Origin of the sequence: Kitasatospora sp. NPDC005748 (assembly GCF_040630735.1) — a bacterium.
In the GTDB taxonomy this organism is placed as follows: domain Bacteria; phylum Actinomycetota; class Actinomycetes; order Streptomycetales; family Streptomycetaceae; genus Kitasatospora.
In genome coordinates, this window is the sequence record NZ_JBEXYD010000028.1 from 1 (window position 1) to 57671 (window position 57671).

The window sequence follows — 57671 nt, forward strand, 5'->3', positions numbered from 1 at the left end:
CGGCGCTGCCGGAGCGGGCCGCGGTCCTGGGCGCGGACCGGGCGGCGCTGCTGCACGGCCTGGACGCGCTGGCCGAGGGCCGGCCCGCCGCCGCGGTGGTCCGGTCCGCCGTCACCGAGCACGACGGCACCGTCTTCGTCTTCCCGGGCCAGGGCTCGCAGTGGCTCGGGATGGGTGTCGAGCTGCTGGCGGAGTCGGAGGTCTTCCGGGCCCGCATGGCGGAGTGCGCCGAGGCGCTGAAGCCCTTCGTCGACTGGGACCTCCTGGACGTCCTGCGGGGCGCGCCCGGCGCGCCGTCGCTGGACCGGATCGACGTCGTCCAGCCCGTGCTGTTCTCCGTCCTGGTGTCGCTGGCGGCGGTCTGGCGCTCCTACGGGGTGCAACCCTCGGCCGTGGTGGGGCACTCCCAGGGCGAGGTGGCGGCGGCCTGCGTGGCCGGCGTGCTGACGCTCCCGGACGCCGCCCGGCTGGCCGCGCTGCGCAGCCGGGCCCTGGCCCGACTGGCCGGACGCGGTGGGCTGGCCCCGGTGTTCCTGCCGGTGGAGCAGGTGCGCGAGCGCCTGCGGGCCTGGGAGGGCCGGCTCTCGGTGGCGGCCGTGAACGGGCCGGGCACCGTGGTGGTGTCGGGGGACCTCGACGCGCTGGGCGCCTTCGTGAAGGACTGCGAGGCGGACGGCGTCCGGGTCCGCCGGGTCCAGGCGGGCGTCGCCTCGCACGGGCCGCAGATCGATCTGGTCCGGGACGAGCTGGCCGGGGTACTGGCGCCGGTCGTGCCGGGCCCGGCCGCGATCCCGTTCTACTCCTCGGTCACCGGGCGGCTGATGGAGGGGCGGGAGCTGGACGCCGCCTACTGGTACGCCAATCTGCGCCGGCCGGTGGAGTTCGAGGCCGCCACCCGGGCGCTGCTCGACGACGACCACCGGGTCTTCGTCGAGGTCAGCCCCCACCCGGTGCTGGCGGCGAGCATCCAGGACACCGTCGAGAGCGCGGAGGCCACGGCGACGGTGACGGGCACGCTGCGCCGTGACGAGGGCGGGCCGGAGCGCTTGCTGGCCTCGGTGGCCGGGCTCTGGGCCGCCGGAGTGCCGGTCGACTGGAGCGCCGCCACCGCCGGCGGCCGCCCGGTCGAACTGCCCACCTACGCCTTCCAGCGCCGCCGCTACTGGCTCGACGCCGAGCCGGAGGAGGAGCCGGAGCCGGGCGGCCGGCCGCTCGCGGACCAGCCGTTCTGGGCGGCCGTCGAGCAGGGCGACACCGAGGCCCTGGCCCGCGCGCTGGGCGCCGGACCGGACGGCGGGGCGGCCGTCGACGCCCTGGCGCCCGCCCTGCCGCTGCTCGCCGCCTGGCGGCAGCGGCAGCGGACGCTGTCCGTGGTGGACGGCTGGCGGTACGTCATCGACTGGCAGCCGCTGCGCGAGCCGTCCGGGCCGGCCCTGTCCGGCACCTGGCTGGTGGTGGCCCCGGCCGGTGACACCGGTGACCCGTGGGCCGCCGAGGCCGAACGCGCCCTCGCCGAGCACGGCGCCCGGGTGCTGCGGATCGCGCTCGACCCGGCCGCGGACCGCGCCGGGCTGGCCGACCGGCTGCGCGAACTCGCGGGCGGGCCGGAGCCCTTGGCGGGCGTGCTGTCGCTGCTGGCGCCGGCCGGGCAGCCGCACCCCGAGCACCCCGCGCTGTCGGTGGGCCTGGTGCTCACGCTGACCCTGGTGCAGGCGCTCGGTGACGCCGGTGTCGCGGCCCCGCTCTGGTGCGCGACGCGCGGCGCGGTCACGGTCGGCGCCGCCGACCCGCTCGACAGCCCCGGCCAGGCCGCCCTCTGGGGCCTGGGCCGGACGGTCGCCCTGGAGCACCCCGACCGCTGGGGCGGCCTGGTCGACCTGCCCGGGCAGCCGGACGACCGGGCGCGCGCCCGGCTGTGCGGCGTGCTCGCCGGGATCGCCGACGAGGACCAGGTGGCCGTCCGGGCCGGCGGCCTGTACGCGCGCCGGCTGGTCCGCGCGTCGGCCCCGGCCCCCGGGGCGGAGGTCGCAGCGGGAGCCGGGGCCGAGCCGGGGACGGCGGCCGAACCGGCCGGCTGGCGGCCGCGCGGCACCGTCCTGCTCACCGGCGCCACCGGGGCGGTCGGCCCCTATCTCGCCCGCTGGCTGGCCCGCAGCGGGGCCGAGCACCTGGTGCTCACCAGCCGCTCCGCCGCCGGCGGTCCGGCCACCGACGCGCTGCGGGCCGAACTCGCGGCCGCCGGTACCAGGTTGACGGTCACCGCGTGCGACGTCGCGGACCGGTCCGCGCTCGCCGCGCTGGTGGCCCGGCTGGCGGCGGACGGCACGCCGGTGCGGGCCGTCGTGCACGCGGCCGCTTTCATCCGGCTGAGTTCGCTGGACGCCACCACCCCGGCGGAGTTCGCCGAGGTGGTCGCGGCCAAGGCGGACGGCGCCCGCCACCTCGACGAGATCTTCGACCGGGACGACCTGGACGCCTTCGTGCTCTTCTCGTCCGTCGCGGGGGTCTGGGGCAGCGGCGACCACGGCGCCTACGCGGTGGCCAACGCCTACCTGGACGCCCTCGCGCAGCAGCGCCGGGCCCGCGGGCTGCGGGCGACCTCGGTCGCCTGGGGGCTCTGGAACACCCCGGACCGCTGGGGCCCCGAGGGCCCGTCGAAGGAGGCCGAGCGCCGGCTGTTCCGGCAGGGGCTGCCGCTGATGGACCCCGAACCGGCCGTCGCCGCCCTCCAGCAGGTGCTGGACCGCGACGAGACCTTCGTCGCCCTGGTCGACGTGGCCTGGGACCGCTTCGTGCCGACCTTCGCCTCCGCCCGGCCGCGGCCGCTCCTGGACGCCATCCCCGAGGCCCGCCGGGGCCGCCGGAGCGAGCAGCCGGAGCCCGGGCACGCGGCGGACGCGCTCGCCCGGTGGCGCGACCGCCTGGCGGGCCGCCCGGCGGCGGAGGCCGACCGGGAGCTGCTGGATCTGGTCGCCGGGACGGTGGCGGCGGTGCTCGGCCACGACTCGCCCGAGGCGATCGCGACCGGGCGGCCCTTCCGCGAACTCGGCTTCGAGTCGCTGGCCTCGGTCGACCTGCGCAACCGGCTGAACGCCGCGACCGGCCTGCGGCTGCCGACCACCGTGGTCTTCGACCACCCGACGGTCCGGGCGCTCGCCGACCGGCTGCGGACCGAGATCCTGGGGGAGTCGCCCCTGGTGGCCGAGCACCCGGCGCCCGCCGGTGCCACGGCCGGGGACGACCCCGTCGCGATCGTGGCGATGAGCTGCCGACTGCCGGGCGGCGTCCGGACGCCCGAGGACCTCTGGCAGCTGCTCGACGCCGGTACGGACGCCGTCTCCGGGCTGCCCACCGAGCGCGGCTGGGACCTCGCGGGCCTCTACCACCCGCAGCCCGGACGCCCCGACACCACCTGCACGCGGGAGGGCGGATTCCTGCACGACGCCGCCGAGTTCGACCCCGGGTTCTTCGACATCGGCCCGAGCGAGGCGCTGGCGATGGACCCGCAGCAGCGGCTGCTGCTGGAGGCCTCCTGGGAGGCCGTCGAGCGGGCCGGCATCGACCCGCACGCCCTGCGCGGCAGCCGAACCGGCGTCTACATCGGCTCCCGCTACCAGGGCTACGGCGCCCGGGCCGAGGTCACCGACGAGCTGTCGGCGCACCTCGGTCTCGGCGACGTGATCAGCATCCTCTCCGGTCGGGTCTCCTACACCCTCGGCCTGGAGGGCCCGGCGGTCACCGTCGATACGGCGTGCTCGTCCTCGATGGTCGCCCTGCACCTGGCCGCCCAGGCGCTGCGCCAGGGCGACTGCTCGCTCGCCCTGGCGGGCGGGGTCACCGTGATGTCCTACCCCTCCGAACTGGTCGGGCTGAGCCGGCTGGGCGAGCTGTCGGCGGACGGCCGCTGCAAGTCCTTCTCGGCGGAGGCCGACGGCATGGGGATGGCCGAGGGCGTCGCCGTCGTCCTGCTGGAGCGGCTGTCGGACGCCCGCCGGCACGGGCACCCGGTGCTGGCCCTGGTCCGCGGCTCGGCCGTCAACCAGGACGGCGCGAGCAACGGGCTCACCGCGCCCAACGGTTCGGCGCAGCGGCGGGTGATCCAGCAGGCCCTGGCCAACGCCGACCTGACGCCCGATCAGGTCGACGCGGTGGAGGCGCACGGTACCGGTACGGCGCTGGGCGATCCGATCGAGGCCACCGCGCTGCTGGCCGCCTACGGCGCCGGCCGCTCGCCCGAACGGCCGCTCTGGCTGGGCACCATGAAGTCCAACCTCGGCCACACCCAGTCGGCGTCCGGCGTCGCCGGAGTGATCAAGATGGTGCTGGCCATGCGGCACGGCGTGCTGCCCAGGACCTTGCACGCGGACCGGCCGTCACCGCAGGTGGACTGGGAGGCCGGCGCGGTCCGGCTGCTGACGCGGGCGCGGTCCTGGCCGGAGACCGGTCGGCCCAGGCGGGCCGGGGTGTCCTCGTTCGGGATGAGCGGCACCAACACCCATGTCGTGCTGGAACACGTGGCCGAGGACGCCCCGGACGCCGGGGGCGCTCCGGCTCGGCAGCACGGGCCGCTGCCCTGGGCGCTGTCGGGCCGCACCGCGGCCGGGCTGGCCGCCCAGGCGGCCCGCCTCGCCGCCTTCCTGGAGTCCGGGGCCGAGCCGTCCGCCCTGGACGTCGCCTTCTCGCTGGCCACCGGCCGGGCGGGCCTGGAGCACCGCGCGGTGGTGTTCGCCGCCGACCGGGAGGGGTTCCTCGGCGGGCTCAAGGCGGTGGCCGAGGGGGCGCCGGCCGAGAACGTGATCGACGGCCGGCCGGGGGCGGACACCGCGGCCCCGGCGACCGGGACGGCCGGCGAACTGGAGGCGCTCGCCCGGCGGTGGGTGCGCGGCCAGGACGTCGACTGGCGGACCGCCCTACCGGGCGGGCGGCGGGTGGACCTGCCCACCTACGCCTTCCAGCGCGAGGCCTTCTGGCTGACGCGCTGACGCGCTGACCCCCCGGCACCCGCGCGGGCCGGTCCGGACGGGAGCACCGTCCGGACCGGCCCGCGCGGTTCGGCTCAGGTGCGGGCGGCCGTCTGCCGCTCGGCCCAGCCGGCCAGCTCCTCGCGCCCGATCTTCGCGTTGTGCCGGATGTCGACCGGGAACCCCGGGTGCCGCAGGAACTCGCGCAGCCCGGCCGTCAGCGGCCGGTCGGCGCCGAGCCGGCGCAGCTCGGTCAGCAGCTCCGGCCACTGCTCCTCGGAGACGCCGTCCTCGGTCTCCACGCACACCACCGGGCGCTGGGCCCCGGGGGCCCCGATGCCGACCAGCGCGCTGCGCCGGACCAGCGGGTGCGCGTTGAAGACGCCCTCGCAGCGGACGGTGTGCAGGTCGCCCCCGGCGGTGCGCACCCGCTGGGCCCGGCGCCCGCAGAACCAGAGGCGCCCGGCGTCGTCCAGGTAGCCCAGGTCACCGGTCCGGTGCCAGGTCCGCTCGGGACCGTCGGCGGGCCGCTCGCGGATCTTGTACTGGGCGTTGGCGTCCGCGGTGGCGTGGTAGCGCGGGCTGACCACGTCCCCCGCCACCACGATCTCGCCGATCTCCCCCGCGGGGACCGCCAGGTCGTCCTCCCAGTCCGGCAGCGGGCCGTCGTCGACCCGCACCAGCCGCACCAGCGTCCCGTCGACCGGCCGGCCGACGCAGGTGCCGTCGCCCAGCGCGCCCCGGGCCGCCGTCTCGCCCAGGATCTCGGTGGACTCGATCGAGGAGATCGGCATCGCCTCGGTGGCGCCGTAGGCGACGTGGATCCCGGTCCGCTCGTCCAGCACCCGGCGCAGCGAGGCGACCAGGTCGGGCGGGACGGGTGCGCCGGCGGACACCACGCCGCGCAGCTCGGGCAGTGGGACGCGCTCGCGCTCCAGGTGGGCGGCGAGGACGCGGAACAGCGCCGGGGAGCCGAACACGGTGGACACCCGGAACCGGGTCAGGGCCGCCGTCAGCAGCTCCGGGTCCGCCTGCGCCACCTTGGCCGGCGCGATCGGCGCCAGCACCATGGTCGAGCCGTAGATGAGGTCGAACAGCCCCCAGATCGGGACGGTGACCAGGGATATGTCGTCACGGTCGCGCCCGTGCGCGGCGTGCATCTGGCGGGCCGTCGCGGTGGCCATCCGGTGGACGCTCTCGACGCCCTTGGCGGCCCCGGTGCTCCCGGTGGTGAAGGCGATCATCATCAGGTCGTCGCCGGTCACCGGCCGGGCCGGCGCCGACCCGGAGCCGCCGAGCAGCCCGTCCAGGGTGTGGCCGCCCCAGAACCAGCGCCGGCCCAGCGTCACCTTGATCCGGACGGTCGCGAAGGTGCGGCGGCCGAGCACTCGGACGGCGTGCGCGACCGAGGGCCCGACGAAGGCCTCCGCGCCCACCGCGCGGTAGCAGTGGAGCATGCGCTTGATGCCCATGCCCGGGTCCACCACCACCGGTACCGCGCCGATCCGCAGCAGCGCGAAGACGAGGATGTACAGATCCGGTCCGGGCTTGGGCATCAGGATGGTCCGCATGCCCGAGGTGATCCCGATCCGGCTGAACCCGGCCGCCAACTCCTCGACCCGGCGTTGCAGTTCGCCGTAGCTGAGCTCGCGGTAGCGGATCGCGCCGTCCGGCTCCCGGCCGTCGGGGTGGATGATCGCGGTCTTCTCGGGGGAGGTGCGGGCGTGCCGTTCCAGGTAGTCGGCGAGACCGGCCTCGGCCTCGAAGGGGTGCCGGGGTGCGACGGTCATCGGCGGGCCGCCCGTCCGGCGGTGGCGTCGACTCCACGGTGGCGCCTGGCAGTCATCACTGGTTCTCACTCCTCGGGGTCCACACGAAGGCGCGCTCCCCGTAGCGCCGCCCTGACATGTCGCACCGGGCGGCACACGGTGCCCGTGCGGCAGCCGGTGCCGGTGGGCCTCGGACGACAGGAGTGACGCTACCGGCCGGGCGATCATCGCGGTCGAGAACCGTCAAAAAGGGTCGTGCGCGGTGCAGATGGACCGCCCGGCCCGGATCACCGGCCGCACGCGAAGCCAATGAGACGATACGTCTCGTCTTGACGAGAAGCCGGAACGGGGGCGATAGTGGAGCCATCAAACGAGACGAACCGTCTCGTCTCTCGCAAGTGGAGGAGTACCGGGTATGCGCACCTCAGCCGCAAGTACCGACCGGGTCTGGTTCATCACGGGCGCCAGCCGGGGCCTCGGCCGCGCCTTCGCGGACGCGGCACTCGCCGCGGGGGACCGGGTCGCGGTCGCCGCGCGCACCACCGGGCCGCTGGAGGAGCTGGCGGCCGCCCACCCCGGGCGGGTGCTGCCCCTCGGGCTGGACGTGACCGACCGCGGCGCCGTCTTCGCGGCGGTCGCCGAGGCCGTCGGCCACTTCGGCCGGCTCGACATCGTCGTCAACAACGCCGGGATGCTCTCGATGGGCATGGTCGAGGAGTTCGGCGAGGCCGAGGCCCGGGCCCACCTCGACGTCAACTTCTTCGGCGCGCTCTGGGTGAGCCAGGCGGTGCTGCCCGTGCTGCGCGGGCAAGGCTCCGGGCACCTGGTGCAGATCTCCAGCGTCGCCGCGCTGGGCGGATTCCCGAGCACCGGGCTCTACAGCGCCGGCAAGTTCGCGCTGGAGGGCCTGAGCGAGGCGATCGCGAGGGAGGTGGCGGGCTTCGGCGTGAAGGTGAGCATCGTGCAGCCCGGTGGCTACTGGACCGACCTCTACACGGCGATGCACAGCACCGACACCCTGGACGCCTACGACCCGCTCCGGGCCGAACTGGCGAAGCAGTTCGCCGAGGGCTCGGTCGACAGCGACCCGAAGCTCGCCGCCGAGGCGCTGCTCCGGCTCGTCGACAGCGACGAGCCTCCGCTGCGCCTGCTGCTGGGGAGCATGGTCTACGACCTGGCGTTCGACATCGCGCGGACCAGGATGGAGACCTGGGCCGGCTGGGAGGAGGTCAGCCGTGCGGCGGAGCGCGCGGTGCCCGCGCCCGGCCCGGCCGCCGGGGTGCGGTGACCGCCGGGGCGGCCGCCGGCGCGCGGCGTCAGGCGTCGGTCGGCAGGACCGGGGTGAGGCGGCGCGGTGGCGCCGTGCGCGGTTGGGCGGGGAGCGGGAGGGCGAGGGCGTCGCGGCTGCCGGCCGGCAGCGCCAGCGCGGCCCCGACCTCGGCGGGCAGGTCGCGCAGGCCGAGCAGTCCGGTGCAGAGCCGGGCGGTGGCACGGTGCCAGTCACCGGAGCGCCGGAGGAGGGCGTGACCGCTGCCGACCACGGTGTAGCCGCAGACCCCGGCCCCGGCCGAGCGGGCGCGGGCGGCGAAGGCGCGGGTGTCGGCCGGGCCGGTGACCTTGTCGCGGTCGCCGTGCAGCATCAGGACGCTCCGGCCGGCGAGCTGTTCGCACGGATCCTCCGCCGGGCACCAGGGCGCCAGCGCGACCACGCCGGTGACGTTCGGGTGGCCCGCCGCGCGCAGCGCCGCCCGGCCGCCCATCGAGTGGCCGACCAGCAGGGTCGGCACGTGCCCCAGCTCCTCGGCCAGGTCGCCGAGCGCGGCCCGGGTGTCCCGGGCGGCGTCGGCGCGCTCGCCGTTCCAGCCCTGGTGACGGTAGCGGACGGTGCCGATCGCGACCCCGGCCCCCGCCGTCTCCCGGCGCAGGGCCCGGACGAAGCCGGTCATCCGCAGACCGGGCAGGTTGACCGGGCCGGGCCGGCCGAGGCCGTGCTCCCGGCCGCCGTGCAGGACCAGCACCGCGGCCACCGGGCGCTCGGGCAGCTCCCGCCAGACCAGCGCCCGGTGGCCGGTCGCACCGCTCTCGCGACCCGCCCGGACCGTGCTCCCCGTGTCGCCGCTCACCCTGTACCGTCCCGCCCCCGCCGTCCGTCCGTTGGACCGCCACTGTACGCGTCGACCCGCCGGCGCCGGGCCCGGCCGGGAGGATCGCCCCGGCCGCGCCCGTCCTCAGCGGGTGAGCAGGTCCTGCTCGCGCACCAGCCAGCAGATCGCGGTCAGCCGGTGCACCGCGAAGTCGTACCCCACCGGCTCCCGCCAGCCGATGTCGATCAGCGCGTCGACGAACTCCGCCGCGTACTGCGACAGCTCCGCGCGGTCCAGCGCCAGGGGCAGCAGCGCCGGGCCCTGCGCGTAGAGCAACTCGCGCAACTGGGCGACGTGCTGGTCGACCGCGGCGACGAAGCCGGGCTCGAAGGCGAACTCGGCCAGCCGCGGCGTGAAGGCGGCGACGATCCCGGGCAGCGGGCAGCCGGCCGGCTGGTCGGGGGAGTCGCGGTGGGACTCGTCGGGCGTGGCGAACATCCGTCCAAGGTAGGCGAGCGGCGGCGGGGGAGCGGCCGCGCGGGCTGAGACCTTGGCCACCCCGCCGCCCGCGGCCCGGCCGGTCCCGCCCCCCCGCCCCGCCGGGTGGCCGAAAGCGCGGATCGCCCGGAAGCACGGGGCGATCTGCCCCAGAATGGACCGCATGGATCTTCGAATCTTCACCGAGCCCCAGCAGGGCGCGAGCTACGACACGCTGCTCCGGGTGGCGCGGACCACCGAGGAGCTCGGCGCCTTCAGCGCCTTCTTCCGCTCCGACCACTACCTCAAGATGGGCGGGGTGAGCGGCCTGCCCGGCCCGACCGACGCCTGGATCACGCTGGCCGGCCTCGCCCGCGACACCAGCACCATCCGCCTGGGCACCCTGATGACCGCCGCCACCTTCCGGCTGCCCGGGGTGCTCGCCATCCAGGTCGCCCAGGTCGACGCGATGAGCGGCGGCCGGGTCGAGTTCGGCCTCGGCGCCGGCTGGTTCGAGGAGGAGCACACCGCCTACGGCATCCCGTTCCCCAAGGAGAAGTTCGGGCGGCTGGAGGAGCAGCTGGCGATCATCACCGGCCTCTGGAACACCAAGGTCGGCGACACCTTCGACTTCGCCGGCGAGTACTACCGGCTGACCGAGTCGCCGGCGCTGCCCAAGCCCGCCCAGGAGAAGATCCCGGTGCTGGTCGGCGGCACGGGCCCGACCCGGACGCCGGCGCTGGCCGCCCGCTTCGCCGACGAGTTCAACCTGCCCTTCGTCTCGGTCGAGCAGAGCGCCGCCCAGTTCGGCCGGGTCCGGGCCGCCGTCGAGCGGGCCGGGCGCCAGGCCGACGACCTGGTGTACTCCAACGCCCTGGTCGCCTGCGTGGGCCGGGACGACGCCGAGGTGGCCCGCCGGGCCGCCGCGATCGGCCGTGACGTGGACGAGCTGAAGGCCAACGGCCTGGCCGGCACCCCCGACGAGGTGGTGGCGACGATCGGCCGCTACGCCGCCGTCGGCTCCGAGCGCTTCTACCTCCAGATCCTCGACCTGGACGACCTCGACCACCTGGAGCTGATCGCCTCCCGGGTCGCTCCGCAGCTGGGCTGACCCGCCCCGCGACCGTCCGGCGCCCCTGCCCGCCCCTGCCCGCCCCTGCCCGCCTGCGCCCGCCTGCGCCGCCGGGTGGGAGCGGGCGGGCGGGGGCGGCGCGCTCAGCCCCGGGCAGCCGGGCCGAAACAGCCGGGCCGAGACAGCCGGTACGAACGGCCGGGGCGAATGCGTCGGTTCCGAGGGCGTGGTGCGAGGGCGTTGTGCGGGAGGCGCCGCCGCGGCGCGGGAGGGCTCGGCCGTACCGGCGCTGACCACTAGTCTTTACTCTCTCTTGAAGGGGGAAGGTTTCTTCGGGAGGCGGAGGCCGGGGAGCCGGGGCCGCGGAGTCAGGGGGAGTGCCGGTGGTTGAGGTCGGGGTGTCCGGGGCCAAGGTGCCCGTACCGAGATCGGCGTGCGCCGCCGAGGTCCGCCCGGCCGCGGCGGTGCTGCGCCCGCGCGGCCTGCACGACCTGCGCCGGGGGCCCGGCGCGGCCGGGTGCCCCGAGGCGGGGGCCGCCGCGGTGCCCGCGCAGGCGCTGCACTACCGCGCCGACGACCTGCTGGTCGTGTCGGGCCTGCCGGGCAGCGGCAAGAGCACCCTGATGCGCCGCTGCGTCCGCGCCCCGCTGGTCGACTCCCAGCAGGTGCGGGAGGAGTACGCGGCCCGGGTCCCCGGCTGGCTGCCCTATGCCGCCTACCGCCCGCTGGTGCGGGCCGCGCACTACCGGCGGCTGCGCCGCGCCGTCCTGGCCGGCGGCCCGCTCGCGGTGCACGACTGCGGCACGCTGCCCTGGGTGCGGTACTGGCTGGGCCGCGCGGCCGCCCGGCAGGGGCGCCGGGTGCACCTGATCCTGCTGGACGCGAGCGCGGAGGAGGCCCGGGACGGCCAGCACGCCCGGGGCCAGCGCGTCTCCGCGTACGCCTTCGCCCGGCACCGCGAGTCCGCCCGGCGGCTGCGCGGGCGGATGGCCGGGACGGGCGAGCCGCCGGCGGGCTGTGCGTCGGCGGTGGTACTCGACCGGGCCGGTGCGCGCGCCGTGCGGGAGATCGTCTTCGTGGCGTCGTAGTCTCGGCGAGGCGGTGCGGGGCCGCCCACCCGACCGGTCCGGTCGGCCTTCCGAGGCCTGTCCGGCGGACGGGGCGTCAACTTTCGGACAACCCGGGGGCGTTGCCCCGACCGTGCGGCACCGGAAATGCTCCACCTGTGACCGGGGTCACTCGATCGGGCTTCCGGGTTATGTCCGATATGTCGTCAGAACTTCGCGGCCGGAAGAAACCTGACGCGTACACGCGGCCCTGCGTAGCCTAGGCTCGGCGGCCCCCCTCCGCCACCCCCCACAACTCCCCCTCAGGAGCGCAGATGCGTCGTTCTGCCCGCGTACCCTCGCGTGTCCCCCGCAGATTCCTCAGCGCCGCAGCCCTCGTCACGGCCCTCGGGCTCACCCAGTTCGCCGCCCCCTCGGCGTTCTCCACCGCCGCCGCGCAGGCCCCCGGCGCGGTCGCCGCCCCGTGCGTCGGCGGGGAGAGCCAGGATGCCGGGGCCCGCAAGCCCGCCGGCAGCCCGGGCGGCCAGGAGCCCAACGCCGTCACCGAGGCCCAGGCCCACGCGATGGACGCGGACCTCAGCGCCCGGGTCGCCCAACTGGCCCACTCCTCCCAGGGCAGCGCGCTGCTCGCCCCGGGGACGCTCGCCGCCACCACGACCATCCCGGTGTACGTCCACGTGGTCCACGCCGGATCGACGGGAAAGCTGACCGCGACGGACATCAGCCGGCAGATCTCCGTCCTCAACGCCGCCTACGGCGGCCAGGGCGCGGGCAACACCGCCAGCCAGTTCCAGTTCCAGCTGACCGGCACCGACTACACCGACAACTCGTCCTGGTACAACGGCATCACCCCGGGTTCCTCGGCCGAACGGTCGATGAAGAGCTCGCTGCGCAAGGGCGGTGCCAACGCCCTCAACCTCTACACCGCCAAGCTCGGCCAGTCGCTGCTCGGCTGGGCGACCTTCCCCAGCTCCTACCGGTCGAACCCGAGCGACGACGGCGTGGTCATCCTCGACAGCTCGTTCCCCGGCGGCTCGGCCACCAACTACAACGAGGGCGACACCGTCACCCACGAGGTCGGCCACTGGCTCGGGCTGTACCACACCTTCCAGGGCGGTTGCGGCGGCCAGGGCGACTACGTCTCGGACACCCCGGCCGAGAAGACCGCCGCGTACCAGTGCCCGGCCGGCCGCGACACCTGCACGGCCACCGGCGTCGACCCGATCCACAACTTCATGGACTACACCTACGACTCCTGCATGACCCAGTTCACCCCCGGACAGGTCGCCAGGATGTCCAACGCGTGGGCCGCCTACCGGGCCTGACGGACCGTCCATCCAGAGACCCTGGCGGGTGCGCGGGCAACGAGCCCGCGCACCCGCCAGTACCAGATCTCCGCCTCCGGGCCGCCCGTCCACCGGACCCGCGGGCACGTCACGCTTCTTCGGTCTCGGGGTGGGACCGCACAGGGTTCGAAAGTGTTCGACGTCTTCGGCGTGGCAATTAGCGGCCATATGCCCGTATTGATCTATGTTTGCCTGGTCAGCGGCAGGTGAAGCCGAGGTAGTCGAACAAGGAGCAGCGGCATGGCCGACAGCGCGGAACCCCTGATCGTCGTCGGCGTGGACGGCTCGCCCGCCTCGGAGCGGGCGCTGCGCTGGGCGATCGACTACGCCAGGCTGGCCGGCGGCGGCGTCCGGGCGATCGCCGCCTGGGAGTACCCGGCGTTCTACGGCTGGGCCGGGCTCGCGATGCCCCCGGCCGAGGGCTTCAATCCCGAGGAACTGGCCGGGCGGACGCTCTCCGAGACGGTCGCCAAGGTCGCCGGGGCCGAGGCCGGGGTCCGGATCGCCGAGACGGTGATGCCCGGCAACGCCGCGCAGGCCCTGCTGGAGGCGGCCCAGGGCGCCGCCCTGCTGGTGGTCGGCAGCCGGGGCCTCGGCGGATTCTCCGGCGCCCTGCTCGGATCCGTCAGCCGCCACCTCACCGAACACGCCCCCTGCCCGGTCGTCGTGGTGCGCGAGAAGTAGGCCCCGCCGACCGTGTCGGCGCCGGCCGGCGGGGGAGGATGGGGGCATGCCTGAAGGTGACTCCGTCTACCGTGTGGCGGCCCGGTTGCACGAGGAACTGGCCGGCCGGGTGCTGACCGCGGCCGATCTGCGGGTGCCCGCGCACGCCACCGCCGATCTGACCGGGCGGCGGGTGCTGGAGGTCGCCCCGCGCGGCAAGCACCTGCTGACCCGGCTCGACGGCGGTCTCACCCTCCACACCCATCTGCGGATGGACGGCCGCTGGGCGGTCTACCGCCCCGGCGAGCGATGGTCGGGCGGACCCGCCTGGCAGATCCGGGCCGTCCTCGGCACCGAGCACAGCACGGCGGTCGGCTACCGGCTGCCCGTCGTCGAGCTGCTGCGCACCGCCGAGGAGGAGCGGGTCGTCGGCCACCTCGGGCCCGACCTGCTCGGCCCCGACTGGGACGCGGGCGAGGCCGTCCGCCGGCTCCTGGCCCAGCCCGGTCGGCCGCTCGCCGAGGCGCTGCTCGACCAGCGCAACCTGGCCGGCATCGGCAACGTCTACGCCAATGAGCTCTGCTTCCTCGCCGGGGTCACCCCGTGGACGCCGGTCGGCGAACTCCCGCGCCCCGAAAGGCTGGTGGAGCGCTCCCAGCAGATCCTCGACGCCAACCGGCTGCGCCCCGGGCACGTCACCACCGGCGACACCCGGCCGGGCCGCCGGCACTGGGTGTACGGCCGGGCCGGGCGGCCGTGCGCGCGCTGCGGCACGGTCGTCCGGACGGCGACCCAGGGCACGCCGCCGCAGGAGCGGGTGGCGTTCTGGTGCCCGCACTGCCAGCGCGGGCCGGCCCCCGGGCCGCGGACCGCTACTCGACCAGGGCCGGGTGGCGCGGGTCGTCGACCCGGACGGTGAGGTCGGCCGCCTCGGCGGGGACGGTCTCGGCCGCGTAGCGGGCGAACGCGGGCAGCGTCCACTGCTCCTGGGCCGGTGTGCGGCGGGCCAGCGCGGCCGGGGTGAGCGCCAGATGGACGGTCAGCTCCAGCGGCAGCCAGCGGCCGAGCAGCAGCGCGCCGTCCAGCAGCAGCACGCCGCCGGGCGGCAGCGGCGTGTACGGCGCGCGGGTCGCCCGGTCGGTGACCGGGTCGCGCAGCGACGGCAGGACGAGGCCGGTGCCGCCGGGCTCCAGCGGGTCCAGCACCTCGCGCAGCAGGGCGCCGTCGTCCAGCCAGAGGTCGTGGTAGGCGTCCGGGTCCTGCTTGCCGTACTCCAGCCGGACCGAGGCCGGGCGGAGGAAGGCGGCCGCCGACACCCGCAGGGTGGGGCGGCCGCGCTCCCGCAGCGGCTCCACCAGCGCGTCGGCGAGTGCGTCGGGCCGGGCGGCCGGGGCGCCGTCCACGGCGACCCGCAGCCACCGCTCACCGGCTCCGGGCAGGGCGGTGACGCGGTCGGCGAGGCGCTCGGCGAGCCGGTCGGGCGAGATCGGGTGTACCTGCACGCCGCCATCCTCCCCCGTCGCCGGGGCGGCGGCGGGACCGGGGCCGCGCAGCGGTGACCGCGGGTCAGGCGAGCGGGAGCGCGTGCAGGACGTCGTCGTGGCCGGCGTACAGGCGGGTCGCGTCGTGGGAGAGCGACCAGACGTCCACTCCGGGGCCGGAGTCGCGGAAGGTCCAGCGCTCCTCGCCGGTGGCGGCATCCAGGGCGCGGACGCCCGCGGCGGCCGGACCGGGCACGTAGAGGACCGGCCCGGCGAGCAGCGGGCTGCTGCGGCGGTCCAGCCGGAACGGCAGGCGGTGCTCCCAGACCTGGGCCCCGGTGTCCGCGGCGTGGGCGGTGACCAGGCCGTTGTCGCGGAACAGGTGGACCAGGGCGCCACCGGCGACCGGCGGCAGCAGCCGCCACTCGTCGGCCGGCCCCGGGACGACCGACCAGTGCGGGCCGCCGTCCGCCACCCGCAGGGCCCGCAGCCCGGCCGGCCCCTGCGGGGCGTAGACGTGCTCCGGATCGGTGACCGCCCAGCCCGTGCCCCTGTCGGTGGGCACCGTCCAGAGCCGCTTGCCGGTGGCGGCCTCCAGCAGGCGCAGGCCGCCGGCCAGGCCGTCGAAGGCCGGCACCCGGCCCCCGGCCGCGGTGAGCGGGGAGAGCGGCCGCTCCCCCTCGGACGGACGGGACCAGAGCACCCGGCGGTCCGTGACGTGCACCGCGAAGAGCCGGCCGTCCCCGGCGAACGGCCGGGGCTGGAACTCGCCGTACACGACGTCGCCCGCGCAGCCGAACAGCGTGACGGTGCCGTTGCCCAGCTCCTCCGGCAGCGGCAGGCTCCACTCGGCGGCCGGGTCGGTGAGGTGGTGGCTGTCGAGGTGGCCGTTGGAGGTGGTGAACACCCGGTCGGGGCCGACCACCACATGGGCGCCCGGCTGCTGCACGTCGTTCGGCCAGTCCGTCTTGGCCGTGGCGAACGACAGCAGCCGCAGCGGCCTGCCGTCGGCCGGATCGAGCACCTGGAGCCCCTCGCGGGTGAGGAAGACGGGGACGGCCGGGCGGCCGGTCAGCCGCTCGGCCGCCATCGCCTCCCGGCCCCGGTACGTCCAGAGCGGCGGCGGTCCGGCGACGCGGGTCGGCAGCGGCCGGGGCGGAGCGGGCGCCGGTTCGTCCGCCGAGCGGGCGAACGCCCAGACCGCGGCGCCCGCCGCGAGCACCCCGGCGCCGGTCAGCAGCCGCCGCCGGGTCAGCCGCGGCCCGCCGCCCGCCTCGGAGCCGCCACTCAGCACGTCGGCCGGTTCGGCCGGCCGGTCGTCGCTCTCGCCGTCCCACTGCCAGGCGGCGGCGGCCTCCTCGGTCTGCGCCGTTCGGGCACGGTCGGACGGTGCCGGCTGCATGGACGTACTCGTTTCCCCGGGGCAGCCGCTGCGCTGCGCTGTCCGAGTGAGGATATCGAAGCGCGTCCGGACGGTTCGCGGGCGTCCGGTGCCGGGGGCGGTGCCCGGCCACCCGGACGAGGGCCGCCGGCCCCGGCGGGCCGCCTCAGCTGCCGTGGTCGGCCAGCTCGGCGAGCACCTGGGCGTGGCAGGCGAGCGGGACGCACCAGCAGCCGAGCCGGCGGCCGCGCAGCTCCGGCAGCAGGGCGAGCAGGTCCGGCCGGTCCAGCAGGTAGGCGCGGTACTCGGCGAGCATCCGCTCCCGGCTGAGGTCCGGTCCGGGCCGGTAGGGGCAGTGCAGCGGGGACTCGTCGAGGTGCCAGCCGCCGCGGTGCATCGCCCGCCCGACGTAGACGACGTCGGCGTAGTCGGGATCGTCGCGATGGCCCTTGAGGTTGACCACGGTGGTGCGGCCCGGATCGGTCGGCATCGTGACCATGCTGGCGCGGTCCGGCCCGGGCGGCACGCGGGGCTCGCCTTGACAGTCCCTTGACCCGGGCGTAGCAAGAGAAGATGCGCCAGGGTGTGCCGGCGGACCGGCCCGGTCCGCATGTGACCGGCGGGACTCGGGCGACGCGACCCGACGCGCGCCGCCCCCGGGAGCGCGATGCCGTGGCCGGGGCGACGCACGAGCGGGACGCGCTGCTCGCGACTGCCGTCCGCAGGGTGCTCGCCGAGACCGACGCGTACGGCGGGATGGTCTACCTGCGGGCCCGGGACCGGCGCTCACTGGTGCTCTGCACCATCGCGGGCGTGCCGCTGTCGATCATCGCCCAGTACCGGCGGATCGCCGCGGCCGGGCCGATGCCGGTGGCGGTCAGCTTCCGCACCGGCCGGGTGATCGCGCTGGCCGACACCGAGGACACCATGCGGCGCTTCCCGCAGATGGCCGTCGGCATGCCCTACGACTTCGCCTCCGCCTGCGTGCCCGTCAAATCGGGCAAGGAGACGTACGGGGTGATCGGCGTGCTCTGGGCCGCCTCGGACGAAGGCGTGCCGGCGGGCGCGCAGCGGCACCTGCGGTCGGTGGCCGACGGGCTGGCCGCCGCGCTGGCGGCGCTGGACGGGAACGGGCGGCTGATCGAACCCAATGGCGAGACCGCCGTGGTCGAGCTGGCGCCACCGTCCCCGCCGACCACCAGGGTCGGCCTGTTCGACTGGAACCTGGCCACCGGGGCGCTCGCCGTCGACGAGCCGTTCTGCGAGATCTTCGGGATGTCGCCCGCCGAGTTCGACGGCCGGGCGGCCACCCTGACCACCCGGATCGCCCCCGGCGACCTGCCGGAGTTCCGGGCCGCCGCCCGGGCCGCGCTGGACGAGGGCCGGATGCTGGCCGCCCGGGTCCGGGCGCTCGACCAGGGCGGCCACCCCTATCCGGTCGAGTTCTGGGGCCGGGTGCCCGAGACGGCCGGGCCGGACGGCCGCACCCACCTGGTCGGCGCCGTGCTGGACACCCGGACCGGCACCGCCGCGGCCGAAGCCGTCGAGCGGCTGCGCGACGGCGTCTTCTCGCTGGACCCGGACGGCCGGATCACCTACGCCAACCGCAGCGTCGAGCTGCTGCTGCACGCCCGCCGCGAGGACCTGGTCGGCCACCACCCGTGGGACGTGCTGCCCTGGCTCTCCGACCCGGTCTACGAGAACCGCTACCGCGCCGCGATGGTCTCCCAGCAGCCCACCGCCTTCCTCGCGGCCCGCCCGCCGGACGGCTGGCTGGCGTTCTCGCTCTACCCGGACACCCACGGCGTCACCGGTCGGGTGGTCGCCGCCGAGCCGCCCTCCGGCGCGCCGGAGCCGCCGGCCGAACCCCCGCCCGGCGCCCGGACCAGCGTCGGGGCCATGTACCACCTGCTCCAGCTGGCCAGCGCGCTGAGCGAGGCCGTCACCGTCCGGGAGGTCTGCCGGGCCGTCGCCGACCAGATCCTGCCGGCCTTCGGCGGCCAGGAGCTCGCCATCTACACCGTCCGCGACAAGCGCCTCCACCTGGTCTCCCAGAGCGGCTACCCGGACGGCTTCCTGGACCGCTTCGAGGGCACCCCGGTCGGCGCCCGGGTGCCCGGCGCCGAGGCGCTCAGCTCCGGCACACCGATCTTCTTCGAGTCCGTCCACGAACTCGCCGCCGCCTACCCCGGCATCGCCCTGGACGAGATGCGCGCCTGGGCGTTCCTCCCGCTGATCGCCTCCGGCCACCCGGTCGGCAGCTGCATCATCGGCTTCGACGAGTCCCGCGCCTTCACCCTGGAGGAACGCGGGCTGCTCACCGCCCTCGGCGGCTTCATCGCCCAGGCCCTGGAGCGGGCCCGGCTCTACGACGCCGAGTTCGCCCTCGCCCGCGGCCTCCAGCAGGCCCTGCTGCCGCACCGGCTGCCGCGCCTGGAGAACGTCCGGATCACCGCCCGCTACCTGCCCGGCACCCAGGGGATGGAGATCGGCGGCGACTGGTACGACGCCATCGTCACCGGCCACGACCTCAACCTGGTGATCGGCGACGTTGAAGGCCACAGCGTCGGCGCCGCCGCCACCATGGGCCAGCTGCGCAGCGCGGTCCGGGCCTTCGCCGCCAGCGGCCACCCGCCGGACCAGGTGCTCGCGCAGACCAACCGGCTGCTGCTCGACCTCGACCCCGGGCTGCTCGCCAGCTGCTGCCTGATCCGGCTCACCCCCGCCGACGGCACCGCCAGGATCGCCCGGGCCGGCCACCTCCCGCCGGTGCTGCGCCACCCGGACGGCAGCACCGAGGCGCTGTACGTGGCGGGCGGGCCGCTGCTCGGCGTCGACCACTGGGCCGAGTACCCGGTGAGCGAGTTCCGGATGGCGCCGGGCTCGCTGCTCGCGCTCTACACGGACGGGCTGGTCGAGGACCCCGCGGTGGAGATCGACCACGGCGTGGACCGGCTGCGCGACGCCCTCACCGGACCGGCCGGCGCGGCCGGCGACGCGGAGGACGGGTTGGAACGGCTGGCGGAGCGGCTGCTGCAGGAGGTCGGCTCCACCGACCGGGTGGACGACGTGGCGCTGATGCTCACCGCCTACGGGTGAGCCGGCCGCAGCCGCCGTCGGGCCCGCGACTTTCGTCGGGCCCGCGACTTTCGTCGGGCCCGCGACTTTCGTCGGGGCGGGCAACGACGAACGGTGGCGGTGCCCGGGCGGCCCGCTTCGCTAACCTCGCGGCGTGGACGCGATAGCGAAGGCCTGGTCGAGGGCGGTACGAGCGGCGCTGCCCGGGCCCTGGCGGCCCTGGACGGTGGCTCGGGAGGCCGTCGGCGCGCTGCTGGTGGGCGCGCTCGCGGCGCTGATCGAAGTGGTCTCCCACACCTGCCTCTGGCCGGTCGTCGGCCTCGGGGCGGCCGTGCTCTTCCCGCTCCGGCGCGCCCTGCCCTCGACCGTGCTGCTGCTCGCGGCCGGCGCCTGCGGCTGGTTCGGCGGGACACTGCCGCTGCTGGTCTTCGCCGGCTGGTCGGCCGGCGCCCGGGTGAAGCGGGTCGGCGTGCTGGCCGGCTCGTTCGCCGGTGCCTTCCTGCTGACGACGGCCGTCAGCGTGGTGAAGGAGGCCGGGTCGACGCCGATCAAGCTGACGATCGGGCTCTCGCTGGGCGGGTTCCTGCTGATCGCCGTGCTGCCCGCGCTCTGGGGCCGCTACCGGGCCCAGCGCCGGGCACTGCTGGACGCGCTGCGCGAGCGCAACGAGCAGCTGCTGCGCGAGCGTGCCATGGTGGCGCACCAGGCCAGGCTGCGCGAGCGGCACCGGATAGCCCAGGACATGCACGACAGCCTGGGCCACCAGCTCGCCCTGATCTCCGTCCACTCCGGCGCGCTGGAGGTCGACCGCACCCTGTCCGACCGGCAGCGGGAGGCGGTCGGGGTGCTGCGGCTGGCCGCCGTCACCGCGATGCGCGAGCTGCGCGAGGTGGTCGGCGTGCTGCACGACGAGTCGAGCGCCCGGGAGCCGGCCCCGGTCGCCGGGCCGGTCGGCGCCACCGTGCGCACCGGTGGCACCGAGGGCATCGAGAAGCTGGTCGAGTCCTCCCGGGCGGCCGGGACGACGGTCTCCTTCGGCGAGGACGGCGAGCGCCGACCCGCGGCCGCCAGCGTCGGCCAGGCTGCGTACCGGATCGTCCAGGAGGCGCTCACCAACGCGCACAAGCACGCCCCCGGCGCGCCCATCTCGGTGGCGCTGCGCTACGAGCCGGACGCCCTGGTGGTCGAGGTGGCCAACCCCCGCGCCCCGGAGCCGGCCGAAGTGCCGGCGGGTGGCCGGGTCGCGCCGGTCAGCGGCGGTCAGGGGCTGACCGGACTGCGTGAGCGGGCCCGGCTGGTCGGCGGGATGGTGCACGCCGGGCCGACCGCCGAGGCCGGGTTCCGGCTCGCCGCGGTGCTCCCCTACGAGGGGGCCGGCGGCGATCCGGCCGCCGCCCCGGGCGCGGCCGGGGAGGAGGAGGCCTGGGTGCGGGACGTGCTGCCGGAGGTCGGGAGCGGGTCCGGCGACCGGCGGCGGCGCAGCCCGGCGATCGGCTGCGCGGTCGGCGGGGTGGTGGTGCTGCTCACCGTGCTCGGCCTGCTGGTCTGGGGTGTGGTGGCCTTCATCGGCGCCGCGGGCGACGCGACCGTGCCGCGCGGGCTGTACGACTCGCTCCAGGAGGGCACTCCCGAGGCCGAGGTGGGGGGCCGCCTCCCGATCGGCAACAGCCTCTTCACCCAGGACTACGAGGGCAGCGGCCCGACCCCGCCGGCCGGTTCCTCCTGCCGCTACTTCGTCTACGGGACCACGGGCGGCCTGGGGAGCGAGGAGGAGGTGGCGCGGTTCTGCTTCAAGGACGGCGTGCTGCTGGAGAAGCAGCACTACCCGGCCCGGTCCTGAGGCCGCGCCACCGGGGCCGCCCGGGCCGGTGACCGGTCGGCCCGCGAGATGTGAGGATGGTGGCGAGCAGCGCCACCCGCACCACATCGAGGGGATGACCAGCAGTGATCCGAGTCCTCGTCGCCGACGACGAGCCGCTCATCCGGGCCGGGATCAGGATGATCCTGTCCTCCGCCGACGACATCGACGTGGTCGCCGAGGCCGCGGACGGCCGGCAGGCCCTCGACCTCGCGCTGGCCCACCGGGTCGACGTCGTCCTGCTGGACATCCAGATGCCGGTCATGGACGGGCTGACCGCCCTCGGCGAGCTGCGCCGGGTGGTGCCCGGCGCGCGGGCGCTGATCCTCACCACCTTCGGGGAGCGCGACAACGTCCTGCGCGCCGTCACGGAGGGCGGGGCCGGGTTCCTGCTCAAGGACACCGCGCCGGCCGAGCTGATCCAGGCCGTCCGCGCCGCCGCCACCGGGAACGCCTTCCTCTCTCCCGCCGCGACCCGGTACATCGTGGACTCGCTGGCCGGCGCCCGCAGCGGCCCGGCCGTGGCCCGGGGCGCGTCCGCCCGGCAGCGGCTGGAGGTGCTGACCGCGCGCGAGCTGGAGGTGCTGGCCCTGCTGGGCGAGGGGCTCTCCAACGCCGACGCCGGCGCCCGGATCCACATGAGCGAGGCGACGGTGAAGACGTACGTCAGCCGGATCCTCGCCAAGCTGGGCTGCGAGAACCGGGTGCAGGCGGCGCTGCTGGCGCGCGACGCGGGGCTGGGTGGCGGGATCTGACCCGGCCGGGTGCCCGGTGCCGGGTCCCCGGTCAGCGGGTGGCGATCCGCAGGGCGAGCCGGGTGTTGGAGTGGGCGACGCCCGCCTCGTGCTTCAGCCGGCGTAGCAGCTGGTCGAGTCCGGCGGCGTCGGCCACCCGGGCGCGCAGCAGGTAGTCGTACTCGCCGGTGACATGGGCGGCCTCGGTGACGCCGGGCAGTCGTAGCGCGGTGGTCTCGAAGGCGTCGCTGTCCGTCTCCGGCCGCAGCCGGACGTCGACGAAGACGGTCAGGCCCGGACGGGCGGTGTCGGCGGCCGGGTCGACCAGGGCGGTGAAGCCCCGGATCACACCGCTGCGGACCAGCCGGCGGACCCGGTCGGCCGTCGCGTTGGCACTCAGGCCCACCCGCGCGCCGAGGTCGCGGTAGGAGATCCGCGCGTCCGCGCGCAGTTCGCCGATGATTTCGCTGTCGAGGGCATCCATACCGCGATTGTCGCGGCCCTGGCCGGTTTCCGGCCGCCGTTGTCGCGGCGGGTGGGCCACGGTGGCGCCATGACTTTCGGGACGGCCCTCGGGGCCGGGGTGACGGCGACGGACCCGATCCAGGGCGTGGCGGCCGCGGCGGGGCCCGCGGCGGCGGCGCTGGCGGGCGTCGGGGCGGGGCTGGGCGTGGCGGTGCCGCTGGGGGCGGTCGGGGTGCTTCTGCTGGAGGAGGGGCGGCGCGGGCGCGCGGCCGCGGTGAGTGCGGCGTGCGCGGTGGCCTGCGTGGACGCGGCGTACGCGGCGCTCGCCACGGCGCTCGGCTCCCGATGGGCATCGACCTCCGCCGGCTGGGAGTCCTGGGCCCGGATCGGCTCGGCGGTGGTGCTGGTGGTGGTGGCGGTCCGGGGGCTGCTCGGGCTGCGGCTGGCACCGGGCGGGCCGGCGGGCCCGGGCAGGGCGAACCGGGGCGGCAGGGCGGGCCGGGGCGGCAGGGCCTTCGTGGGCGCGGCGGGCGGGGGTGGGGCGGGGCCGGCGGGCCCTCCGGTCCGGGCCTTCCTGCGGTTCACCGCCCTGACCGCGGTGAATCCGACCACCGCGCTCTACTTCGCCGCCCTGGTCACGGGCGGTAGCGGCCCGCGGGGCGGCCCGGGTGGCGTGGCCTTCGTCGCCGGGGTGCTGGTGGCCTCGCTGCTCTGGCAGCAGGGGCTGGCGGCGGTGGGCGTCTCGGTGGGCGCGCGACTCTCGCCGCGGGCCCGGGTGCTCAGCTACTGCGTCGGGTACGGACTGGTCGTGTGCTACGCGCTGCGCATGGCGTGGCCACGCTGAGTGACAGGTGTGGGCGATGCCACGGGGGCGGCCCGCGGAACCGGGAACTCCGGTGGCGGTGGTGACGGTCCGTCGGCTCGCCATCGCTCTGTGTCGACGGTGTGGGGGGCCTCACAGATGGACAGGTGTGAGCGATGGCACGGAAATTGATCATTCGATCTTGAAAATGCGGTCAAACACGTAAATTTCGGGCACAGTTTCATGATCGATACCGCCGGTAACAGTCAACTGACCTGCGGCGTCCAAGAATTGCTTGAAGCCGCCCCGGGTGGGGCCGTAGCTTCATTGGCGGTGCAACGAGCACCACCCGGGTTCACCCCCGACGCACAGCCCGCCGACTGACCCCCGGCGCGAGGGCCGTGCCCGTTGACGCGATCGGCTCGAACAGGCCGTCGGCGAGCGAGGGTGGCCGGGGCGGCGCGGCACGTCCGACACGTGCCCGGCCGCCCGTCGAGTGAGGTGAGCGCGAAGGCCCTGCCAAGGGTCTGGTTCCGCCTGCCCGCCCGGGGCTTGTCGAGAGGACTTTCATGACGATCCGTAACGAGACCGCCGCTGCCACCACCAACACCACCACCGCCGGGAAGCGCCGCAGCCGTGCCCGTCTGGTGCTGGTCGGCGGGGCCGTCGCGGCCCTGCCGGTGGCCGGCCTCGTCACGGCCACCTCGGCCTCCGCCGCGTCCACCTCGACCTGGGACGCCGTCGCCCAGTGCGAGAGCGGTGGCAACTGGAGCATCAGCACCGGCAACGGCTTCTCCGGCGGACTGCAGTTCACCCCGTCCACCTGGGCCGCGTACGGCGGTACCGCCTACGCCTCGCAGGCCAACCAGGCCACCAAGGCGCAGCAGATCTCGGTCGCCGAGAAGGTGCTCGCCTCGCAGGGGCCCGGCGCCTGGCCGGTCTGCTCGGCGAAGGCCGGTCTGGCCAAGGGCGGCGCCCCGGCGGCCGTCGACACCGCCGCCGAGGCCGCCCCCAAGGCGCAGCAGCCGGCCAAGCCCGCCAAGCCCGCCAAGCCCGCGCAGACCCCGCAGGCGAAGCAGGCCCCGGGCAAGGCCGCGCAGGGCGACCAGGCCCAGAAGTCGCAGAAGACCCAGTCCTGGAAGTCCCAGGACACCGCCAAGCCGGCCATGCCGGCCAAGCCGGCCGCCGCCGACCGGAACGGCTCCGGCGGCAGCTACACCGTCAAGAGCGGCGACACCCTGAGCGACATCGCGGCCAAGTTCAGCACCGACACCGCGAGCCTGCACGCCAAGAACGTCAAGGCGATCGGCGGCAACCCGGACCTCATCTTCCCGGGTCAGACCCTCAGCGTCTGACGCCCGCCCCGCACCTCGCACCGAGCGGCCGCCCCGTCCAGGGGCGGCCGCTCGGGCGCGTCGGTAGGGTCGACGCCATGCCCCGACTGATCGGTGACGGCGAGTTGACCAGCTCGGACGTGGTCGCCAACAACACCATGAACCGCGAGCGAGGGCTCAGCGGCGTCAACAGCTACACCCGGGAGCTGGGCTTCGACCCGGCCGGGTGGCTGGGCGGCCGCTGCGGCGCCCCCAGCTGGCTGGACCTGTGCAGCGGGGAAGGACGGGCGCTCGTCGAGGCCGCCCACCGGCTGCCGACCGCGAGCGTGCTGACCGGTGTCGACCTGGTGGGCCCGTCGGCCCCGCCGGCCGCCCTGCCGGCGGGTGCGGCGCGGCTGGAGCTGGTGACGGCGGCGGTGGCGGACTGGGTGCCGGAGCGCGCCTACGACCTGATCACCTGTGTGCACGGACTGCACTACCTCGGCGACCAGCTCGGTGCGATCGCCCGTGCGGCGGGCCGGCTGGTGCCGGACGGGCGGCTCGCCGCGCACTTCGACCCGGATTCGGTGCGCCGGGCGGACGGATCGAGCGCCGCGCGCGCCGTCCTGACGGCGTTGCGCGCGGCCGGGTTCGAGTACCGGGCCCGGCGGCACCTGCTGGTGCTGGACGGTGCGCGGACCGTGCGCCTGCCGTTCGGGTACCTGGGGGCGGACCCGGCGGCCGGTCCGAACTGGACCGGCCAGCCCGCGGTGGCCTCGTACTACCGGGAACAGCCGATTGTTGAAGATTGAACGCGACGTCCGAATACCGCCGGGCTCGTGGGCGGCGCCGGTCGAGGATTGAGTCATGTCCGCGAACGAGTCAAGGAGTTCTGACGATATGACGATGACCCAGCTTGCGAAGCTCGACGGCAAGGTGGCCCTGGTGACCGGCGGCAGCCGGGGGATCGGGGAGGCGGTGGCCCTGCGGCTGGCCGAGGACGGCGCCGACGTCGTGGTCACCTACCAGGGCAGTGCGGAGCGGGCCGAGGCGGTCGCGGCCAAGATCACCGGCATGGGCCGGCGCGGCTGGGCCGTCCGGGCGGACAGTGCCGACCCGCAGGCCGTCCGGGCCGTGGTCGAGGCCGTGGCCGAGCGCTTCGGGCGGCTCGACATCCTGGTCAACAACGCCGGCGTCGGCGTGCTCGGCCCGATCGAAGAGCTCACGCTCGACGACGTGGACCGGGTGCTGGAGGTGAACGTCCGGGCGCCGTTCCTCTACGCCCAGGCGGCCTCGGCCCACCTGGCCGAGGGCGGGCGGATCGTCACGATCGGCAGCTGCGTCGCGAAGCACGTGGCCTTCCCCGGTGCCACGCTCTACGGGACGAGCAAGGCCGCCATGATCGGTCTCACCAAGGCGCTCTCGCGCGAGCTGGGCCCGCGGGGGATCACCGCGAACGTCGTCCACCCCGGCCCGATCGACACCGAGCTGAACCCGGCGGACGGTCCGTCGGCGGAGTTCCAGCGGGGGCTGACGGCACTCGGCAGTTACGGCCGGGTCGAGGACGTCGCGGCCACCATCGCGCACCTCGTCGGTGAGGACGGCCGGTACATCACCGGCGCCGAGATCGCCGTGGACGGCGGCCTCGCCGCCTGATCGGGCGTGGTCCGGTCCGATCGGGCCTGATCGGGCCTGATCCGGCGTGGTCCGGCGTGGTCCGGCCCGTTCGGGGCGGCCGGCGGTCGGCGGGCCGGTCGAACGGGGCGACGGCCGGCCCGGCGCGGTGTTGCGCCGGGCCGGTTGTCGGTCCCCCCGCTTACGATCGGCCGGTCCGACCGCCCGCCCCGAAGCGAAGAGGTGTGCCATGACCGCAACGGAAGACCCGATCGACCTGCTCGCCCGGGCCCTCGCCCAGACCGCCGGGCTGATCGACGGCATCGGTGCCGAGCAGGGCACCCACCCGAGCACCTGCCGCTCCTGGGACGTCACCCAGCTCGTCAGCCACCTCCTGTTCGACCTGCGGCAGTTCACCCTCCGGGCCGAGGGCGGCGACCCGGACTGGTCACAGCCCTTCGACCGGGTCGAGGGCGACTGGCTGCACGCCTTCGAGGCCGGCGCCGAAGAGCTGGTGGCCGCCTGGCGCGCGGCCGGCGACCTGGACGGCGTCATCGAACTCCCCGGGGGGAAGCACCTGCCCGCCCGTTTCCCGCTGGACCAGCAGATCGCCGAGTTCGCCGTGCACGGCTGGGACGTGGCCCGCTCCACCGGCCAGTCCACGGCCGGCCTGGACCAGGAGGTCGGGCGGGCCGCGCTCGACTGGGGGCGCGGCGCGCTGCGCCCCGAGTACCGGGGCAGCGAGGAGGAGCACCACTCCTTCGGCCCCGAGGTGGCCGCGCCCGAGGACGCTCCGGTCTACGACCGGTTGGCCGCCTTCTTCGGCCGGGACCGTGAGGCCCGCTGAGCCGCGGGCGGGGTGGCCGGTCGCCGGTGGCCGGCGCCCGGACCAACCGGCTCCGGCTCCCGCCCGTACGGAATCCGGCAGGATCCGTCGATGACCCGATCCGCGGTGACTCTGCGCAAGCCCGTGCTCGACGACTGGCAGGCCGTGCACTCCTGGGCCGGCCTTGAGGAGGCTTGTCGCTACCAGGCGTGGGGGCCGAACACCGAGGACCAGACGCGCGCGTTCGTGCAGACCGCCGTCGACGCCTGGTCGCACGCCCGTCAGCAGCGATACGTCTACGTCGCCCGCTTCGAGGGCGAACTCGTCGGCATGGGTGAGCTGCACATTCGCAGCCGTCGCCATCGGCAGGGCGAAATCGCCTACATCGTGCACCCGAGGGCCTGGGGGCGTGGCGTGGGCACGGCGATCGGACGGGAGCTACTGTCGCGCGGGTTCGGGGAGTTGGGACTCCACCGGATCTACGCGACCTGTGACCCCCGCAACCTCGCGTCCTCCCGGTTGCTGGCCGGGCTCGGCATGACGTACGAAGGGCGGCATCGGCACACCGCGTTGATCCGGGACGGCTGGCGGGACTCCGAGATGTTCGGCATCCTCGAAGCGGAATGGCGGCCGAATCCCGGCGATGGACGGTGATCTCGCTGGTGCGGGCCCATTCGGGCACGGGCGCGGCCACCGTTGTCGGCACGGGCCGGGCCGAGACGTTCCGGTTCGGCAAGGGTGTGGCCGGTCCGTCCCGGGCCGGGCTCAGGGTGTGCGGCGCGCTGCGGGCCCGGTCGTGGCCCGGGTGGTGAACACGGGTACGAGTCCGGGTGCGAAACCGGTCGTCGCCGTGGGTGCGGGGGCCGCCTGGGCGGCGGCGGCCTTCTTGATCGCCTCGCGGATCCGCGGGTAGGTGCCGCAGCGGCAGATGTTCTGGATCCCGTCGATGTCGGCGTCGGTCGGCGCCGGGGTGCGGCGCAGCAGGGCGACGGCCGTCATGATCTGGCCGGGCTGGCAGAAGCCGCACTGGGCGACGTCGCACTCCAGCCAGGCCTCCTGGACGGGATGCAGGACCTCGCCGTCGGCGAGGCCTTCGATGGTGGTGACCGTCCGTCCGGCGCAGTCCTTGACCGCCGCCGTGCACGGCTGGAACTCCTCGCCGTCCAGGTGGCTGGTGCAGGCGCGGCAGACACCGACCCCGCAGCCGTACTTGGGGCCGGTGACGCCGAGCTTGTCGCGCAGCACCCAGAGCAGTGGCATGTCGTCCGGCGCCTCGACGGTGACCGGCTGCCCGTTGAGGACGAAGGTGTGGCTGGGCATGGGGAGTCGGGCCCTTCGAAGAGGTCGGTGGCGGCGGCGGACCGGGCCCACCGGGGGAGTGCGGGCGGCGGGTCAGAAGTCGAGCGGGAAGGAGCGCGGGGCGGTTCCGGTCGCGCGGGCGTAGGCGTTGGCGACCGCGGCCGAGGCCGCCGGGACGCCCAGCTCGCCCGCGCCACCGGGTGGGCCGCTCGGCGGCAGCAGGTGGATCTCGACCGAGGGCGGGGTGTCCCGCTGCCGGGCGTAGCGGAAGTCCGAGAAGCTGCCCTCGCGGACGGCGCCGTGGTCGATGTGGTTGCCGGCCCGGAGGATCACCGAGATGCCGTCGATCAGCGCGCCCGTCAACTGGGCCTCCAGACCACTGGGGTTGATCACGCGGCCCACGTCGGCGGCGATCACCGCCCGGGTGACCCGCGGCCGGCGGAGGTCGGAGGCGTCCAGCTCGACCAGGTAGGCGACCCGGCCGCCGTTCTCGTCGTGGTAGCCGATGCCCTGGGCCTGGCCGGCGGGCATCGGGCGGCCCCACCGGCCGGCCTGGGCGACCTTGTCCAGGACGGCCCGGCCCTGGGCGTCGCGCAGCCGGGCCCGGCGGAAGGCGACCTGGTCCTGGCCGAGCCGCCGGGCCAGTTCGTCCATCATGATCTCGTCGGCGACCCGGACGGTGCCCGAGTAGACCGAGCGCCAGCTGCCGGTGGGCACCTCCAGCGGCACCTCGGAGAGCAACTGGGTCGGGACGCCGACGTTGTACGGGTTCTTCTCGCTGAGCAGGAAGAAGGCCTGGGCGAGGCTGATCCCGGCCACCGAGAGGTTGAACCCGGCGGCGGTGAGCGCCTCGCCGAGGCCGTGCCGGAAGTCGGTCCGCACGGTGGCGACCCGGTGTTCGTAGCTGAGCACCTGCCCCAGGCCGTAGGTGGCGCGCACCCGGTGGTGGCTGGCGGGGCGCATCCGGCCGTGGCGCATGTCGTCGTTGCGGGTCCACATCAGCTTGACCGGGCGGCCCGCCGCCCGGGAGATCTGGGCGGCCTCCAGTGCGGCGTCGAAGAACAGTCGCCGGCCGAACGAGCCGCCGCCGCGCACCACATGGACGGTGACGGCGTCCTGCGGCAGGCCGAGTTCGGCGGCGATGGTCTGCTGGGCCACGATCGGGGTCTGCGAGGCGAACCAGATCTCGGCCCGGTGGGGGCGCACGTCGGCGACGGCCGTCAGCACCTCCATGGGCGCGTGGTTGACGAAGGCGAAGTCGAACTCGCCGTCCACGTACTGGGTGAGCAGCGGCGGGACGAGGAACGGGGCGTGGGCGGCGCGGAGTCGGGCCCGGATGTCGGCGTCGGAGAGCGCCGCGACCGGACCGGGGTTCCAGGAGGTGCGAAGCGCGTCGCGGGCCTTGAGTGCCTGGTCGAAGGTTTCTGCCAGGACGGCCACGCCGCTCGGGATCCGCACCACGCCGAGGACGCCGGGCATGGTGCGGGCGGCCGAGGCGTCCAGGGACCTGAGGGTGCCGTTGATGGTGGTCGGGCGGGCGACCACGGTCGGCACCGCGCCGGGGACGGCGAGGTCGCCGGCGTACTTCGCGCGGCCGGTGACGATGGACCGGGCGTCGATCCGTCCGGTCCGCCGGCCCACCAGGCGCTGCTGGTCGGTCGGCTTCGGGGTGGCGGGCACGGCCGGGACGGCCACGGCGGCGGCCTCGGCCGCGAGTTCGCCGTAACCGGCCCGACGGCCGTCGGGGGCGAGGACGGCGGAGTCGGCGGTGCGCAGCGTGTCGGCCGGCAGCGACCAGCGGCGGGCGGCGGCGGTGACCAGCCGGGCGCGGGCGGCGGCGGCCGCCGCGCGGACCGGGTCGTACAGCGAGCGAACCGAGTTGGAGGCGCCGGTGAGCTGGTTGAACAGCAGGTCGGGGCGGCCGTCGGAGAGCGGGACGTCGACATCGCCGAGCCGGGCGTCGAGTTCGTCGGCGACGAGCATCGCGATGGTGGTGGTGAGGCCCTGGCCGACCTCCAGCCGGGGGAGGTGGAGCGCGGCGCGACCGCCGGGGGTGATCTCCAGGACCAGCAGGTGGGCGGTGGGCAGTCCGGCCACGATCAGCGCGTCGCCGAGGTCCAGGATGTCGGGGATGCCGGGCAGACCGAGCAACTGCGGTGCCTCGGCAGCCCGTTCGGCGGCGGCGTGGGCGGTGGCGGGTGCGGCGGCGTCGAGTCCGGCCCGGGCGGCGACGGTGAGGGTGGGGGCGGCCAGCAGATAGGTGAGGAAGCGGCGGCGGCCGGTGGGCCTGGCGGCACGGTCGGCGGCGGCCTGGGCGGCGGTGTCCCGCCCGCTGTCCGGGGATGCGACGGAGGTGCTGATGGCAGGAGCCCTTCGAGCCGGGGTCGGCTCCGGCCGGGCGGCCTCGGCGGCCCCGGCCCCGGTGCCGGATCACGAACGCGGTCGAGCATAGGAGGGGGTTACTGGCCGGTCAACACGGGCACTTCGGGCCGGAACGGGCATCTGCGGGGATGTCGGATGGGGCGGATACGGACGGCACCGCAGGGCGTGGCGGCGGCCGCGGTACCGCTGTCCGGGTGACGGCCGGGCCCTGCCCGTACGGGGGTTCGCCGCTCGGCCGCGGGTCCGGCCCGGGGTGTCCGCGGGCCCGCCGGCGAGCGGGACCGCAAAGCCGCGGGAGGCGCCCGTGCGGGTGGTCGGAGCGGACCGGGGCGGCCCGCTCCGACCACCCGCGGACGTCAGCCCTCCTCGGGCGCCGGGAACCCGAACCGCGCCAGCAGCTCGGCGGTGTCGAGCAGTTGGACACCGAGCCCGGCGACCTCGGCCAGCCCCTGCTCGCTGGTGCGGGAGATCGCGTCGGGCACGGCCACCACCCGGTAGTCCCGCTCGCTGGCCTGGATCAGGGTGGCCCGGGGGCAGTTCGGGAAGTTGCAGCCGACGAGGACGACGGTGTCCACGCCGTGCCCCTCCAGCAGCTCCTGCAGGGGCGTCCGGTAGAACGCGCCCCAGCGCGGTTTGAAGATCGCGTACTCGCTCGGACCCAACGCCTGGGCCCGCCCGGCCAGCAGGAGCTCGGGGTCGAGCGGGGGCGCGCCGAGCGGGGCGAGCGCCGGGGCGAGCCCGCTCCCCTCGGAGCCGGGCGAGACCAGGTCGGTGCCGGAGGCCAGCAGCGTCCGGCGGACCAGGTCGGCGTTGCCGCCGCCCTTCTCGTACAGCCGGACGACGTGGACCACCGGGCGGCCGGCGGCGCGGAAGGCCTCGACCGTCCGGCGCACCTGCGGCAGCACCTCGGTCGTGCCGGGGATGCCGTAGGGGCTCTCGGAGAGGAAGTCCCGCTGCAGGTCGATGGTGACCAGGGCGGAGGACGCCGGGTGCGGGGCGAGGTGCGGGTCGGCCGTCGTCATGCCGCCTCGATCAGGTCGGCGAGGAAGCGCTGCTCGATCCGCTCGACCGTGCGGAAGTCGTCGACGCTGACCTCCTGGAGGTCGATGGTGCGGCCGGAGATGCTCTCCAGCAGGTAGATGAACTCCAGGAAGTCCAGGGAGTCGATGAGGCGGCCCTCGATGAGGTCCTCCTCGCGGTCGATCTCCCGGTCCAGCTCGGGGTTCTTGGCGTTGATCCACTCGATGATCTGCTGCATGACAGCTCCTGGGAGGTTTCGAAGGTGCGCCGGCGACGCGTCCGTGACGGAGTCCGCGGGGACGGCGCCGGCCCGGCAGGCGGTAGGACGGGCGGGCGGTACGGGCGGCGCTCAGGCGGTGGTGCCCCCGGCGCGGCCCACCAGGAGGCGGGCCGACTGCTCGGCGGTGGGCAGCACCTCGATGTCCGACAGCCCGGCCGCCGTCATCAACTCCGCCATCTCGGCGGTGGTGTAGCTGCGGCCGCCGCTCCAGAGGGCGAGGGCGGAGAGGTTGTGCAGGGTGGTGAAGACCGGCGCGGTGCGGGACTCCTCCAGGAAGTGGCCGTGCACCAGGACCCGGCCGCCGGGGCGCAGCGCCGCCGCCGAACGCCGCAGGATGGAGAGGCAGTTCTCCGGGCTCTCCTGGTGCAGCACGTTGGAGAGCAGCACGACGTCGGCGTCGGTGCCGAAGGCGTCCCGGTAGTAGTCGCCGGTCCGGGCGGTGATCCGGTCGGCCAGACCGGCCTCGCCGATCACCTTGCCCGCCAGCTCGGCCACCGGCGCGAGGTCGACCACCTCGGCCCGCAGCCCCTCCCAGACCCGGCAGAACGCGATGCTGTAGCTGCCCGCGCCGCCGCCGACGTCGATCAGCCGCCGGGCGTCCTCGGGTGGCAGCGCCCGGGCGACGGCCTCCGCCGTCCGGGAGTTGTACTCGTGCATGCCGAGGATGAAGTCCTCGACGTACGCCGGGTCGTCGGTGAGCCGGCCGCTGCGGTCCTCGACCGCGCGGCCCTGCTCCAGGGCCTGGCCGAGCCGGCCCCAGGGCTGGTACCAGCGGCCCATCACCCGGACCCAGCGCACCAGCGACTCCGGCGAGCCGGTGGTGAGCAGGCGCTCGGCGGTGCGGGTGTTGCGGTACCCGCCGTCGGGGTCCCGGGTCAGCAGCCGCAGGGCGGTCGCGGCGTCGAGCAGCCGCAGCGCGGAGTCCGCGGGGACGGCGCAGCGCTCGGCGACCTCGTCGACGCCCAGCGGGCCGTCGGCGAGTGCGTCGAACACCGCGAGCTCGACCGCGGCGATCAGTACCTGGGAGTGCCAGTAGCCGAACGCCAGCTGGCTGACCTGGGTCAGTCCGAGGTCCAGGGCCATGGGGTCACGTCCTTTCGGAGGGTCGGAGGGAGTCGGAGACCGCGTCGCCGGTGAGGGCGGCGTCGCCGGCGAGGGCGGCCCGGAACTCCTCGCGGAGCCGGGCGACCACCCGCCCGGCGGGCTCGACGGCCGTGATCCGCCCGCTGCCGAGGCCGGCGTAGCGGGCCATGGCGTCGATCCGGCCCTCGGCCTCGACGGTGGGGGCGGCCGCGGAGCCGCGCGGCACCGGACGGCGGACCCCCATCACGGTGGTCCAGGCGATCAGGGTGGCCGGCGGCGGCTCGGGCGAATCGGTGACCGGCCCGCGCAGCACCCGGTGCGGACGGCCGGGCCAGCCGATCGAGAAGCGGTCGGTGATCAGGGTGTCCGCGCCGGTCGCCGCGACGACGGCCGTCTTGTAGTCGTCGTGCGCGGCGGACTCCGCGGTGGTCACGAAGACCGTGCCGCACAGCGCCCCGCTCGCCCCGGCCCGGAGCGCGGCCAGCAGGCCGGCGCCGTCGGTGACGGCGCCGGCCACCAGCGCGGGCGGCTCCTGGTCGTAGGCGGCCAGCAGCTCGGCGAGCGGCCGGGTGCCGAGGTGGTGGCCGCCGGCCTCGGTGCCCTGCAGCACGACGGCGTGGGCGCCCAGCGCCGCGGCGGCGGCCGCCTCCTCGGGCGTGCCGACCTGGACGACCAGCCGGTGGCCGGCGTCGAGCACCCGGCGGGCCTCGGCCTCCGGCGGCAGGCCGTAGCTGTTGAGCACGAGCTGCCGGTCGGCCGCCTCGATCAGCGCGCCGATCTGCTCCGGGAGCAGCCGGCCCGACACCTCGGGAATCAGATTGACGCCGAAGGTGCGCGCCGTGCGGCGGGCGGTGTCGCCGATCAGCTCGACGGCCAGCGCCCGGTCGCCCTTGTAGAGCGCGACCGTGCCCAGCGCGCCCGCCTCGCTGACGGCGGCCGCCAGGGCCGGTCCGGCGATGCCGCCCATACCGGCCTGCACCAGGGGGAACTCCACGCCGAGGGCGGCGGCGCCGCGCTCGGCCGCGGCGAGCACCCGGGCCCGCTCCCCGGTGTCAGGCGCGGACATCGCGCACCCGGGCCAGGGCCTTCTCGGCGGTGCCGTGGGCGAGCAGCATCGCGTGCACCCAGCGCTCGACGCCGAACGCGGTGCAACTGCTGTGCGCGGTCGCGCCGCCCGAGGTGATGCCGAGCCGCTCGCCGAAGAAGTTGCGGTGGCGGTTGACCGAGGCGATCGCGGTGCCGTCGGTGGCGACGAACTCGTACTTCACCGGGTCCAGGGCCATCAGCTTCGCCCGGGAGCCGGTCCGGTCGTAGAACGGGTCGTTGGCGGGCTGGTAGGACAGCTCGACGCCGAGGCGCCCGGCCAGCTCCTCGACGAAGACCCGGGAGGTGGCGAGGTGGTCGCGGGCACCGTCGGCCGAGCCGAAGTACACGACCTCGCGCATGTGGAAGCCCCAGAGCCGGCGCAGGCCGTCGTAGTGGTCCTCGTTGCGGAAGCAGCGGCCGACGGCGGTCAGCCGCAGCTCCTCGCCGACCTCCTGGCCCTCCAGCGAGAGCAGCACGCCGTAGCAGGTGGCCGAGGGCAGCACGTAGCCGGTGGGCTCGACGGGCTGCCGGCCGGCCTCCGCACCGGCCGCCAGCTCGTCGACGGCCTGCTCGGACAGGCGGGCCGCGAGCACCCCGAGGTGGGGGAAGTTCCGGAAGTAGTCGAGCTTGGCCAGGCCCTCGACGGGCAGCAGCGGCGGGCCCACCACGGCGGGCGCGGCGACCTGGTCGGCCAGGCCGGTGAAGAGCGCGTCGAGCTCCAGCAGCAGCGCGGCCCGGTCGGGGTCGAGGGCGACCAGGCCGGGGCCGGGGTCGCGCAGCCGGACGGCGGCGGGCTCTACGGTCGATGTCATGCGAGCGGTACCTCGTTCTCGTGGATGGGGCCGGAGGGCTGGTGGTTCCGGTGGTTCCGGCGGTTCTCGTGTGCCGGGGGTTCCGGTGGCCGGTGGTCCCGGCGGGGCCGAGGGCTCAGGCGGCCTTCGGTGCGAGCACGCCGATCCGGCGGTAGAAGGCGGTGGTGCGGCTGACGATCGCGTCGTGGACCGGCCCCCGGGCCGGGTCGGCCAGCAGCCGGGTGCGGAAGGCGAACGGGTCGGGGATGCCGGCGTCCCGGTAGACGTCCACGCTGTAGAGCTGCTGGATCGAGGCGTTGATGTACTTCTCGATGTACTGCCGGGCGGCGGTCAGCTCCTGCTCGTCGCCGGCCTCGCGCAGCCGGTCCCAGAGCGCGCGGACCAGCTGGGCGCCGAACGCGATGTGCCGGGACTCGTCCTGGTGGTGGACCCGGTTGATCGCCCGGATCGTCTCCGGCAGCGCGGTGTCACCGGCCATCTTGCTGTTGAAGTGGTCCACGATCTGCTCGAAGATCAGGATCCGGCTGAACACGATGAAGTTGTCGAACAGCGCGGAGTGCTTCTGGTCGCCGAAGCTCATCGCCCGGTTGGGGTAGAGCTTCCCGCCGTAGCGCAGGCAGAACTCGGCGAAGAACCACATGTGTTCGTTCTCCTCCCCCAGGAAGTGGTGGAAGAACGGCGTGGGGATCTCGTAGCCCGGGGCGTGGATGCGCGCCACGACCTCCTGCATCAGCTCGCGGATGCCGTGCACGTTCAGGCTGTAGAAGTTGACGCTCTCCCACTTGGCCAGCGTCAGGTACTGCTCGCGGGTGAGCTCGGCGGCCGCGTCGGTGCCGTGGACCGTCATCAGGTCCTCGCTCATCCACAGGGCGCCCTCGGGGATGCTCTCCGGCCAGTCGAAGGTCTGGTACGGGTTGTAGTACTCGTTCTCGGCGGCGGTGGTCAGGCGCTCGACGGCGGCGCTGACCTCCTCGTCCCAGATGGCGGGTGCGGTGCTGCTCATGGGTGCGTGCTCCTGTGCGACGGAGGGCTTCTGGGGGTACGTCGGGCGTACTTGGGTGAACGTCGGGCGCGCTCCGAGGTACGTGGACGTACTTCGGGCGTGACCGGACCTACGCCGGGCGTACTTCGGCCGGGCGTACTTCGGTGGTGGGGGAGGGAGGTCGGGTCAGGAGCCGGCGACCGGGAGGGTGTCCAGGCCCGGCAGGCCGGCCGCGCTCTCCACGAGCAGCCGCTCGAAGGCGCGCAGCAGGCGCTCGATCTCCGGACGGGGGATCAGCGCGGTGTCGGCCATCAGGTACAGCAGGCAGGTGTCCGGCTCGTAGGTGGTGTGCACGAAGAAGTCGGCGTCCTGGCGCTCCCAGGTGCCGATCAGCGAGACCTCGGTCTTCTCGGTGAGCGCCCGCAGCTGCTCCGCGGAGCCGTCCGTGGCCGGCAGCCGCTCCCAACGGTCGTGCAGGCGGACGTCGTTGAAGAAGGACGCGAGCCGCAGGGCGCCGCCGCTCGCCTCCCGGGCCGCGTCGATCACCCCGTCGACCACCAGTGGGTCGTACTGCGCGAAGCGGTAGGCGTTCATGCCGGCGAGGAAGCTGGCGCGGATGACCTCCTCGAAGGTCGGCCGGGCCACGTCCAGCGAGAACAGCGCGTTGGCGGTCATCGCGGCCACCAGGCGGCGGCTGCGCTCGTCGTGCCGGTTGACGGCGATCAACTGCAGGACGGCGGTGCTGTTCCCGGTGTACGCGCCGAGCAGCGCGGCCGTCCCGGCGAGCAGGACGGTACCGGTGCTGACCCCGCAGCGGTCGGCGAGCGCGCTGGCGGCCACCGCGGTGGCGGGCGAGTCCATGCGCAGCCGGACGAACCGCTCGGCGGCGTCCGGGACCGGGGAGGCCTCGCCCGCGACCGGCGGGAACCGTGTGGCCGGGAACATCGTGGGCGGCAGGCCCGCGAGGCTCCGGCGCCAGTAGTCGACCGAGGCGGCGCCGCGGGCAGCGCCCGGGCCCTCGGTCTCGAACCCCGCCTGGTCCAGCGGCTGCCAGGCCGGCGGCTCCGGGTCCTGCCCGGCGAGCAGGTCGCGCAGGTCCTGCTCGACCTGCTGCACGCCCCAGAAGTCGACGCCCAGGTGCGAGAAGACCAGCGCGATCTGGACCGGCTCGCCCTGCTCCGTCACCACGGCGCAGCGGAACGGCCACTCCTCGCGGTGCCGGAAGGGTTCGGCCGCCAGCGCCCGGGACACCTCGTCGGCGACCGTCGCGCCCTCGCCCGGCGGGGCCTCGTGGACGGGGACGGCCAGCTCGCCGGAGGCCGACACGTGCTGCACCGGCTCCTGCCCGGTCTGCTCGAACCGGGTGCGCAGTGCCTCATGGCGCGAGAGCAACCGGCCCAGTGCGTCTTCAATCTGATGGAACGTCAGACCGGGTGGTGCGGGCACGACCCGGGGGATGTTGTAGTAGTGGGCGCCTTCGTCGAGCCACTGGATGGACTTCCAGATGGCGCGCTGACCCCAGGTCATCGGGGCGCTCCCGGTCCGGTCCCCAAGGAACCGGAGGGAGCCGACACGACGTTGTTCCATGCCTATGCCTCTCGGGGCTGCGCCGCGTCAGCGGCGCGGTCGGTTGACGGCGTGGTGCGGTGCGGTGATGCGGTGGGGCTGCCGCGTCCTCGGCCGGGCGCCACGGCAGTGGGGCGCCTCGGGGGTGCGGGCATCGCTCGGGGACGTGCGGGCGGGCCCGGTCGACCGCCGTACGCGGCCGGCCCGGCGGAACGCGAGGCGGGAGCGGTGCGGCGGGCGGACCGGCGGTCGCGGGGACGGTGCGGCGTAAGTCCGGTGGAGGGTGGGACGCCGCGGAGGGTGGGGCTGGCTGTGGGCCTCGCCCTCGGTCCGGCTTCCAGAGGTGCGGGGCCACCGATCGGGCGGCGGCCCACGTCGACCCCGGTCCGAGGTGAAGGACGGAGACACCGACCCGGCCGGCCGGTTTGCTCCCTTCCGCTTCGGACCCTAGCGACCACCGCTTCGGGTTGTCCAGCACCTTCCGGCGGCCCGCGCCGCCCCTCGGCCGGGCGGGCCGAACCACCCGGCCCGCCCGGAACCGGCAGTTCCACGAATTCCTTGACGTGACCACTGGTCTAGTCCAAGCTGATCGCGGCGCACGATCATGAGCAGCAGCGGAACAAAATCGGTTGTCACCCACGCCCGCCCCTCCGCCGACCGCCCGGGTACCCCGTGGCTCCTGCTCGCGCCGAACCGCACAGCCGCCGGTCCTGCTTCGGGGTGTCTTCCAGCACCGGTACGAACGACCGCGGTCGACGACGCGTCACGCGTCCGCTCCCTTCCTCGCCGGCCCGGCAGTCCGCCGGTTCCGTCCGTCCCGTCCTTCCGGTCCACGTCCTGTGGTTCGCCCGGCTCATCGTTCACCCTGCACGTCGTTCACCCGGCTCGTCGGGCCGGTGCCTCACCGGTCCGCCGGCTTCGTCAGCACACTTGTCCACGGGGGTTTTCAAGGTGTCGTCATCCGTTCCGTCTGCCGACGCCGGCTGGCTCGGCAGCCGCGTCAGGCGCTGGCGCGCCGTCGTCGAGCTGCTGCGCCATGCCGGCGCCGGCCTGCTCGTGTCGGGCGCCGTGGTCCACCTCGTGGTCGGGCTGCTGCCGATCGCGTTCATCGCCTGGACCAGCCGGGTCATCGCGGACATCCCGGCCGCCGCGGCGGCCGGGGGCACCACGGGAGCGGACTGGGAGAAGGTCGCCGCGGCGCTCGGCATCGCCGTCGGGGCGTTCGTGCTGCAGCAGTTGCTGACCCCGTTCCAGACCGTGGTCAGCGAGGTGGTCACCCGCCGGGTGGACGGCGCCTGCATCGGCCGGCTGATGGACGGCGCGCTGAACGACCTGCCCGCGGCGGAGCTGGAGCGGCAGGACGTGCTCGACCTGCTCTCGGACGCCCGCAGCGCCTTCGACCGGGCCCGGCCCACCCCGGGCGACGCCGCCGCCGGAGCCCTGGCGCTGATCGCCCGCTACGCCCAACTGGCGGGCGCCGCCGTGATGGTGGCGGTCACGCTGGGTGTCCTCCCCGGGGTCATGGTGGCCCTCACCGCCCTGGTCATCCGCTTCGGCCAGCGCGGCTCGCTGGGCCGCTTCGCCACCCTGCTGGGCTCGCTGGCCGCCCCACGCCGCCGGGTCGGCTATCTGCGGCGGGCCGCCGGCGGACCCGAACTCGCCAAGGAGACCCGGATGCTGGGGCTGCTGCCCTGGCTGCTCGGCCGTCACGAGCGGGAGGCCCGCGAATACCTCGAACCGCTCTGGACCGGGCGCCGCCGGCTGCTCTTCTGGCCCTTCGTCGGCCTCGCGGTGGTCGGTCTGCTCGGCGGCGGCACCGCGCTCGTGGTCCTGGCCCGCAGCGGGGTCGACGGCACGCTGTCGCTGCTCCAGCTCTCGGTGGCGCTCCAGGCCGTGCTGATCCCGATGCGCTTCGGTGTCTACTTCCCGGAGAGCGACGTCCAGACCCAGTACGGGCTGGCGGCCTACGACTCCCTGGTCCGCTTCGAGGCCCTGGCCCGCGCCCGGGTGCCCGCGCGGCCCGGCGTCGGCCCCGCGCCGGACTCCGCCGCCGGGACCTCGCCCGCCGGTATGTCGCCCACCGGGGCCTCGCCCGCGATCGACGGTCCGATCCGCTTCGAGAACGTCGCCTTCCGCTACCAGGAGGACGGCCCCGACGTGCTGCGCGGCCTGGAGCTGGAGCTGCGGCCTGGCCGGTCGACCGCGATCGTCGGCCTCAACGGCTCCGGCAAGACCACCCTGGTCAAGCTGCTGGCCGGGCTCCACCAGCCGACCGAGGGGCGGATCACCGCCGGCGGCACCGACCTCGCCGGGCTGCCCGCCGAGGCGTGGCAGCGCCGGATCGCCGTCATCTTCCAGGACTTCACGCGCTACCAGCTCACCGCCGCGGAGAACATCGGGATGGGCCGGCCGGAGCTGCTCGGCGACCGCGAGGCACTGCTCGCCGCCGCCGAACGGGCCGGAGCGGCCGAGATCGTCGCGCGGCTCCCGAAGGGCCTGGACACCGTCCTGTCCACCCAGTACGAGGGCGGCAGCGACCTCTCCGGCGGGCAGTGGCAGCGCATCGCGCTGTCCCGCGCCCTGCTCGCGGTGGACGCCGGCGCCTCGCTGCTGATCCTCGACGAGCCCACCGCGCAGCTCGACGTGCGGGCCGAAGCGGCCTTCTTCGACCGCTTCCTGGAGATGACCGAGGGCATCACCAGCGTGATCATCGCCCACCGGTTCTCCAGCGTGCGCCGCGCGGACCGGATCGTCGTGCTGGCCGACGGCGGCGTGGCGGAGAGCGGCACCCACGAGCAGCTGATGGAACTCGACGGCCGCTACGCCGAGCTGTTCAGGATCCAGGCGGAGCGGTTCGCGCGCGACGAGGAATCCGGCGACGGCCCGACCGGCGCGCAGGACCCGGACGGACAGGAAGAGGACCGCACCATGCGCCCGGTGGGTGCCCGATGACCACACTGTTCCACGCCGTGCGCCGGCTGCTGAGGCTCGCCGTGCACTGCGATTCCCGCCGGCTGACCCACGCCGTTCTGCTGATGACCGTCGGCTACCTGGCCACGCCGCTGATCGCGGTCAGCCTCAAGGAGCTGACCACGGCCGCCATCGACGGCACCGGCTCGGCCGCCACCTGGCTGGCGCTCACCACGGCGCTCCTGCTGGTCGTCGAACTGACGATGAATCACTTCGCCCACCTCTCCTACTTCGAGCTGGGTGAGCTGGAGGAGCTCAGCCTGCAGGCCGAGGTGATCTCGATCGCCCACGGCGACCGCGGCCTGGAGAAGCTGGACCGCGCCGACGTCGCCGACGCCCTGACCCTGATCCGCGAGGAGCTGCCGCGCACCCGCGCCGCGCTCGAAGCCGTCCTCCAACTCGGCGGCCTGGGGCTTCAGATGGCCGTCACCGCCGTCCTGCTCGGACTGCTCAACCCGTGGCTGCTGCTGCTCCCGCTGTTCGCCGTGGTGCCCGTGCTGGTCGGCAACCGGGCCCAACTCCTGGTCGATCGGGGCAAGGAGGCCACCGCGCCGGAGAACCGGCTGGGCCGGCACCTGCTCGAACTCGCCACCACCCACGCCTCCGTGAAGGAGGTGCGGCTGTCCGGCGCCGCGTCGGTGCTCATCGAGCGCCACGGCCGCGACTGGCGGCGCGCCACCGGCACTCTCGCCCGCGCCCACGCCAAGGCCGGACTGCTGCGCGCGGCAGGGCAGTTGGCCTTCGCCGCCGCGTACGGTGGTGCGATCTACCTGGTCGCCCGGCAGACCGTGAACAGCGGCGCCGGCGCCGGCATCGGCGACGTCATCCTGGTCATCACGCTGGCCGCGCAGGTCAGCCTTCAGGTCTCCAGCGCGCTCACGCTGCTCTCGGTGCTCCAGGGCGCCGGCCGCACCCTGCAGCGGCTGGACGGGCTCCGCGAGCCGCGCCGGGAGGAGGCGGCGGGCGGCGCCGTCCCCGAGGCCATGACGGTCGGCATCCGCCTGGAGGGCGTCACCTTCCGGTACCCCGGCCAGCAGCGGGCCGTCCTGGACGACGTCACCCTGGACATCCCGGCGGGCGCGGCGCTCGCCGTGGTCGGCGAGAACGGCGCCGGCAAGAGCACCCTGGTCAAGCTGCTGTGCGGGCTCTACCGGCCCACCTCCGGCCGGATCCTGATCGACGGCGTCGACCTGGAGGAGTGCGACCCGCAGCTCTGGCAGCGCCGGGTGGCCACGCTGTTCCAGGACTTCGCCCGGCTGGAGCTGAGGCTGCGGGACAACGTGGGCATCGGGGACCTGGAGCGGCTGGACGACGACGCGGCGCTCACCCGGGTTCTGGAGAGCGCCGACTGCGGCCCGGCGCTGGCCCGGGTCGACGGCGACCTCGACGGGCTGCTCGGCCGCGGCTACGGCGACGGAGCCGAACTCTCCGGCGGCCAGTGGCAGAAGCTCGGCCTGGCCCGGGCCCTGCTGCGCCGCCGCCCGCTGCTGGTGGCGCTCGACGAACCGGCCTCCGCCCTGGACGCCACCGCCGAGCACGCGCTGTTCGAGCACTTCGCCGACCTCGCGGCCCAGGCCCGGGCGGACACCGGAGCGGTCACCCTGCTGGTGTCGCACCGCTTCTCGACGGTGCGGATGGCGGACCTGATCGTGGTGCTGGAGGGCGGCCGGGTCTCGCAGGTCGGCAGCCATGCCGAACTCGCGGCCGCGGAGGGCCTGTACGCGGAGCTCTACCGTCTGCAGGCCCGCGTCTACCGCTGAGCTCTGCCGTCGGCGGGTCCGCGTTCGCCGCTGGGCTCTGCCGTCGGCGGGCCCGCGTTCGCCGCTGGGCCGACGGCCCGGTCCCGCCCCCTTCGCCGGGGCCGGGGCCGGACCGGGACCGGCCCTGACCTGCCCCGGCGGCGAAGTGGCCCACTCCGGTGCCACGCCACTGGCCCTGTCGGCCGGTCCACCCGCTCCCTAGCATTGATCCTGTCAGTGCTACCGAGCGGCCGACAGCCGCCCGACCCGGGAGAGCTGTGTCGATTCGATCCGTCCCACCGGCCGGGGCCCGGCGGACCCTCGCCGCCGCCCAGTTGATCAGCTCGATCGGCGACGGCGCGTACTTCACCTGCTCGGCGCTGTACTTCACCCACGTCGTCGGCCTCTCGCCCGCCCGGCTCGGCCTCGGCCTGGCCGTCGCCTGGGCGATCGGCTCGCTGGCGGGAGTCCCGCTCGGCCACCTCGCCGACCGGCGTGGGCCGCGGGGCACGGCGGTGCTGCTGGCCCTGGCCACCGGTGCGGCCGTCGCCTCCTTCCTGGTCGTCCACTCCTTCGCGGCGTTCCTGCTCGCCGCCTCCGTGTACGCCACGACGCAGTCCGGGCTCACGGCCGCGCGCCAGGCGCTGGTCGGCGGCCTCGTTCCGCGCGAGGAGCGCACCGAACTGCTCGCCCGGCTGCAGTCCACCCTCAACGCGGGACTGGCGCTCGGCGCGGCCCTCGGCGGCGTCGTCCTGACCGTCGGCACGCGGACGGCCTTCCTCGCCGCCTTCCTGGTGACCGCGCTGGGCTTCCTGGGCGCCGGACTGACGCTGCTGCGACTGCCCGAGGTGGCGCCCGGCCGGGACCGGACCGGCGCCGCGCCCCGGCTGGAGGTGCTCTCGGACCGGCCGTTCGCGGTGGTGACCCTGCTCAACACCGTCCTGCTGCTGCGGATGCCCCTGCTCAGCCTGGTGATCCCGCTCTGGATCGCCGAACGGGCGCCTGGGCTCGGCTGGTTGGGATCGGGCCTGTTCGTCCTCAACACGGTCGGGGTGATGCTCTTCCAGGTGCGGGTGGCCCGCCGGGTCACCGGACTGCGGACCGCCTCGCGGGCCGTGCGCGAGGCCGGCGTCGTCCTGCTCGTCTCCTGCGTGGTCTTCGCCATGGCCGCAGCCGCGGGCCTGCCGCCCTGGGCGCTGGGCGGGCTGCTGGTCGCCGCCGCGGCGCTCCAGGTGGCCGGTGAGCTGCGGCAGTCGGCCGGCTCCTGGCAGATCGCCTTCGACCTGGCGCCGGCCCATCAGACCGGCCAGTACCAGGGGTTCTTCGGCTCGGGCGTGGCCGTGGCACGCACGGTCGGGCCGCTGCTGCTCACCACGCTGCTGCTGAGCTGGGGCACGCCGGGCTGGCTGCTGCTGGGCGCACTGTTCGCGGCGGCCGGTTGGGCGATGGGGCCGGCGGTGCGTTGGGCGGAGCACCGCCGCCCGGGAGCCGTGGCGGCGCCACCGGCGGCGCGGGCGCTACCCGCGCGAACCTGACGGGCCATCACCAGCAGGCGGGCGCTGTCCGGATGGGGAGGGGGCGCGGACGGCCCGCGGCGGATTTTGCGCCAAATCCTGTTCCGATAACGGAAATTGCCGGACAGATGGCGTCGCACCAGAAGAATCCACGGCGGTACGTGGTCTTCCCCTCCCGAGGAGCGGCTGCCAGGCTGACCGGGTTTGCAGAACCGGAGGAGGTTACGTGTCCCGTATCACCAGTCTCGCGCTGGCGGTCGCCAGCGCGTTCGCGCTCGTCGCCGGCACCACCGCCGCCGCCTCGGCGGCACCCGACCCGGGCGCGGCGGCCGCCGAGGCCCGGGTCGACCCGGTCGCCTGGGCACCGTGCAATCCCGACCCGTCCAAGCCGGACCCCGGGATATACGACTGCGCCGTCTACCCGGTGCCGCTGGACTACGCGCACCCGTCCGGCGAGAAGATCGGCATCGCCATGATGCGCCGGCGCGCGGGTGACCCGGCGAAGCGGATCGGCTCACTGTTCCTCAACCCCGGCGGCCCGGGCGGCAGCGGCTACCTCTGGGCGACCACGACCCGCTTCGAGCCCGAGGTCCAGGCCCGGTTCGACCTGGTCGGTTTCGATCCGCGCGGCGTCGGCCTGAGCAACCCGCTGAAGTGCTTCGGCACCGACGAGGAGGCCAACGGCGTCTTCGACCGGCTGACCGGGGTGCCCGTCACCAAGGCCGAGATCGACGGCACGCTTGCCGCCACCCGGGACTACACCGACGCCTGCGACCGCAACGCCGGCCCGCTGATCGAGCACATGTCGACCGAGAACGTGGTCCGTGACCTCGACCGGATGCGCCGCGGGGTCGGCGACCGCCAACTCTCCTTCGCCGGCTTCTCCTACGGCACGCTGATCGGCGCCACCTACGCCAACATGTATCCCGACAAGGTCCGCGCGGTGATCATCGACGGCAACGTCGACCCGAACCTGCGGCTGCACGACGGCCTGGAGTACGACCGGCAGCGCGCGGACGGCTTCGAACTCGCCCTGGACGAGTACCTGAAGCGCTGCGCAGCGGCCGGTGCGCCGCGCTGCGCCTTCGGCGCGGGCGACACCCGGGCGAAGTTCGACGCGATCCGCGACCACCTGCGCACCTCCCCGGTCACCCTGCCGAGCGGTTCCCAGGTGACGCTGTCCAGCTTCACCAGCCAGGTCGCCAACGCGCTCTACGCGCAGAGCCGGCAGGCCCCGCTGGCCACCTCGCTGCAGGCGCTGGACGACGTGCTCCGCCAGCAGAAGGCCCCGTCCCTGGCCGTCCCGAAGAACGCGGCCGACGCCGACCCGCTGGCGGTGACCGTGCCCGCCGCGCTGCGCGAGGCCCCGGCGGACACCCCGTACTCGGCGGACGACTCCTACTACGGCGTCAACTGCCAGGACAAGCCGTACCCGTCCAACCCCCGGGCCTTCGTCAACGCGGCCCGCTCCTGGGAGCGCGACGCGCCGACCTTCGGGCGCTACCAGGCCTTCGACGCGCCCGCCTGCGCGACCTGGCCGGCCCCCGCGCGTGACGTCGAGCGGTACACCGGCCCGTGGAACCGGCGCACCGCCACCCCGGTGATGGTGATCGGCAACCTCTACGACCCGGCCACCCAGTACACCTTCGCCAAGCGCATGCAGCGCCAGCTCGGCAGCGCCGTCCTGGTCAGCGTCGACGTGATCGAGCACTGCGCGGTCGGCCGGAGCAAGGAGCTGAACAAGCTGGTCACCTCCTACCTGGTGGGCCGGCAGGTGCCGGCTCCCGGCCAGCTCCTCAAGCCGGACGCCGAGGCCTTCCCGCCGGTGGCCTGACCCCGCCGGGTCGGCAGGCAGCCGACGGGCGACCGGCCCCCCGTCCGTGCGGCGGGGGGCCGGTGTGCGGCCCGGCCCCGGCCCGGGGGAGGGGCCGGTGCTCGGTCCGGCTCGGGCCCGGGGGAGGGGCCGGTACTCGGGCCGGCTCGGGCTGGGGCCGGTGCTCGGGCCGGCTCGGGCATGGCGTAGGTTTCCCTTCGGAACTGAGTCAGTACTGAAAGGGAACTCGTGATGACCACGGAGACCGGCCGGCCGACCCCGCAGCAGACCTGGACCGCCGTCGACGACTACTTCAACGGCCTGCTGGTCGAGGAGGACGCCGCCCTGCTCGCCGCCGTCGCCGACGGCGAGGCGGCCGGGCTGCCCCCGCACCAGGTGGCACCCAACCAGGGCAAGCTGCTCGCCCTGCTGGCCCGCGTGCACGGTGCCCGCCGGGTGCTGGAGATCGGCACCCTCGGCGGCTACAGCACCATCTGGCTCGCCCGCGCGCTGCCCGAGGGCGGCCGGGTGGTCACCCTGGAGGCCGACGAGCGGTGCGCCGCCGTCGCCACCCGCAACCTCGAACGGGCTGGGCTCGCACCGGTCGTGGACCTGCGCACCGGCCCGGCGCTGGACACCCTGCCGCAACTGGAGCAGGAGGGCGCCGAGCCCTTCGACCTGGTCTTCATCGACGCCGACAAGCCCAGCAACCCCGACTACCTGGAGTGGGCGCTACGGCTCACCCGGCCCGGCAGCCTGATCATCGGCGACAACGTGGTCCGCGACGGCGCCGTCACCGACGAGACCAGCACGGACCCCCGCGTCCAGGGCGTGCGCCGCTTCACCGAGCTGATCGCCGCGCACCCCCGGCTGACCGCCACCGCCGTCCAGACCGTGGGGGAGAAGGGCTACGACGGCTTCGTCGTCGCGCTGGTCACCGCCTGACCGGCGGGGCCCGTCCGGACGCGCGGGGGTCTCCCCCGGCGGCCCGTGGTTTGACAGGGTGGGGCCGGCGCGGCCGCCGCCCGGGACCGGCCCGGACGGACCGGCCCCAGGAGAGGACGGCGACCGGTCATGACGGGGCAGCAGTTCGGGGACTACCAGAACGAGATCTACTTCGACGCGCTGTTCGGCAGGCAGCCGAAGCTCCCGATGGCCTTCGCCGAGCTGGCGGCGCGTGCCGAGGCCGCGCTGCCGCCGACGCTGCTGTCCTACGTGGCCGGCGGCGCCGGTGACGAGCGGACCCAGCGCGCCAACACGGCTGCCTTCGACCGGTGGGGCCTGGTGCCCCGGATGATGGTCGGCGCCGCGCGGCGCGACCTGTCGGTGGACCTCCTCGGAATGCGGTGGCCCGCACCGCTGTTCCTGGCGCCGATCGGCGTGATCGGCCTCTGCGCCCAGGACGGCCACGGCGACCTCGCCACCGCCCGGGCCGCCGCGCGCACCGGCGTGCCGATGGTGGCCTCCACCCTCTCGGTCGACCCGCTGGAGCAGGTCGCCGCCCAACTCGGCGACACCCCGGGCCTGTTCCAGCTCTACACCCCCACCGACCGGGCGCTCGCCGAGAGCCTGGTGCGCCGAGCCGAGGAGGCCGGCTACCGGGGCATCGTGGTCACCCTGGACACCTGGGTGACCGGCTGGCGCCCGCGCGACCTCGCCACCGGCAACTTCCCCCAGCTGCGCGGGCACTGCCTGGCCAACTACACCTCCGACCCGGTCTTCCGGGCCCGCCTCGCCAAGGCCCCGGAGGAGGACCCGGGCGCCGCCGTGCTGGAGTGGGCGAGTGTCTTCGGCAACCCGCTCACCTGGGCCGACCTGCCCTGGCTGCGCTCGCTCACCGAGCTGCCGCTGATCCTCAAGGGCCTCTGCCACCCGGAGGACGTCCGCCGCGCCCGGGACGGCGGCGTGGACGGCGTCTACTGCTCCAACCACGGTGGCCGGCAGGCCAACGGCGGCCTGCCGGCGCTGGACGCGCTACCCGGCGTGGTCGAGGCCGCCGACGGCCTGCCCGTGCTCTTCGACTCCGGTGTGCGCAGCGGCGCCGACGTGGTCAAGGCACTCGCCCTCGGCGCCACGGCGGTCGGCGTCGGCCGCCCGTACGCCTACGGCCTGGCCCTCGGTGGCGAGGACGGCGTGGTGCACGTGCTGCGCTCGCTGCTCGCCGAGGCCGACCTGATCATGGCGGTGGACGGCTACCCGACGCTCGCCGACCTGCGTGCCGAGGACGCCCTGCGCCGGGGGTGGAGCTGACGACGAGCCGCCGGGCCGGGGAGGGGGCCAGGATCGGCAGGGCCCCCTGCTCGTCCTCGCGGACACGGTGGCGCTCGGCAAGGGAGTGCGGCCGGCGCAGGTGGTTCGCAACCGGTGTGACGCGACGCGAATCGTGTACTATGTCATCCCTATGATGACAAGCATCCAGTCATCGAAAGGGTGACAACATGGACAGCCAGGACACCGGCGCGGCCGGGGTGGGGCCGGCCTCGTTCCTGGCCGCCGCCGCCGCGCTGGGCAGGATGGACGCCGCCGCCCGCACCGCCCGCCACGCACCCCCGGACGACACCGGACAGAACGATCCGCAGCAGGCCCTTTCCGCACTCCTGCTGCTGCGCCACCTGCGCGCGGAACTCGCCGACTGGGAGACCGGCCTGATCGAGACCGCCCGCGACGCGGGCGCCACGTGGGCCGAGCTCGCCGAACCGCTGGGCGTCCAGAGCCGCCAGGCCGCCGAACGCCGCTACCTGCGCCTGCGCCCCAACGCTGACGCCGGCACCGAGGCGGGCAGCACCGGCGAGCAGCGCGTTCAGGCCACGCGCAGCCAGCGCGCCGCCGACCGCGCGGTGGCCACCTGGGCCCGCGACAACGCCGCCGACCTGCGCCGCCTCGCCGGACAGATCGGCGCCCTGGACGGCCTCGGCCCCCAGGCAGCCCCCGCCGTCGAACGCCTCCTGGACGCACTGGGCCACCACGACCCTGCCCGTCTGCTCGCCCCGCTCGCCGAGACCCGACCCCTCCTGGAGGCGGGCCACCCGAAGCTCACCGACCGCCTCGATCGGCTCACCGCCCGAGCCGACCAGCTGCGGGACGACAGCGCTCGGCAGCGCCGCACACCGCCAGCCGGCCCGTGACCGTGCCGGGCACGCCGCTACGGGTGCGCGACCCGCACGCTGTCGACCGGTGTACGGCACCGCCCCGGCCCGGCCACACCCGCCCCGAGCAGCCCTACCGGCCCCTCAGCCACATCTGAACACCTCCGGGGCCGGCCACGCGGTACACCCGCCGGCCCCGGTGCCCTGACCGGATACGAACCCTTTCCCTCACTCGAAGGAGAAGCCTCCCGTGGCCAGTCCGACCCAGACGCTGGAGTTCCAGGCGGAGACCCGCCAGCTGCTGCAGCTGGTGATCCACTCGATCTACTCCAACAAGGACATCTTCCTGCGCGAGCTGATCTCCAACGCCTCCGACGCCCTCGACAAGCTCCGCCTGGAATCCCTCACCGACTCCACCCTTGAGGCCTCCGACCCGCACATCGTCCTTGAGGTCGACAAGGACGCCCGCACCCTGACGGTGCGGGACAACGGCATCGGCATGACCCGCGACGACGTCGTCGACCTGATCGGCACCATCGCCAAGTCCGGCACCGCAGGCCTGCTGGCGAAGATCAAGGAGGCGAAGGACGCGGATGCCGCGCAGCACCTGATCGGCCAGTTCGGCGTCGGCTTCTACTCGGCGTTCATGGTCGCCGACAAGGTCACCCTCCACACGCGTCGCGCCGGCACCGAGCAGGGCACCGTGTGGGAGTCCGACGGCGAGGGCACCTACACGATCGCGGAAGTCGAAGGTCTGCCGGTGGGCACCTCGGTCACCCTGCACCTCAAGGCCGAGGACAGTGAGGACGGGCTGGGCGACTACCTGGCCCGGTGGAAGATCCGGCAGATCGTCAAGCAGTACTCGGACTTCATCCGCTGGCCGATCCGGATGGCCACCGAGCCCGGCAGTACCACTGCCGACGACAGCGCCGACGCCGACGGTGCGGCTGCGGGCGAGCCGGAGACGCTGAACTCGATGAAGGCGCTGTGGGCCCGTCCTCGCAGTGAGGTGACCGAGGCCGAGTACAGCGAGTTCTACCAGCAGATCAGCCATGACTGGCAGGCCCCGGCCGAGACCGTTCACATGCGCGCCGAGGGTACCTTCGAGTACGAGGCGCTGCTGTTCATCCCCGCCCAAGCCCCGTTCGACCTGTTCTCCCGGGACACGAAGCGGGGCGTGCAGCTGTACGTCAAGCGGGTGTTCATCATGGACGACTGCGACGCGCTGATGCCGAACTACCTGCGGTTCGTCAAGGGCGTGGTGGACGCCCACGACCTGTCGCTGAACGTCTCCCGCGAGATCCTGCAGCACGACCGCCAGATCACCGCCGTGCGCCGGCGCCTCGTCAAGAAGGTCCTCGGCGCTCTCAAGGACATGCGGACCAAGAACGGCGAGACCTACGCGAAGGTGTGGGAGCAGTTCGGCCGGGTCCTCAAGGAGGGCCTGATCGAGGACCGCGACAACACCGACGCCCTGTTGGAACTGGTCAGCGCCGCCTCGACCTATGACGCGGAGAAGCCGACCACGCTGCGCGACTACGTCGCGCGGATGAAGGACGGCCAGGACACCATCTACTACCTGACCGGCGAGAACCGGGCGATGGTGGAGAACTCCCCGCACATGGAGGCCTTCACCGCCAAGGGCTACGAGGTCCTGATCCTCACCGACCCCGTCGACGAGGTCTGGACCGACCAGATCCCCGCCTTCGACGGCCACCGCTTCCAGTCCGTCGCCAAGGGCCAGGTCGACCTCGACGACAACGCCGACGGGGAAGGCAGTGACGAGGCGAAGGCGGAGAAGGCGCAGCGCGAAGAGGACTTCGCCGCCCTCCTCGCCTGGCTCCAGACCACGCTGGCCGAGCACGTCAAGCAGGTCCGACTCTCCACCCGCCTGACCACCTCCGCCGCCTGCCTGGTCGGCGACGCCCACGACCTGACCCCCACCCTGGAGAAGATGTACCGGGCCATGGGCCAGGAACTTCCCCAGGTCAAGCGCATCCTCGAACTCAACCCCAGCCACCCCCTCATCACCGCCCTGCACCAGGCGCACCAGGCCGGAGCGGACAACCCGGCGCTGGCCGAAACCGCCGAACTCGTCCACGGCAGCGCCCTGCTCGCCGAAGGCGGAGACCTGCCCGACCCGGCCCGCTTCACACGCCTGCTGGCCGACCGCCTCACCCACGCCCTGTAGCCCCCGCCGGGGCGCGGCCCGCCGGTCAACCGACCAGTCCGGCCGGCCGCGCCCCGCACCGCGCTCGGCCGTCCCCGCCCGGCGCGCGCCGCTGGGAAGGGCCTTGGGGCGCTGCCGCGGCCGGGCACACCGAGGACGCGGACCGCATCGCCTCGCGCAGACGGCGCCCCGTCGACCTGCTGCTGGACCGCTCCCGCGTGCCTGCCGCGGCGGTCCAGGCCGGCCGGGTCACCGTCGTCGGGCTTCTCCTACCGGCTCGCCGACGGCACCGCCCACCTGGTCACCAGCCTGGCAGGAGTCACTCTGCCTGGGGGGCCGGATGGGCGGGGGGTGGAGGGAATCGCGCAGGGCGTACAGGTCGGCGATGGAGTCCGGTTCGGCGAAGCGGGCCAGCAGCCGGCGGATGGTTCGCCGCCGCCGCGGACAGCTTCGATGATCGCCTCGACGAGGGCAGCCTGCCCGTCCTGGGCGGTTTGCGGCGCTCCGGGCGCCAGGCCCTCCACTCCCGCCCCCTGCGCGCTACTGCTTGTTCGTCGGCAGGGCGTGGCGGCGGCTCGGGGGGTGCCGCCGCCACGCACCGGAAGAATACCTCACTCGCGGCGAACGCAAAATCTATGTGCGCTGGAGTAGACATTGCTCGCGGGCGGGTCTAGCGTTTCTCTCGTAGACAGCAGTCGGCGATACCGGCCAGACACGAACTGGCCGGGGTTGTTGGACAGAAGTTCGCAGTTCGGTCCGGCAGTGGAGTTCCGAAGCCAGGCAGGTGCAGGACGGCGACGGGGCTGGCTGCCGGACCGGGCGGCCCGCAGGTGTCAGGGGCCGCCACCAGCGGTACCGGTTGTGCGTAGTTCAGTGAGTGCAGTACTGGCAGTACGAAAGTGACAGTGCAGTCCAGAGGATGAATGGAGGGCGCAAGCGCCATCAGGATCGCCCGGCCCGTGAGGAAACAGCCCGGGCGGACACCGCAGACCCCCACGCAAGGACGGTGGTTTCCGGTCACGCATACGCGATCCCCGCACACCCCGGCCTCCGGGGCAGCGCGGAACCCAAGGACCGGCCCAGGCCGGTAGATGGTGTTGTACCCCTTCGGGGCCCCGGAGCCGCAACGGCACCGGGGCCCCTCGCCGCGTCCCCGAAGATCCATGATGAGCTGCAGTGACCGCCCGTTGCACCCGTGTCCGCGTGCCCGCGACGACCAGGTCATGTGGCTGCGAGAAGAACGGCCGTGTAGTGCGCGCTGAAGGCGGCGACGGTGAGGGCGTGGAAGACCTCGTGAAAGCCGAACCAGTACGGTGACGGGTCTGGACGTTTGAGTCCGTAGACGACACCTCCTGCGGTGTAGAGCAGACCGCCGACGATGACGAGGACGACGACCGCGGTGCCGCCGGTGCGTGCGAAGTCGGGCAGGTAGAGGACGGCTGCCCAGCCCAGGGCGATGTAGCACGGGGTGTACAGCCACCGGGGAGCCCCCATCCACAGCGTGCGGAAGGCGATGCCGGCCAGGGCGCCCGCCCACACCACGGTGAGCAGCACCGTCCGGCGCCGTCCGTGCAGCAGTAGCACCGCCAGCGGGGTGTAGGTGCCGGCGATGATCAGGAAGATGTTCGCGTGGTCGAGCCGCCGCAGGACCGCCTCCCCGCGCCGGCCCCATGTTCCCCGGTGGTAGACGGCGCTGGTACCGAACAGCAGCCAGGCCGACAGCGCGAACACCGAGCAGGCCGCCACCGCCGCGGCCGGGCGCGCAAGGGCGATCAGGACGACGCCGCCGGCCAGTGAGAGGGGAAAGATGCCGGCGTGCAGCCAACCCCGAAATCTCGGTTTCAGCGCGACCGCCGCGCACGGCGCGCCGCCGGCCGGGTCGGTGGCTGTCAGTCGGCCGGCCGGCCGGCCGGTCGTGCCGGCGGGCGCATCAAGCGCGGCGGTGTGGAGGGAGCCGGACGTGGTGCGGGGGCCGGGCCGGGACTTTCCTCCGTCTCCCGGCGGCTGGGTGTCTTCGGCGATCATGCGCTCATTTTAGGAAGGGCGGAGGACGTGCGGCCGACGCCCGCAGGAAGGCCCGGGCGGCGTGGAACCAGCCTGCGCCGGTGAGGCGGGCCGTGCGGTGGGAGTGGCCGGCCGGCGGTCGGGGGTGACCGGGGCGGCCTGCGGTGAGCACCTGCCGCTCACCGCGGGCCGGTCTCGTCGGCCTGGTGGGTGGATCAGGTGTCGGCTGCGGGTTCCTGTCCGGCGTCGCGGCGGAGCTGTTCGTTGATGCGCAGGGCTTCTTCGAGTTGGTCTTCGAGGATGATGATGCGGCAGGCGGCGTCGATGGGGGTGCCCTGGTCGACGAGGTCGCGGGCGCGCATGGCGATCCGTAGTTGATAGCGGGAGAAGCGGCGATGGCCGCCGTCGGAGCGCAGGGGTGTGATGAGGCCCTGGTCGCCGAGGGCGCGTAGGAAGCCGGGGGTGGTGCCGGTCATCTCGGCGGCGCGGCCCATGGTGTAAGCGGGGTAGTCGTCGTCGTCGAGGGAGTCGGGGGTATGCGGTCGAATGGCTGTCGTGGTCACTGCACCTCTTCTTGTTGTTGTGCCCGGGGGACGCGCTGAGGGGCCCCGGGGCCGTTGCGGCTCCCGGGGCCCCGAAGGGTTTTACACCATCTACCGGCTCTGGGGCCGGGGTCCTTGTGTCCGCACTGCCCCGGGGGAAGGGGTGTGCGGGGATCGCGTATGCGTGACCGGAAACCACCGTCCTTGCGTTGGGGTCTACGGAGTCCGCCCGGGCTGTTTCCTCACGGGCCGGGCGATCCTGATGGCGCGTTGTCCCTCCATTCATCCTCTGTACGGGCCGGTTACTGCGAACTGCGGTACTTCCCACTGCGTGGTAGTGCCAACTACCCGGTCCTGCTGCGGCGGTCCCTGGCGGTCCCGCCGACTCCGGCAGCCAGCCCCGTCGCCCGTCCTGCTCAACCTGCTCGGCTTGGAACCCCACTGCCGGTCCCGGTGCGCGCGCCCGCAGCCTGGGCGCCTTCACCGGGATACCGCGTACTGCGACTGCCGGTACTGCCGAACCCAACTTCACCTACGAGTAGTGCACTTGCTGAACTGCGGTACCGCTCGGTGGTGGCCCCTGATACCTGCGGGCCACCCGGCCCGGCCGCCAGCCCCGTCGCCTACTGCACCATCCATGGCTTCAGAACCCTGCAACCGTGCCGACCTGCGCACTTCTGAACTGCTGCCCGCCAGTTCGTGTCTGGCGGGTACCGCTTGATCTCGGCTACGAGAGAAACACTAACCACGGTGCGCGGCAATGTCTACTCCAGCGGGCATAGATTTTCCGCGCCGGTCGGGGAGGCAGTCTTCGCCCCGCACGAGTCGGGGCGCCTCGCCGCGGTCAGGCGGAGATGGCCTCGCGTTCGCCTTTCGCCGTGATGGCGATCTTGCGGGGGCGGGCCTTCTCGCTGATCGGCACGCGCACGCTCAGCACCCCCTGGTCGTAGTCGGCCTCGATCCGGTCGGTGTCCAATGCGTCGCCCAGGAACACCTGCCGGGAGAAACGGCCCAGCACCCGCTCGTCCGCCAGCACCTCCGCGCCCTGCGGCAGCCCGGACGCGCGCTCCGCGCGCACGGTCAGGACGTTGCGCTCCACGTCCAGGTCGATGGTCTTCGGGTCGATGCCCGGCAGGTCCAGGCGCAGCACGAACACCTCTCCGTCGCGGTAGGCGACCAGCGGCATTCCCGCCGGCTGGGAGGCGGTACCGACCAACTGCTGGGTCAGCCGGTCCAGGTCGCGCATTCCGCGCAGGGAGTCGGTACGCATCAACAAAGGGATCAGCTCCTCACGGTCGTGAACGGTCACGGGTACCCAGAGGCGCAATGGCGCCGGACCTGCCCGGCTCTGTCCTCCTGCCTGGGCACCTCGACGAGAAAGTTATAGCGACGCCAGAGCTTTCTTGACAAGCTGACGCTCAACTTTGGCGAGCTTGGTGCGCGCGACCTTCGGCGTGGCGAGGTCTGTGCGGCGAGCGTGTCGGAGGTCGAGGACATCATGGTGGGTGAGACCCCGATCGAGGCGAGCGACACCGTCGCGGCCGAGATCGGGCGCTACCGGCAGGCGATGACCTACATCCAGCGCCTCCCCGAGGCCGGTGAGGACTTGGCCACCGAGCCGGGTCCCGTTCGTCGCCCGCGGCGATTGATCGGGTGGCTTCTTGCCGGCCAGGGCTCTTGTTGTGCCTCAGAGCTCGCCGAGGGGAATCTCGGGATCCGTCAGGCGGTCGGCGTCCACCACGCGCTTGGAGACGATCAGTTCGCGGATCGCGTCGGTGACGTCCCAGACGTTGACGTTCATCCCCGCGAGCACCCGGCCGTCGGCGAGCCAGAAGGCGATGAACTCGTTGGCCTTCACATCGCCGCGGAAGACCACCCGGTCGTAGCCGCCGGGCTCCACGTAGCCGGTGTACTCCATGCCGAGGTCGTACTGGTCGGTGAAGAAGTACGGCACCCGGTCGTAGGGCGTGTCCTGGCCGAGCATCGCGCGCGCGGCGGTCTGCGGTTGGTTGAGTGCGTTGGCCCAGTGCTCCACCCGGATGTGGCGGCCGTACAGCGGGTGGAAGGCGTTGGCGACGTCGCCCGCCGCGTGGATGTCCGGGTCGGAGGTGCGCAGGTACTCGTCGGTCTTCACGCCGTTGTCGAGCGCCAGCCCGGCCGACTCGGCCAGCGCGGTGTCGGGGGCGATGCCGATGCCGACGATCACCGCGTCCGCCGCCACCGTCGTGCCGTCGCCGAGCCGGACGCCGGTGACCGTGCCGCCGTCGCCCGTCAACTCCTCCACCTGGGCGCCGAACCGCAGGTCCACGCCGTGGTCGCGGTGCAGGTCGGCGAAGACCTGGGCGACCTCGCGGCCGAGCACCCGCAGCAGCGGGAGCTCGGCCGCCTCCAGCACGGTGACCTCGGCACCCGCCGTCCGGGCCGCCGCCGCCGTCTCCAGGCCGATCCAGCCGGCCCCGATCACCACGACCCGGGCACCCGGTACCAGCGCCGCCCTGATCCGGTCGCTGTCCTCCACCCGGCGCAGGTAGTGCACGCCGTCCTGCTCCGCGCCGGGTACCGGCAGCCGGCGCGGCACCGAACCGGTGGTGAGCAGCAGCTTCGCGTACTCGATCCGGCCGTCGTCGGCGAGCGTGACGGTGTGCGCGACCGGGTCGACGGAGGTGACGGCGGTGCCGAGCCGCAGCGTGACGTGGTGGTCGGAGTACCACTGCGGCGGGTGGACGTAGATCTTCTCGCGCGGCGTCTTGCCGAGCAGATAGCCCTTGGAGAGCGGCGGCCGCTCGTACGGGCGCTCGTGCTCGGCGCCGATCAGGACGATGTCGCCCTGGTGGCCGGCCTCGCGCAGGGCCTCGGCCGCCTTCGCGCCGCCGAGGGAGGCGCCGACGATGACGTACGGGCGCCCGCGCCCGTCGGCCGTACCCGCTGTGTCCGTGCTCATGCTGAACTCCTCGCTCTCCGGCCGGAATCACGGACAGCCTGCCGCCGGTCGGAGGGCCTGTCGAGGCCACGCCAGGCGCGCCGCGACAGGCTCCCCCGAACGGGTGGAGCGAGGGCGTTCGGGGTTTGCGGCGGCCAGCAGGCGGACGTGAGGGCGCCCCGCCTCAGGGCACCCGCGTCACGGCGTGTGCGTCATCGCCTCGCGGACCAGTGCGGTGTCGACGAACTGCTCGAAGCGGACGATCCGGCCGCCGCGCACCGTGAAGTGGTGGGCCACCCGGACGTCGAGCGGTCGGCGGGTGGCCCGGTTGACCGCGGTGTAGCGGGCCAGCACCACGACGTTCTCGCCGGCCACCACGTAGCTGTCGTCGTGGGCCGTCCAGTCCTCCCAGTCGGCGGCCAGCCGCTCCATCACGCCGCCGGTGACGCCCTTCGGCGTCCGGTAGGTGCCGCCCAGCGGGAAGCCGGCCATCTCCGTCCACTCGACGTCCTCGGCCAGGGTGGCCCGCAGCGCGGCCAGATCGCCGCGTGCCGAGGCCAGGTACTGGCGGCGCACCACGTCCGCGGGCGCGTCGGACTCGGCGAACGACATCTCGGACCTCGGGATCTCGATCATCGCGGCTCAGCCCCAGACCATCTCGCCCTTGGCGACCTTCGTACCGAGGTCGACCGCCAGTGCCATGCCCAGCCCCGGGTAGCGGTGCTCCAGCGCCTCCTTGGCGGCGGCCGCGTCGGGGGCCCGGCCGATCTCGGTCTCGAAGGAGCGCAGGTAGTCGCGGGTGTGCGCGATCGCCGTGGTGTCGGTGGGCGCGTCGGCGGTCCGGTGGCCCGCCACCACGAACTCCGGCTCCAGCGCCTCCATGCCGTCCAGCAGGTCGATCCAGGCGCCCCGCTGCGCCGGGGTCGGGGTGTCGGCGGTCCAGACGTGCAGGCCCTCGAAGAGCAGGACCCCGCCGAGGAGCGCCCGGTGGTGGTGCTGCCAGAGGTAGTGCCGGTCCGGCAGGTGGAAGTCGGCGCCGCGCAGTTCGAACCGGTGTCCCTCGAAGACGAGTTCGTCACCGTGCAGCGGCTCCGGCCGCACCAGGCGGGTCGGCAGCTCCGGTCCGAGGTGCGCCCAGGCCTTGAGCTTGCCCTCGTAGGACTCCTGGATGTGCTCGACGGTGGACGCCGTGGCCAGGAAGCGCGCCTGCGGGAAGGCGTCCTGCACCTCCTGCGCGCCGAAGTAGAAGTCCGGGTCGCCGTGGCTGACGAACACCGTGGTCAGCCGCTTGCCCGAGGCCCGGATCCGGTCGACCAGCCGGCGCCCGTCGGAGCGGGTGAACCCGGCGTCCACCAGCAGGGCGTCGTCGGGCCCGGTCACCAGCACGGAGGTCTTGTTGAGCGAGCTGTCGG

At 74.5% G+C, this 57671-nt stretch carries 45 protein-coding genes and 1 pseudogene (1 of these 46 running past the window's edge); 24 read left to right on the forward strand and 22 right to left on the reverse strand.

The genetic code is table 11. From position 1 onward, the window contains the following. On the forward strand, positions 1 to 4982 hold a 4982-nt coding region (locus ABZ495_RS20695; RefSeq protein ID WP_359837307.1), incomplete at its 5' end, for an SDR family oxidoreductase. A gap of 74 nt (positions 4983 to 5056) precedes the next feature. On the opposite strand, the gene ABZ495_RS20700 is transcribed toward ABZ495_RS20695, so the two are convergent. Next, a complete protein-coding gene (locus ABZ495_RS20700; RefSeq protein ID WP_359837309.1) occupies positions 5057 to 6751 on the reverse strand; it encodes a fatty acid CoA ligase family protein in 1695 nt (564 codons plus the stop codon). Between the two features lie 394 nt (positions 6752 to 7145). Between ABZ495_RS20700 and ABZ495_RS20705 the strand changes: the two genes are divergently transcribed. Beyond that, on the forward strand, positions 7146 to 8018 hold the full coding sequence (locus ABZ495_RS20705) for an SDR family NAD(P)-dependent oxidoreductase (protein ID WP_359837311.1): 873 nt from the start codon (positions 7146 to 7148) through the stop codon (positions 8016 to 8018). 28 nt (positions 8019 to 8046) lie between these two features. On the opposite strand, the gene ABZ495_RS20710 is transcribed toward ABZ495_RS20705, so the two are convergent. After that, a complete protein-coding gene (locus tag ABZ495_RS20710) occupies positions 8047 to 8772 on the reverse strand; it encodes an alpha/beta hydrolase (RefSeq protein ID WP_359837391.1) in 726 nt (241 codons plus the stop codon). A 186-nt stretch (positions 8773 to 8958) separates the two neighbouring features. Next, complete coding sequence (locus tag ABZ495_RS20715) at positions 8959 to 9312, reverse strand: DUF6401 family natural product biosynthesis protein (RefSeq protein ID WP_359807706.1); 354 nt, start codon at positions 9310 to 9312, stop codon at positions 8959 to 8961. Between the two features lie 163 nt (positions 9313 to 9475). Between ABZ495_RS20715 and ABZ495_RS20720 the strand changes: the two genes are divergently transcribed. The 5 genes from ABZ495_RS20720 (at position 9476) to ABZ495_RS20740 (ending at position 14358) form a co-directional block, all read left to right on the forward strand. Then, complete coding sequence (locus tag ABZ495_RS20720) at positions 9476 to 10402, forward strand: LLM class F420-dependent oxidoreductase (protein WP_329491098.1); 927 nt, start codon at positions 9476 to 9478, stop codon at positions 10400 to 10402. A gap of 344 nt (positions 10403 to 10746) precedes the next feature. Further along, positions 10747 to 11451 carry an AAA family ATPase gene (locus tag ABZ495_RS20725; RefSeq protein ID WP_359837314.1) on the forward strand — a complete coding sequence of 235 codons (705 nt, stop codon included), beginning with the start codon at positions 10747 to 10749 and terminating at the stop codon, positions 11449 to 11451. A gap of 293 nt (positions 11452 to 11744) precedes the next feature. Next, positions 11745 to 12755: a zinc metalloprotease gene (locus ABZ495_RS20730; RefSeq protein WP_359807709.1), complete on the forward strand. Its 1011-nt coding sequence runs from the start codon at positions 11745 to 11747 to the stop codon at positions 12753 to 12755. 261 nt (positions 12756 to 13016) lie between these two features. Further along, positions 13017 to 13460: a universal stress protein gene (locus ABZ495_RS20735; protein WP_359807711.1), complete on the forward strand. Its 444-nt coding sequence runs from the start codon at positions 13017 to 13019 to the stop codon at positions 13458 to 13460. Positions 13461 to 13506: 46 nt separating this feature from the next. After that, entirely contained in the window at positions 13507 to 14358 is an 852-nt protein-coding gene (locus tag ABZ495_RS20740; RefSeq protein WP_359837316.1) for a DNA-formamidopyrimidine glycosylase family protein, read from the forward strand. Here ABZ495_RS20740 and ABZ495_RS20745 read toward each other — a convergent pair. The 3 genes from ABZ495_RS20745 to ABZ495_RS20755 form a co-directional block, all read right to left on the reverse strand. After that, entirely contained in the window at positions 14312 to 14941 is a 630-nt protein-coding gene (locus ABZ495_RS20745; RefSeq protein WP_329491103.1) for a uridine kinase, read from the reverse strand. The two genes, ABZ495_RS20740 and ABZ495_RS20745, sit on opposite strands and share 47 nt — an antisense overlap. Before the next feature lie 64 nt (positions 14942 to 15005). Then, positions 15006 to 16322 carry a PQQ-binding-like beta-propeller repeat protein gene (locus ABZ495_RS20750; protein ID WP_359837318.1) on the reverse strand — a complete coding sequence of 439 codons (1317 nt, stop codon included), beginning with the start codon at positions 16320 to 16322 and terminating at the stop codon, positions 15006 to 15008. Positions 16323 to 16467: 145 nt separating this feature from the next. After that, positions 16468 to 16791 carry a DUF4326 domain-containing protein gene (locus tag ABZ495_RS20755; protein ID WP_359807722.1) on the reverse strand — a complete coding sequence of 108 codons (324 nt, stop codon included), beginning with the start codon at positions 16789 to 16791 and terminating at the stop codon, positions 16468 to 16470. A 182-nt stretch (positions 16792 to 16973) separates the two neighbouring features. Between ABZ495_RS20755 and ABZ495_RS20760 the strand changes: the two genes are divergently transcribed. The 3 genes from ABZ495_RS20760 (at position 16974) to ABZ495_RS20770 (ending at position 21992) form a co-directional block, all read left to right on the forward strand. Next, the gene (locus ABZ495_RS20760) at positions 16974 to 19400 is read left to right on the forward strand and encodes a SpoIIE family protein phosphatase (RefSeq protein ID WP_359837321.1); all 2427 of its coding nucleotides are present in this window, start codon (positions 16974 to 16976) and stop codon (positions 19398 to 19400) included. 133 nt (positions 19401 to 19533) lie between these two features. Next, positions 19534 to 21219 (forward strand): histidine kinase, encoded by a 1686-nt coding sequence (locus tag ABZ495_RS20765; protein WP_359837323.1) that lies wholly within the window; start codon positions 19534 to 19536, stop codon positions 21217 to 21219. A gap of 104 nt (positions 21220 to 21323) precedes the next feature. Continuing rightward, on the forward strand, positions 21324 to 21992 hold the full coding sequence (locus ABZ495_RS20770) for a response regulator transcription factor (protein WP_359807728.1): 669 nt from the start codon (positions 21324 to 21326) through the stop codon (positions 21990 to 21992). Between the two features lie 31 nt (positions 21993 to 22023). Here the strand turns inward: ABZ495_RS20770 and ABZ495_RS20775 are convergent, their stop codons facing one another. Next, positions 22024 to 22455, reverse strand: a complete 432-nt coding sequence (locus ABZ495_RS20775) for an Lrp/AsnC family transcriptional regulator (protein ID WP_329491109.1) — start codon at positions 22453 to 22455, stop codon at positions 22024 to 22026. 69 nt (positions 22456 to 22524) lie between these two features. Between ABZ495_RS20775 and ABZ495_RS20780 the strand changes: the two genes are divergently transcribed. The 6 genes from ABZ495_RS20780 (at position 22525) to ABZ495_RS20805 (ending at position 27645) form a co-directional block, all read left to right on the forward strand. After that, complete coding sequence (locus tag ABZ495_RS20780; RefSeq protein WP_359807730.1) at positions 22525 to 23280, forward strand: LysE family transporter; 756 nt, start codon at positions 22525 to 22527, stop codon at positions 23278 to 23280. Positions 23281 to 23807: 527 nt separating this feature from the next. After that, on the forward strand, positions 23808 to 24593 hold the full coding sequence (locus ABZ495_RS20785; protein WP_359807732.1) for a transglycosylase family protein: 786 nt from the start codon (positions 23808 to 23810) through the stop codon (positions 24591 to 24593). Between the two features lie 77 nt (positions 24594 to 24670). Beyond that, positions 24671 to 25363: a class I SAM-dependent methyltransferase gene (locus ABZ495_RS20790; RefSeq protein ID WP_359807734.1), complete on the forward strand. Its 693-nt coding sequence runs from the start codon at positions 24671 to 24673 to the stop codon at positions 25361 to 25363. 94 nt (positions 25364 to 25457) lie between these two features. After that, the gene (locus tag ABZ495_RS20795; protein WP_329491113.1) at positions 25458 to 26207 is read left to right on the forward strand and encodes an SDR family oxidoreductase; all 750 of its coding nucleotides are present in this window, start codon (positions 25458 to 25460) and stop codon (positions 26205 to 26207) included. 208 nt (positions 26208 to 26415) lie between these two features. Further along, the gene (locus tag ABZ495_RS20800) at positions 26416 to 27012 is read left to right on the forward strand and encodes a TIGR03086 family metal-binding protein (protein ID WP_359807737.1); all 597 of its coding nucleotides are present in this window, start codon (positions 26416 to 26418) and stop codon (positions 27010 to 27012) included. A gap of 90 nt (positions 27013 to 27102) precedes the next feature. Continuing rightward, complete coding sequence (locus ABZ495_RS20805; protein ID WP_359837325.1) at positions 27103 to 27645, forward strand: GNAT family protein; 543 nt, start codon at positions 27103 to 27105, stop codon at positions 27643 to 27645. 219 nt (positions 27646 to 27864) lie between these two features. Here ABZ495_RS20805 and ABZ495_RS20810 read toward each other — a convergent pair. The 9 genes and pseudogenes from ABZ495_RS20810 to ABZ495_RS20850 all read right to left on the reverse strand — a co-directional run. After that, positions 27865 to 28311: pseudogene (locus ABZ495_RS20810) on the reverse strand ((2Fe-2S)-binding protein); the annotation flags it as partial. Between the two features lie 72 nt (positions 28312 to 28383). Beyond that, entirely contained in the window at positions 28384 to 30441 is a 2058-nt protein-coding gene (locus ABZ495_RS20815; protein ID WP_359837327.1) for a molybdopterin cofactor-binding domain-containing protein, read from the reverse strand. A gap of 587 nt (positions 30442 to 31028) precedes the next feature. Continuing rightward, positions 31029 to 31694 (reverse strand): cysteine hydrolase, encoded by a 666-nt coding sequence (locus tag ABZ495_RS20820; RefSeq protein WP_359837329.1) that lies wholly within the window; start codon positions 31692 to 31694, stop codon positions 31029 to 31031. After that, positions 31691 to 31930 (reverse strand): acyl carrier protein, encoded by a 240-nt coding sequence (locus tag ABZ495_RS20825; RefSeq protein ID WP_329491118.1) that lies wholly within the window; start codon positions 31928 to 31930, stop codon positions 31691 to 31693. Before ABZ495_RS20825 ends, ABZ495_RS20820 begins: the two co-directional genes overlap by 4 nt. A 111-nt stretch (positions 31931 to 32041) precedes the next feature. Beyond that, complete coding sequence (locus ABZ495_RS20830) at positions 32042 to 33055, reverse strand: methyltransferase (protein WP_352293773.1); 1014 nt, start codon at positions 33053 to 33055, stop codon at positions 32042 to 32044. Between the two features lie 4 nt (positions 33056 to 33059). Next, positions 33060 to 34121, reverse strand: a complete 1062-nt coding sequence (locus ABZ495_RS20835) for a nitronate monooxygenase (protein WP_359837331.1) — start codon at positions 34119 to 34121, stop codon at positions 33060 to 33062. Continuing rightward, complete coding sequence (locus ABZ495_RS20840) at positions 34108 to 34953, reverse strand: aminoacyl--tRNA ligase-related protein (RefSeq protein ID WP_352293770.1); 846 nt, start codon at positions 34951 to 34953, stop codon at positions 34108 to 34110. The genes ABZ495_RS20835 and ABZ495_RS20840 overlap by 14 nt, the downstream gene beginning before the upstream one ends. Before the next feature lie 115 nt (positions 34954 to 35068). After that, entirely contained in the window at positions 35069 to 35956 is an 888-nt protein-coding gene (locus tag ABZ495_RS20845) for a diiron oxygenase (protein WP_359807746.1), read from the reverse strand. A 165-nt stretch (positions 35957 to 36121) separates the two neighbouring features. Next, positions 36122 to 37462, reverse strand: coding sequence for a condensation domain-containing protein (locus ABZ495_RS20850; protein WP_359837334.1), 1341 nt, complete (start codon positions 37460 to 37462; stop codon positions 36122 to 36124). 990 nt (positions 37463 to 38452) lie between these two features. Between ABZ495_RS20850 and ABZ495_RS20855 the strand changes: the two genes are divergently transcribed. The 8 genes from ABZ495_RS20855 (at position 38453) to htpG (ending at position 50814) form a co-directional block, all read left to right on the forward strand. Beyond that, a complete protein-coding gene (locus tag ABZ495_RS20855) occupies positions 38453 to 40453 on the forward strand; it encodes an ABC transporter ATP-binding protein (RefSeq protein ID WP_359837335.1) in 2001 nt (666 codons plus the stop codon). After that, on the forward strand, positions 40450 to 42231 hold the full coding sequence (locus ABZ495_RS20860) for an ABC transporter ATP-binding protein (protein ID WP_359837338.1): 1782 nt from the start codon (positions 40450 to 40452) through the stop codon (positions 42229 to 42231). The genes ABZ495_RS20855 and ABZ495_RS20860 overlap by 4 nt, the downstream gene beginning before the upstream one ends. Before the next feature lie 257 nt (positions 42232 to 42488). Further along, positions 42489 to 43745, forward strand: coding sequence for an MFS transporter (locus tag ABZ495_RS20865; RefSeq protein ID WP_359837340.1), 1257 nt, complete (start codon positions 42489 to 42491; stop codon positions 43743 to 43745). 205 nt (positions 43746 to 43950) lie between these two features. Further along, positions 43951 to 45558, forward strand: a complete 1608-nt coding sequence (locus ABZ495_RS20870; RefSeq protein WP_359807755.1) for an alpha/beta hydrolase — start codon at positions 43951 to 43953, stop codon at positions 45556 to 45558. A gap of 231 nt (positions 45559 to 45789) precedes the next feature. Continuing rightward, positions 45790 to 46482, forward strand: a complete 693-nt coding sequence (locus ABZ495_RS20875) for an O-methyltransferase (RefSeq protein ID WP_359807756.1) — start codon at positions 45790 to 45792, stop codon at positions 46480 to 46482. A 129-nt stretch (positions 46483 to 46611) separates the two neighbouring features. After that, positions 46612 to 47787, forward strand: coding sequence for an alpha-hydroxy-acid oxidizing protein (locus tag ABZ495_RS20880; RefSeq protein ID WP_359807757.1), 1176 nt, complete (start codon positions 46612 to 46614; stop codon positions 47785 to 47787). 188 nt (positions 47788 to 47975) lie between these two features. Further along, positions 47976 to 48662 (forward strand): type III effector protein, encoded by a 687-nt coding sequence (locus ABZ495_RS20885; protein WP_359807759.1) that lies wholly within the window; start codon positions 47976 to 47978, stop codon positions 48660 to 48662. 211 nt (positions 48663 to 48873) lie between these two features. Then, positions 48874 to 50814 (forward strand): molecular chaperone HtpG, encoded by a 1941-nt coding sequence (gene htpG, locus ABZ495_RS20890; protein WP_359837342.1) that lies wholly within the window; start codon positions 48874 to 48876, stop codon positions 50812 to 50814. A gap of 1200 nt (positions 50815 to 52014) precedes the next feature. On the opposite strand, the gene ABZ495_RS20895 is transcribed toward htpG, so the two are convergent. From ABZ495_RS20895 to ABZ495_RS20920, 6 genes are all read right to left on the reverse strand, one after another. Beyond that, a complete protein-coding gene (locus tag ABZ495_RS20895; protein ID WP_359837344.1) occupies positions 52015 to 52818 on the reverse strand; it encodes a hemolysin III family protein in 804 nt (267 codons plus the stop codon). Between the two features lie 194 nt (positions 52819 to 53012). After that, the gene (locus tag ABZ495_RS20900) at positions 53013 to 53291 is read right to left on the reverse strand and encodes a MerR family transcriptional regulator (RefSeq protein WP_329492369.1); all 279 of its coding nucleotides are present in this window, start codon (positions 53289 to 53291) and stop codon (positions 53013 to 53015) included. An 892-nt stretch (positions 53292 to 54183) separates the two neighbouring features. Further along, positions 54184 to 54609, reverse strand: a complete 426-nt coding sequence (locus ABZ495_RS20905; RefSeq protein ID WP_359807765.1) for an Hsp20/alpha crystallin family protein — start codon at positions 54607 to 54609, stop codon at positions 54184 to 54186. A 417-nt stretch (positions 54610 to 55026) separates the two neighbouring features. Then, positions 55027 to 56280 carry an FAD-dependent oxidoreductase gene (locus ABZ495_RS20910; RefSeq protein ID WP_359837346.1) on the reverse strand — a complete coding sequence of 418 codons (1254 nt, stop codon included), beginning with the start codon at positions 56278 to 56280 and terminating at the stop codon, positions 55027 to 55029. 177 nt (positions 56281 to 56457) lie between these two features. Continuing rightward, positions 56458 to 56895: a nuclear transport factor 2 family protein gene (locus ABZ495_RS20915; protein WP_329491137.1), complete on the reverse strand. Its 438-nt coding sequence runs from the start codon at positions 56893 to 56895 to the stop codon at positions 56458 to 56460. Between the two features lie 6 nt (positions 56896 to 56901). Further along, a protein-coding gene (locus ABZ495_RS20920; protein WP_329491138.1) for an MBL fold metallo-hydrolase crosses the window boundary here: on the reverse strand, positions 56902 to 57671 show its 3' portion. Its footprint extends 34 nt past the window's final position; 770 of the gene's 804 nt are visible here — the last part of the coding sequence; its start codon lies off the right edge, out of view — the gene reads right to left on this strand; the stop codon is at positions 56902 to 56904.

Coding starts and splice junctions, on each gene's coding strand:
- ABZ495_RS20700 (WP_359837309.1), bottom strand. CDS start 6,751: ATGACCGTCGCACCCCGGCACCCCTTCGAGGCCGAGGCCGGTCTCGCC.
- ABZ495_RS20705 (WP_359837311.1), top strand. CDS start 7,146: ATGCGCACCTCAGCCGCAAGTACCGACCGGGTCTGGTTCATCACGGGC.
- ABZ495_RS20715 (WP_359807706.1), bottom strand. CDS start 9,312: ATGTTCGCCACGCCCGACGAGTCCCACCGCGACTCCCCCGACCAGCCG.
- ABZ495_RS20720 (WP_329491098.1), top strand. CDS start 9,476: ATGGATCTTCGAATCTTCACCGAGCCCCAGCAGGGCGCGAGCTACGAC.
- ABZ495_RS20730 (WP_359807709.1), top strand. CDS start 11,745: ATGCGTCGTTCTGCCCGCGTACCCTCGCGTGTCCCCCGCAGATTCCTC.
- ABZ495_RS20735 (WP_359807711.1), top strand. CDS start 13,017: ATGGCCGACAGCGCGGAACCCCTGATCGTCGTCGGCGTGGACGGCTCG.
- ABZ495_RS20740 (WP_359837316.1), top strand. CDS start 13,507: ATGCCTGAAGGTGACTCCGTCTACCGTGTGGCGGCCCGGTTGCACGAG.
- ABZ495_RS20750 (WP_359837318.1), bottom strand. CDS start 16,322: ATGCAGCCGGCACCGTCCGACCGTGCCCGAACGGCGCAGACCGAGGAG.
- ABZ495_RS20755 (WP_359807722.1), bottom strand. CDS start 16,791: ATGCCGACCGATCCGGGCCGCACCACCGTGGTCAACCTCAAGGGCCAT.
- ABZ495_RS20775 (WP_329491109.1), bottom strand. CDS start 22,455: ATGGATGCCCTCGACAGCGAAATCATCGGCGAACTGCGCGCGGACGCG.
- ABZ495_RS20780 (WP_359807730.1), top strand. CDS start 22,525: ATGACTTTCGGGACGGCCCTCGGGGCCGGGGTGACGGCGACGGACCCG.
- ABZ495_RS20785 (WP_359807732.1), top strand. CDS start 23,808: ATGACGATCCGTAACGAGACCGCCGCTGCCACCACCAACACCACCACC.
- ABZ495_RS20790 (WP_359807734.1), top strand. CDS start 24,671: ATGCCCCGACTGATCGGTGACGGCGAGTTGACCAGCTCGGACGTGGTC.
- ABZ495_RS20795 (WP_329491113.1), top strand. CDS start 25,458: ATGACCCAGCTTGCGAAGCTCGACGGCAAGGTGGCCCTGGTGACCGGC.
- ABZ495_RS20800 (WP_359807737.1), top strand. CDS start 26,416: ATGACCGCAACGGAAGACCCGATCGACCTGCTCGCCCGGGCCCTCGCC.
- ABZ495_RS20805 (WP_359837325.1), top strand. CDS start 27,103: ATGACCCGATCCGCGGTGACTCTGCGCAAGCCCGTGCTCGACGACTGG.
- ABZ495_RS20820 (WP_359837329.1), bottom strand. CDS start 31,694: ATGACGACGGCCGACCCGCACCTCGCCCCGCACCCGGCGTCCTCCGCC.
- ABZ495_RS20825 (WP_329491118.1), bottom strand. CDS start 31,930: ATGCAGCAGATCATCGAGTGGATCAACGCCAAGAACCCCGAGCTGGAC.
- ABZ495_RS20830 (WP_352293773.1), bottom strand. CDS start 33,055: ATGGCCCTGGACCTCGGACTGACCCAGGTCAGCCAGCTGGCGTTCGGC.
- ABZ495_RS20835 (WP_359837331.1), bottom strand. CDS start 34,121: ATGTCCGCGCCTGACACCGGGGAGCGGGCCCGGGTGCTCGCCGCGGCC.
- ABZ495_RS20840 (WP_352293770.1), bottom strand. CDS start 34,953: ATGACATCGACCGTAGAGCCCGCCGCCGTCCGGCTGCGCGACCCCGGC.
- ABZ495_RS20845 (WP_359807746.1), bottom strand. CDS start 35,956: ATGAGCAGCACCGCACCCGCCATCTGGGACGAGGAGGTCAGCGCCGCC.
- ABZ495_RS20850 (WP_359837334.1), bottom strand. CDS start 37,462: ATGACCTGGGGTCAGCGCGCCATCTGGAAGTCCATCCAGTGGCTCGAC.
- ABZ495_RS20860 (WP_359837338.1), top strand. CDS start 40,450: ATGACCACACTGTTCCACGCCGTGCGCCGGCTGCTGAGGCTCGCCGTG.
- ABZ495_RS20875 (WP_359807756.1), top strand. CDS start 45,790: ATGACCACGGAGACCGGCCGGCCGACCCCGCAGCAGACCTGGACCGCC.
- ABZ495_RS20880 (WP_359807757.1), top strand. CDS start 46,612: ATGACGGGGCAGCAGTTCGGGGACTACCAGAACGAGATCTACTTCGAC.
- ABZ495_RS20885 (WP_359807759.1), top strand. CDS start 47,976: ATGGACAGCCAGGACACCGGCGCGGCCGGGGTGGGGCCGGCCTCGTTC.
- ABZ495_RS20895 (WP_359837344.1), bottom strand. CDS start 52,818: ATGATCGCCGAAGACACCCAGCCGCCGGGAGACGGAGGAAAGTCCCGG.
- ABZ495_RS20900 (WP_329492369.1), bottom strand. CDS start 53,291: ATGGGCCGCGCCGCCGAGATGACCGGCACCACCCCCGGCTTCCTACGC.
- ABZ495_RS20905 (WP_359807765.1), bottom strand. CDS start 54,609: ATGCGTACCGACTCCCTGCGCGGAATGCGCGACCTGGACCGGCTGACC.
- ABZ495_RS20910 (WP_359837346.1), bottom strand. CDS start 56,280: ATGAGCACGGACACAGCGGGTACGGCCGACGGGCGCGGGCGCCCGTAC.
- ABZ495_RS20915 (WP_329491137.1), bottom strand. CDS start 56,895: ATGATCGAGATCCCGAGGTCCGAGATGTCGTTCGCCGAGTCCGACGCG.